General features: G+C 63.7%; 52 protein-coding genes. 26 read left to right on the top strand and 26 right to left on the bottom strand.

The features are described from left to right. Window positions 1–85 precede the first annotated feature (85 nt). The gene (locus tag JZZ72_RS15665; protein ID WP_210014683.1) at window positions 86–2005 is read left to right on the top strand and encodes an ATP-binding cassette domain-containing protein; all 1920 of its coding nucleotides are present in this window, start codon (window positions 86–88) and stop codon (window positions 2003–2005) included. 42 nt (window positions 2006–2047) lie between these two features. Here the strand turns inward: JZZ72_RS15665 and JZZ72_RS15660 are convergent, their stop codons facing one another. Further along, window positions 2048–2491 carry a universal stress protein gene (locus tag JZZ72_RS15660; RefSeq protein ID WP_043864572.1) on the bottom strand — a complete coding sequence of 148 codons (444 nt, stop codon included), beginning with the start codon at window positions 2489–2491 and terminating at the stop codon, window positions 2048–2050. 108 nt (window positions 2492–2599) lie between these two features. On the opposite strand from JZZ72_RS15660, the gene JZZ72_RS15655 reads away from it, so the two are divergent. The 8 genes from JZZ72_RS15655 to JZZ72_RS15620 all read left to right on the top strand — a co-directional run bounded on the left by JZZ72_RS15655 (window position 2600) and on the right by JZZ72_RS15620 (window position 11657). Then, window positions 2600–3037, top strand: coding sequence for a hypothetical protein (locus JZZ72_RS15655; RefSeq protein WP_210014682.1), 438 nt, complete (start codon window positions 2600–2602; stop codon window positions 3035–3037). A 439-nt stretch (window positions 3038–3476) separates the two neighbouring features. Next, window positions 3477–5624, top strand: coding sequence for a fatty acid oxidation complex subunit alpha FadB (gene fadB, locus JZZ72_RS15650; protein ID WP_043864570.1), 2148 nt, complete (start codon window positions 3477–3479; stop codon window positions 5622–5624). Between the two features lie 29 nt (window positions 5625–5653). Beyond that, window positions 5654–6829 (top strand): acetyl-CoA C-acyltransferase FadA, encoded by a 1176-nt coding sequence (gene fadA / locus JZZ72_RS15645; protein ID WP_043864569.1) that lies wholly within the window; start codon window positions 5654–5656, stop codon window positions 6827–6829. Between the two features lie 79 nt (window positions 6830–6908). Next, window positions 6909–7160 carry a DUF1653 domain-containing protein gene (locus tag JZZ72_RS15640; protein WP_043864568.1) on the top strand — a complete coding sequence of 84 codons (252 nt, stop codon included), beginning with the start codon at window positions 6909–6911 and terminating at the stop codon, window positions 7158–7160. A 100-nt stretch (window positions 7161–7260) separates the two neighbouring features. Beyond that, window positions 7261–9867 (top strand): type I DNA topoisomerase, encoded by a 2607-nt coding sequence (gene topA, locus JZZ72_RS15635; protein ID WP_043864567.1) that lies wholly within the window; start codon window positions 7261–7263, stop codon window positions 9865–9867. 139 nt (window positions 9868–10006) lie between these two features. Then, the gene (locus JZZ72_RS15630) at window positions 10007–10759 is read left to right on the top strand and encodes an HAD-IB family hydrolase (protein WP_210014681.1); all 753 of its coding nucleotides are present in this window, start codon (window positions 10007–10009) and stop codon (window positions 10757–10759) included. Between the two features lie 89 nt (window positions 10760–10848). Then, window positions 10849–11370, top strand: a complete 522-nt coding sequence (locus tag JZZ72_RS15625; protein ID WP_043864566.1) for a DUF6586 family protein — start codon at window positions 10849–10851, stop codon at window positions 11368–11370. Window positions 11371–11420: 50 nt separating this feature from the next. Beyond that, the gene (locus tag JZZ72_RS15620; protein WP_043864565.1) at window positions 11421–11657 is read left to right on the top strand and encodes a hypothetical protein; all 237 of its coding nucleotides are present in this window, start codon (window positions 11421–11423) and stop codon (window positions 11655–11657) included. A gap of 66 nt (window positions 11658–11723) precedes the next feature. Here the strand turns inward: JZZ72_RS15620 and sulA are convergent, their stop codons facing one another. Continuing rightward, the gene (sulA, locus tag JZZ72_RS15615; RefSeq protein WP_054916190.1) at window positions 11724–12206 is read right to left on the bottom strand and encodes an SOS-induced cell division inhibitor SulA; all 483 of its coding nucleotides are present in this window, start codon (window positions 12204–12206) and stop codon (window positions 11724–11726) included. Window positions 12207–12218: 12 nt separating this feature from the next. Continuing rightward, window positions 12219–12827: a transcriptional repressor LexA gene (lexA, locus tag JZZ72_RS15610; protein WP_043864563.1), complete on the bottom strand. Its 609-nt coding sequence runs from the start codon at window positions 12825–12827 to the stop codon at window positions 12219–12221. 228 nt (window positions 12828–13055) lie between these two features. On the opposite strand from lexA, the gene JZZ72_RS15605 reads away from it, so the two are divergent. From JZZ72_RS15605 to nagZ, 3 genes are read left to right on the top strand one after another with little or no spacing between them, the layout of a single operon-like run. Further along, window positions 13056–13769, top strand: a complete 714-nt coding sequence (locus JZZ72_RS15605; protein ID WP_043864562.1) for a TetR/AcrR family transcriptional regulator — start codon at window positions 13056–13058, stop codon at window positions 13767–13769. Window positions 13770–13814: 45 nt separating this feature from the next. Further along, complete coding sequence (locus tag JZZ72_RS15600) at window positions 13815–14339, top strand: L,D-transpeptidase (RefSeq protein ID WP_210014680.1); 525 nt, start codon at window positions 13815–13817, stop codon at window positions 14337–14339. 22 nt (window positions 14340–14361) lie between these two features. Next, entirely contained in the window at window positions 14362–15360 is a 999-nt protein-coding gene (gene nagZ / locus JZZ72_RS15595; protein ID WP_173925092.1) for a beta-N-acetylhexosaminidase, read from the top strand. A gap of 73 nt (window positions 15361–15433) precedes the next feature. On the opposite strand, the gene JZZ72_RS15590 is transcribed toward nagZ, so the two are convergent. The 3 genes from JZZ72_RS15590 to mfd are packed head-to-tail and all read right to left on the bottom strand — an operon-like array spanning window position 15434 to window position 22125. Next, window positions 15434–18088 carry a DEAD/DEAH box helicase gene (locus JZZ72_RS15590; protein ID WP_054916189.1) on the bottom strand — a complete coding sequence of 885 codons (2655 nt, stop codon included), beginning with the start codon at window positions 18086–18088 and terminating at the stop codon, window positions 15434–15436. A gap of 4 nt (window positions 18089–18092) precedes the next feature. Next, window positions 18093–18665, bottom strand: a complete 573-nt coding sequence (locus tag JZZ72_RS15585) for a CsiV family protein (protein ID WP_043864559.1) — start codon at window positions 18663–18665, stop codon at window positions 18093–18095. Between the two features lie 10 nt (window positions 18666–18675). Beyond that, window positions 18676–22125 (bottom strand): transcription-repair coupling factor, encoded by a 3450-nt coding sequence (gene mfd / locus JZZ72_RS15580; protein WP_043864558.1) that lies wholly within the window; start codon window positions 22123–22125, stop codon window positions 18676–18678. A 180-nt stretch (window positions 22126–22305) separates the two neighbouring features. On the opposite strand from mfd, the gene JZZ72_RS15575 reads away from it, so the two are divergent. The 3 genes from JZZ72_RS15575 to sthA all read left to right on the top strand — a co-directional run bounded on the left by JZZ72_RS15575 (window position 22306) and on the right by sthA (window position 26429). Then, a complete protein-coding gene (locus JZZ72_RS15575; protein ID WP_043864557.1) occupies window positions 22306–23769 on the top strand; it encodes a glyceraldehyde-3-phosphate dehydrogenase in 1464 nt (487 codons plus the stop codon). Between the two features lie 166 nt (window positions 23770–23935). After that, on the top strand, window positions 23936–24847 hold the full coding sequence (locus tag JZZ72_RS15570) for an FAD:protein FMN transferase (RefSeq protein WP_100633411.1): 912 nt from the start codon (window positions 23936–23938) through the stop codon (window positions 24845–24847). Window positions 24848–25034: 187 nt separating this feature from the next. Continuing rightward, the gene (sthA, locus tag JZZ72_RS15565) at window positions 25035–26429 is read left to right on the top strand and encodes a Si-specific NAD(P)(+) transhydrogenase (RefSeq protein WP_043864555.1); all 1395 of its coding nucleotides are present in this window, start codon (window positions 25035–25037) and stop codon (window positions 26427–26429) included. Between the two features lie 42 nt (window positions 26430–26471). Here the strand turns inward: sthA and JZZ72_RS15560 are convergent, their stop codons facing one another. Both JZZ72_RS15560 and JZZ72_RS15555 read right to left on the bottom strand, forming a co-directional pair. Next, window positions 26472–27194 carry a glycerophosphodiester phosphodiesterase gene (locus tag JZZ72_RS15560; protein WP_043864554.1) on the bottom strand — a complete coding sequence of 241 codons (723 nt, stop codon included), beginning with the start codon at window positions 27192–27194 and terminating at the stop codon, window positions 26472–26474. Window positions 27195–27221: 27 nt separating this feature from the next. Continuing rightward, window positions 27222–27809: a PilZ domain-containing protein gene (locus JZZ72_RS15555; protein WP_043864553.1), complete on the bottom strand. Its 588-nt coding sequence runs from the start codon at window positions 27807–27809 to the stop codon at window positions 27222–27224. Between the two features lie 94 nt (window positions 27810–27903). Here JZZ72_RS15555 and JZZ72_RS15550 point away from each other — a divergent pair, with 94 nt between their 5' ends. The 3 genes from JZZ72_RS15550 to JZZ72_RS15540 all read left to right on the top strand — a co-directional run bounded on the left by JZZ72_RS15550 (window position 27904) and on the right by JZZ72_RS15540 (window position 31162). Beyond that, window positions 27904–29154, top strand: a complete 1251-nt coding sequence (locus JZZ72_RS15550; RefSeq protein ID WP_054916186.1) for a lipoprotein-releasing ABC transporter permease subunit — start codon at window positions 27904–27906, stop codon at window positions 29152–29154. 7 nt (window positions 29155–29161) lie between these two features. After that, the gene (gene lolD, locus JZZ72_RS15545) at window positions 29162–29845 is read left to right on the top strand and encodes a lipoprotein-releasing ABC transporter ATP-binding protein LolD (RefSeq protein ID WP_173925058.1); all 684 of its coding nucleotides are present in this window, start codon (window positions 29162–29164) and stop codon (window positions 29843–29845) included. A gap of 72 nt (window positions 29846–29917) precedes the next feature. Continuing rightward, window positions 29918–31162 (top strand): lipoprotein-releasing ABC transporter permease subunit, encoded by a 1245-nt coding sequence (locus JZZ72_RS15540; protein WP_210014679.1) that lies wholly within the window; start codon window positions 29918–29920, stop codon window positions 31160–31162. Between the two features lie 102 nt (window positions 31163–31264). Here JZZ72_RS15540 and JZZ72_RS15535 read toward each other — a convergent pair whose 3' ends face one another. Both JZZ72_RS15535 and JZZ72_RS15530 read right to left on the bottom strand, forming a co-directional pair. Continuing rightward, window positions 31265–32623 (bottom strand): heavy metal sensor histidine kinase, encoded by a 1359-nt coding sequence (locus JZZ72_RS15535; protein ID WP_078479607.1) that lies wholly within the window; start codon window positions 32621–32623, stop codon window positions 31265–31267. Further along, window positions 32620–33300, bottom strand: a complete 681-nt coding sequence (locus JZZ72_RS15530; protein WP_043864549.1) for a heavy metal response regulator transcription factor — start codon at window positions 33298–33300, stop codon at window positions 32620–32622. Before JZZ72_RS15530 ends, JZZ72_RS15535 begins: the two co-directional genes overlap by 4 nt. A gap of 152 nt (window positions 33301–33452) precedes the next feature. Here JZZ72_RS15530 and JZZ72_RS15525 point away from each other — a divergent pair, with 152 nt between their 5' ends. Both JZZ72_RS15525 and queF read left to right on the top strand, forming a co-directional pair. Beyond that, window positions 33453–33974: a cupredoxin domain-containing protein gene (locus tag JZZ72_RS15525; protein WP_043864548.1), complete on the top strand. Its 522-nt coding sequence runs from the start codon at window positions 33453–33455 to the stop codon at window positions 33972–33974. 57 nt (window positions 33975–34031) lie between these two features. After that, window positions 34032–34862 carry an NADPH-dependent 7-cyano-7-deazaguanine reductase QueF gene (gene queF / locus JZZ72_RS15520; protein ID WP_100633167.1) on the top strand — a complete coding sequence of 277 codons (831 nt, stop codon included), beginning with the start codon at window positions 34032–34034 and terminating at the stop codon, window positions 34860–34862. A 49-nt stretch (window positions 34863–34911) separates the two neighbouring features. Here queF and JZZ72_RS15515 read toward each other — a convergent pair whose 3' ends face one another. Together JZZ72_RS15515 and JZZ72_RS15510 are read right to left on the bottom strand one after the other, a co-directional pair. Beyond that, window positions 34912–35175 (bottom strand): DUF4404 family protein, encoded by a 264-nt coding sequence (locus JZZ72_RS15515; RefSeq protein ID WP_043864546.1) that lies wholly within the window; start codon window positions 35173–35175, stop codon window positions 34912–34914. Window positions 35176–35299: 124 nt separating this feature from the next. Beyond that, a complete protein-coding gene (locus JZZ72_RS15510) occupies window positions 35300–35887 on the bottom strand; it encodes a hypothetical protein (protein WP_054916180.1) in 588 nt (195 codons plus the stop codon). Between the two features lie 206 nt (window positions 35888–36093). On the opposite strand from JZZ72_RS15510, the gene JZZ72_RS15505 reads away from it, so the two are divergent. After that, window positions 36094–36798 (top strand): MlaA family lipoprotein, encoded by a 705-nt coding sequence (locus JZZ72_RS15505; RefSeq protein WP_043864544.1) that lies wholly within the window; start codon window positions 36094–36096, stop codon window positions 36796–36798. A 50-nt stretch (window positions 36799–36848) separates the two neighbouring features. Here the strand turns inward: JZZ72_RS15505 and JZZ72_RS15500 are convergent, their stop codons facing one another. Continuing rightward, window positions 36849–37148: a PilZ domain-containing protein gene (locus tag JZZ72_RS15500; protein ID WP_043864543.1), complete on the bottom strand. Its 300-nt coding sequence runs from the start codon at window positions 37146–37148 to the stop codon at window positions 36849–36851. 270 nt (window positions 37149–37418) lie between these two features. Between JZZ72_RS15500 and rssB the strand changes: the two genes are divergently transcribed. Then, entirely contained in the window at window positions 37419–38603 is a 1185-nt protein-coding gene (gene rssB / locus JZZ72_RS15495) for a two-component system response regulator RssB (RefSeq protein WP_043864542.1), read from the top strand. Further along, a complete protein-coding gene (gene rssC, locus JZZ72_RS15490) occupies window positions 38600–39082 on the top strand; it encodes an anti-sigma factor antagonist RssC (RefSeq protein ID WP_043864541.1) in 483 nt (160 codons plus the stop codon). The genes rssB and rssC overlap by 4 nt, the downstream gene beginning before the upstream one ends. 40 nt (window positions 39083–39122) lie before the next feature. Here the strand turns inward: rssC and JZZ72_RS15485 are convergent, their stop codons facing one another. The 3 genes from JZZ72_RS15485 to dusA form a co-directional block, all read right to left on the bottom strand. Then, window positions 39123–41009 (bottom strand): alkaline phosphatase D family protein, encoded by a 1887-nt coding sequence (locus tag JZZ72_RS15485; RefSeq protein ID WP_210014678.1) that lies wholly within the window; start codon window positions 41007–41009, stop codon window positions 39123–39125. Window positions 41010–41183: 174 nt separating this feature from the next. Beyond that, window positions 41184–42110, bottom strand: coding sequence for a transaldolase (gene tal / locus JZZ72_RS15480; RefSeq protein WP_043864539.1), 927 nt, complete (start codon window positions 42108–42110; stop codon window positions 41184–41186). 120 nt (window positions 42111–42230) lie between these two features. Beyond that, window positions 42231–43241: a tRNA dihydrouridine(20/20a) synthase DusA gene (gene dusA, locus JZZ72_RS15475; RefSeq protein ID WP_123752349.1), complete on the bottom strand. Its 1011-nt coding sequence runs from the start codon at window positions 43239–43241 to the stop codon at window positions 42231–42233. Window positions 43242–43500: 259 nt separating this feature from the next. Between dusA and JZZ72_RS15470 the strand changes: the two genes are divergently transcribed. Then, complete coding sequence (locus JZZ72_RS15470) at window positions 43501–43740, top strand: divalent metal cation transporter (protein WP_231390636.1); 240 nt, start codon at window positions 43501–43503, stop codon at window positions 43738–43740. Here JZZ72_RS15470 and JZZ72_RS15465 read toward each other — a convergent pair. Then, window positions 43737–44378, bottom strand: a complete 642-nt coding sequence (locus tag JZZ72_RS15465) for an HD domain-containing protein (protein ID WP_043864536.1) — start codon at window positions 44376–44378, stop codon at window positions 43737–43739. The genes JZZ72_RS15470 and JZZ72_RS15465 overlap by 4 nt on opposite strands. A 127-nt stretch (window positions 44379–44505) precedes the next feature. Here JZZ72_RS15465 and JZZ72_RS15460 point away from each other — a divergent pair, with 127 nt between their 5' ends. Next, window positions 44506–45471, top strand: a complete 966-nt coding sequence (locus JZZ72_RS15460) for a GlxA family transcriptional regulator (protein ID WP_054915308.1) — start codon at window positions 44506–44508, stop codon at window positions 45469–45471. 6 nt (window positions 45472–45477) lie between these two features. On the opposite strand, the gene JZZ72_RS15455 is transcribed toward JZZ72_RS15460, so the two are convergent. Continuing rightward, window positions 45478–45825, bottom strand: coding sequence for a hypothetical protein (locus JZZ72_RS15455; protein WP_058541323.1), 348 nt, complete (start codon window positions 45823–45825; stop codon window positions 45478–45480). Window positions 45826–46028: 203 nt separating this feature from the next. Here JZZ72_RS15455 and JZZ72_RS15450 point away from each other — a divergent pair, with 203 nt between their 5' ends. Next, window positions 46029–47699, top strand: coding sequence for a BCCT family transporter (locus tag JZZ72_RS15450; protein ID WP_054915306.1), 1671 nt, complete (start codon window positions 46029–46031; stop codon window positions 47697–47699). A 140-nt stretch (window positions 47700–47839) separates the two neighbouring features. On the opposite strand, the gene JZZ72_RS15445 is transcribed toward JZZ72_RS15450, so the two are convergent. The 8 genes from JZZ72_RS15445 to JZZ72_RS15410 all read right to left on the bottom strand — a co-directional run bounded on the left by JZZ72_RS15445 (window position 47840) and on the right by JZZ72_RS15410 (window position 55370). Further along, entirely contained in the window at window positions 47840–48550 is a 711-nt protein-coding gene (locus JZZ72_RS15445) for a 3'-5' exonuclease (protein ID WP_043864532.1), read from the bottom strand. Further along, on the bottom strand, window positions 48547–50424 hold the full coding sequence (locus JZZ72_RS15440) for a DUF294 nucleotidyltransferase-like domain-containing protein (RefSeq protein WP_210014677.1): 1878 nt from the start codon (window positions 50422–50424) through the stop codon (window positions 48547–48549). Before JZZ72_RS15440 ends, JZZ72_RS15445 begins: the two co-directional genes overlap by 4 nt. A gap of 38 nt (window positions 50425–50462) precedes the next feature. Next, the gene (locus tag JZZ72_RS15435; protein WP_210014676.1) at window positions 50463–51167 is read right to left on the bottom strand and encodes a hypothetical protein; all 705 of its coding nucleotides are present in this window, start codon (window positions 51165–51167) and stop codon (window positions 50463–50465) included. Between the two features lie 37 nt (window positions 51168–51204). Then, on the bottom strand, window positions 51205–51594 hold the full coding sequence (locus tag JZZ72_RS15430) for a helix-turn-helix domain-containing protein (RefSeq protein WP_043864529.1): 390 nt from the start codon (window positions 51592–51594) through the stop codon (window positions 51205–51207). A 4-nt stretch (window positions 51595–51598) separates the two neighbouring features. Next, the gene (locus JZZ72_RS15425) at window positions 51599–51901 is read right to left on the bottom strand and encodes a type II toxin-antitoxin system HigB family toxin (protein WP_054915303.1); all 303 of its coding nucleotides are present in this window, start codon (window positions 51899–51901) and stop codon (window positions 51599–51601) included. Between the two features lie 134 nt (window positions 51902–52035). Then, window positions 52036–53304, bottom strand: coding sequence for an OprD family porin (locus JZZ72_RS15420; protein ID WP_210014675.1), 1269 nt, complete (start codon window positions 53302–53304; stop codon window positions 52036–52038). Between the two features lie 84 nt (window positions 53305–53388). Further along, on the bottom strand, window positions 53389–55047 hold the full coding sequence (locus JZZ72_RS15415; protein WP_058541320.1) for a cation acetate symporter: 1659 nt from the start codon (window positions 55045–55047) through the stop codon (window positions 53389–53391). Continuing rightward, window positions 55044–55370 (bottom strand): DUF485 domain-containing protein, encoded by a 327-nt coding sequence (locus JZZ72_RS15410; RefSeq protein WP_043864525.1) that lies wholly within the window; start codon window positions 55368–55370, stop codon window positions 55044–55046. The genes JZZ72_RS15415 and JZZ72_RS15410 overlap by 4 nt, the downstream gene beginning before the upstream one ends. Window positions 55371–55426 lie beyond the last annotated feature (56 nt).

Genomic DNA, 55426 nt, shown 5'->3' with positions numbered 1-55426 from the left:
AGGACTGCGGTCGGCACGCCGGTCGCGCTTAATGTGAAGCAGGCGCAACTCAGGTAGAATGCGCCCCCGGTTTTTGGAGAAGATCATGACCCTGCTCAAATTAAGCGATGTGTCCCTTGCGTTCGGCGCCATGCCGTTGCTGGACAAGGCGTCCTGGCAGATCGCCCGTGGTGAGCGGGTCTGCATCATCGGCCGCAACGGCACGGGCAAGTCGAGCATGCTGCGCCTGGTCAAGGGCGACCAGAAGCCCGACGAAGGCGATGTGTGGCGTGCCCCGGGCCTGAAGATCGGCGAGCTGCCGCAGGAACTGCCGGTGGCCGACGGGCGCACCGTGTTCGATGTGGTTGCCGAAGGCCTGGACGGTGTCGGTGCATTGCTCGCCGAGTATCACCACCTGAGCCAGAACATTCACACCGACGCCGACCTGGAAAAGCTCATGCACGTGCAGAGCGACCTTGAGGCGCGCGATGGCTGGCGCTTGCAGCAACTGGTCGACAGCACCCTGAGCCGCCTGCAGCTGCCGGCCGACAAGACCCTGGCCGAGCTGTCCGGTGGTTGGCGTCGGCGTGTGCTGCTGGCCCAGGCGCTGGTGTCCGAGCCCGACCTGCTGCTGCTCGACGAACCGACCAACCACCTGGACATCGGCGCCATCGCCTGGCTTGAAGATGCCCTGAGCGGTTTTGGCGGCGCCGTGCTGTTCATTACCCACGACCGTTCCTTCCTGCAGAACCTGGCCACGCGCATCCTCGAACTGGACCGTGGCGGGTTGATCGACTGGAACGGCGACTACGCCAGCTTCCTGGTGCACAAGGAAGCTGCGCTGGCTGCCGAAGAGACTGCCAACGCGCTGTTCGACAAGAAACTGGCCCAGGAAGAGGTGTGGATCCGCCAGGGCATCAAGGCCCGGCGTACCCGCAACGAAGGCCGCGTGCGCGCCCTCAAGGCACTGCGTGTGGAGCGCAGCGAGCGTCGCGAGCGCCAGGGCAAGGCCAACATCCTGCTCGACGTGGCGGAAAAGTCCGGCAAGCAGGTGATGGTGCTGGAAAACGTCAGCTTCGCACACCCCGATGGCCCTTACCTGGTCAAGGATTTCTCGATGGTCCTGCAGCGCGAGGACCGTATCGGCCTGCTGGGCGCCAACGGTACCGGCAAGACCACGCTGCTCAAGCTGATGCTGGGCGACCTGGAGCCAAGCTCGGGCAAGGTGGAGTCGGGCACGCGTCTCGAAGTGGCCTACTTCGACCAGTTGCGCCATCAGCTTGACCTGGAAAAGACCGTGATCGAGAACATGGCCGAAGGCCGTGACTTCATCGAGATCGATGGGCAGAACCGTCACGTACTGAGCTACCTGGGCGACTTCCTGTTCAGCCCCCAGCGTGCACGCACGCCGGTCAAGGCGTTGTCCGGTGGCGAGCGTGCGCGCCTGCTGCTGGCCAAGCTGTTCAGCAAGCCGGCCAACCTGCTGGTGCTCGACGAGCCGACCAACGACCTGGACGTGGAAACCCTGGAGCTGCTCGAAGAGGTGCTGGCGGGTTTCAAGGGCACCGTGCTGATGGTCAGTCACGACCGGGCGTTCCTCGACAACGTGGTCACCAGCACCCTGGTGTTCGAAGGCGAGGGCAAGGTGCGTGAGTACGTGGGCGGCTATCAGGACTGGATTCGCCAGGGCGGTTCGCCCAAGCTGCTCGGCGTGACCGAAAGCAAGTCGGGCAAGTCCGAGCTCAACAGTGCGGTGGTCGAGGCCGTTGCACCCGAGCCTGCGGCAGCGCCGGTGGTCAATGAAGGCAAGAAGAAGCTCAGCTACAAGCTGCAGCGCGAGCTGGAGGCGCTGCCGGGGCAGATCGATGCCCTGGAGCAGAAGATGGCTGCGGTGCAGGCGGAGATTTCCGATGCAGGCTTCTATCAGCGGCCAATCGACCAGACCACCGCCGTGCTGGCCAGCCTCGAGAAGCTGCAGGGCGAGCTGGACACACTGGTGGAGCGTTGGGCCGAGCTCGACAGCTGATATGAAGAAGGCCCGCTGTGTCCAACAGCGGGCCTTCTGGTATCAGTCGGCCTTCTTCTGCAGGCGTACCGCCAGCACATCGCACGGTGCGCCGTGCAGCACATCATTGGCGGTGGAGCCCAGCAGCAGCGCCAGGCCGTGGCGGCCATGGCTGCCGACCACGATCAGGTCGCATTTCTGGTCCTTGGCCAACTGGTGGATCTCCTGGCGAGGCTGGCCGTAGGTCAGGTGGGAATCGCCGCGGTTGATCTCCGGATACTTGTTGAACAGGCGGTCCATGCGCTCCTTGGCCTGGTCGAACTGTTGCTGCTGCAGTTGCGACAGGTCCATCGGCACGTCGCCGCCGAAGGCCATGGCCATGGGCTCGACGATATGTACCAGGGAAACCTTGGTGCCGTTGGGCGTGGCCAGCTCGCGAGCGCGCTTGATCACCGGGTCGCATTCTTCGGTCAGGTCGACGGCGACCAGAATGTGTTCGTAGGGCATGAGGGCTCTCCTGACAATCGCGATAGTTAAAGTATGGTCGGTTTCAGGCTGATCGCATCGATGTCGGCTAACCAGCTCATTTGCAAAGTCTTTATAGGAATAACAGATATGACGTTCTGGGTAGTAGTGTCAATCCTTGCGCTGATGCTCAGCCCCATGGTCTGGCTGTTGCCCTCGCGTCGCACCAGCGGGCGCATGGCCCTGCGCCTGGAGGCGCGGCGCATGGGGCTGGCCATGCAGCTCACCCCGCAGACCTGGCCGCACTGGCTGCCCGAAGAGCCGCCGCATACCTGCGCGCAGTATCATTGCGCGCGCCGTCGCGGGCATGCCGACAGCTGGAGCTACTGGCAGGTGACACCAGGGGTGTGGCTCAACCAGTGGCGCGAGCCCTGCGAGGATGCGCGCGTGCTCGAGCACCTGTCGTGCCTGCCGGCGAGTGTCTACAAGGTCGAGGCCAACCCGCAGATGATCGCGTTGTGCTGGGGAGAGAAGGGGGATGCCGCAGCGTTGCAGGACATTGCCCGGTTGCTCAAGGCGCTGGCGTGACCCGTGAGTCGTGTGATTGACCGCCAGGGCCTGCCCCATGGCGGGGCCGGCAACTGAATAAAAAAAGGCCAGGCAGGCCGGAAATTTCTTCGATGCCCTCAGTGTAGCTGCGCTTTATCCCTTCGCTGCTTCTCTCATGCGTATCCATGGCCGATCACCTGCATGAATGATGGCCAATCACCTACAGGCTGAACCCGCACCCCTTCGCTCAAAATGACCGTAAAGTCGCGTTTTGCTCGTGCTTTTGGGTATTTGACAACGGCAGGCTTTTCGGTGAATGTGTCCGTACCCAAATCAAACGGGCGTATGAATTGAGCGTTTGTATGTCACATGACGCTCGCAGAATCCCGACTATCGCGCTGACGGGTGTGCCTGGTGCCGAATTTCGTGCCAGCGTTCGGCGTGTACAGTTCAGCTTCCATATCGTGGAGATCAGTTGATGATTTACGAAGGTAAAGCCATCACGGTTAAGGCTCTTGAAAGCGGCATCGTCGAACTGAAGTTCGACCTCAAGGGTGAGTCCGTCAACAAGTTCAACCGTCTTACCCTGAATGAATTGCGTCAGGCCGTAGACACCATCAAGGCAGATGCGTCGATCAAAGGTGTGATCGTCAGCAGCGGCAAGGACGTGTTCATTGTCGGCGCCGACATCACCGAATTCGTCGACAACTTCAAGCTGCCGGATGCGGAGCTGGTTGCAGGCAACCTCGAAGCCAACAGAATCTTCAGCGATTTCGAAGATCTCGATGTACCGACCGTTGCCGCCATCAACGGCATCGCGCTGGGCGGCGGCCTGGAAATGTGCCTGGCGGCCGACTTCCGCGTCATGTCGACCAAGGCCAAGATCGGCCTGCCTGAAGTCAAGCTGGGCATCTACCCGGGCTTCGGCGGTACCGTACGCCTGCCGCGCCTGATCGGCGCCGACAATGCCATCGAATGGATTGCCGCCGGCAAGGAGAACCGCCCTGAAGACGCACTGAAAGTCGGTGCCGTCGATGCAGTGGTGGTCCCGGAGAAACTTCAGGAAGCTGCCCTGGAACTGATCAAGCGCGCCATCAGCGGCGAGCTCGACCACAAGGCCAAGCGCCAGCCGAAGCTGGAAAAGCTCAAGCTCAACGCCATCGAGCAGATGATGGCCTTCGAGACCGCCAAGGGTTTCGTGGCAGGTCAGGCAGGCCCGAACTATCCGGCGCCGGTCGAAGCCATCAAGACCATTCAGAAAGCCGCCAACTTCGGGCGTGACAAAGCGCTGGAAGTCGAAGCCGCCGGCTTCGTCAAGCTGGCCAAGACCTCGGCAGCCCAGAGCCTGATCGGCCTGTTCCTGAACGATCAGGAACTGAAGAAAAAGGCCAAGGCCTACGACGAGATCGCCCAGGACGTGAAGCAGGCCGCCGTACTCGGTGCCGGCATCATGGGTGGCGGCATCGCCTATCAGTCGGCCTCCAAAGGCACGCCGATCCTGATGAAGGACATCAACGAGCACGGTATCGAGCAGGGCCTGGCCGAAGCCGCCAAGCTGCTGGTCAGCCGCGTCGACAAGGGCCGCATGACCGCCGCGAAAATGGCTGAAGTGCTCAACGGCATCCGTCCGACCCTGTCCTACGGCGACTTCGGTCATGTGGACCTGGTGGTGGAAGCCGTGGTCGAAAACCCCAAGGTCAAGCAGGCCGTGCTGGCCGAGGTCGAAGACCAGGTCAAGGCGGACACCATCCTGGCTTCCAACACCTCGACCATTTCCATCAGCCTGCTGGCCAAGGCCCTCAAGCGTCCGGAAAACTTCGTCGGCATGCACTTCTTCAACCCGGTGCACATGATGCCGCTGGTGGAAGTGATCCGTGGCGAGAAGTCCAGCGAACTGGCGGTGGCCACTACCGTTGCCTACGCCAAGAAGATGGGCAAGAACCCGATCGTGGTCAACGACTGCCCGGGCTTTCTGGTCAACCGCGTGCTGTTCCCGTACTTCGGCGGTTTCGCCAAGCTGGTGAGCGCCGGTGTGGACTTCGTGCGCATCGACAAGATCATGGAAAAATTCGGCTGGCCGATGGGCCCGGCGTACCTGATGGACGTGGTCGGCATCGACACCGGCCACCACGGCCGCGACGTGATGGCCGAGGGCTTCCCGGACCGCATGAAGGATGACCGTCGTTCGGCCATCGACGTGCTCTACGAAGCCAAGCGCCTGGGCCAGAAGAACGGCAAGGGTTTCTATGCCTACGAGGCCGACAAGCGCGGCAAGCAGAAGAAGGTTGCCGACCCGTCGGTGCTCGAAGTGCTCAAGCCGATCGTCTACGAGCAGCGTGAAGTCAGCGACGAGGACATCATCAACTGGATGATGATCCCGCTGTGCCTGGAGACCGTGCGCTGCCTGGAAGACGGCATCGTCGAGACGGCGGCCGAGGCCGACATGGGCCTGGTCTACGGCATCGGTTTCCCTCCGTTCCGTGGCGGTGCACTGCGCTACATCGATTCGATCGGTGTGGCCGCGTTCGTTGCCCTGGCTGACCAGTACGCCGACCTGGGCGCGCTGTACCACCCCACCGAGAAGCTGCGCGAGATGGCCAAGAACGGCCAGAGCTTCTTCGGTTAAGCGCCCAACGACTAGAGCGAGAATATTGTATGAGCTTGAATCCAAGAGACGTCGTGATCGTCGACTTCGGTCGTACGCCGATGGGCCGCTCCAAGGGCGGCATGCACCGCAACACCCGCGCCGAAGACATGTCGGCGCACCTGATCAGCAAGCTGCTGGAGCGCAACGTCAAGGTCGACCCGAGTGAAGTCGAGGACGTGATCTGGGGCTGCGTGAACCAGACCCTGGAGCAGGGCTGGAACATCGCGCGCATGGCTTCGCTGATGACCCAGATCCCGCACACTGCGGCCGGCCAGACTGTCAGCCGCCTGTGCGGTTCGTCGATGAGCGCGCTGCACACGGCCGCCCAGGCGATCATGACCGGCAACGGCGATGTGTTCGTGGTCGGCGGTGTCGAGCACATGGGCCACGTGAGCATGATGCACGGCGTGGACCCCAACCCGCACATGTCGCTGTATGCGGCCAAGGCCTCGGGCATGATGGGCCTGACCGCCGAGATGCTGGGCAAGATGCATGGCATCAGCCGTGAGCAGCAGGACGCCTTCGGTCTGCGTTCGCACCAGCTCGCCCACAAGGCGACGGTCGAAGGCAAGTTCAAGGACGAAATCATCCCGATGCAGGGTTATGACGAGAACGGCTTCCTCAAGGTCTTCGACTACGACGAAACCATTCGCCCGGACACCACCCTGGAAAGCCTGGCGGCGTTGAAGCCGGCGTTCAACCCCAAGGGCGGCACCGTGACAGCGGGTACCTCCTCGCAGATCACCGACGGCGCCTCGTGCATGATCGTGATGTCGGCCCAGCGTGCCCAGGACCTGGGCATCCAGCCGCTGGCGGTGATCCGCTCGATGGCGGTGGCCGGCGTGGACCCTGCGATCATGGGCTACGGCCCGGTGCCGGCGACCCAGAAAGCCCTCAAGCGTGCGGGCCTGAGCATTGCCGATATCGACTTCTTCGAGCTCAACGAAGCCTTCGCTGCACAGGCCCTGCCGGTGCTCAAGGATCTGAAAGTGCTCGACAAGATGGATGAGAAGGTTAACCTGCACGGCGGCGCAATCGCCCTGGGTCACCCTTTCGGTTGCTCCGGTGCGCGGATTTCCGGCACTCTGCTCAATGTCATGAAGCAGAATGGCGGTACCCTGGGTGTTTCGACCATGTGCGTCGGCCTTGGTCAGGGGATCACCACCGTCTTCGAACGCATCTAAGCGTTTCGTTGTCGGAAGCCGGGGCCTTGTGCCCCGGTTTTTTGCTTTTTGCAGATTTTTTTTCAAGAGGGTTGGCAGCATGCAGATACAACCAGGCGTATACCGGCATTACAAAGGGCCTGAGTATCGTGTATTCGGTGCCGCGCGCCATTCCGAGACCGAGGAGTGGGTGGTGTTCTACCAGGCCCTGTACGGCGATTTCGGCCTGTGGGTACGCCCGCTTTCGATGTTCACCGAGTCGGTCGAGGTTGACGGCGAGCACGTGCCGCGCTTTGCTTTGGTCGAGGCCGAACCCGAGCGGTTTTCGCGTGCCGATGCGCAAGTGGGCTAACCTTCGGCGCTTGACCTCACTCTGTTGCCACTATATATAGCGGTGCCACGTCAGGTACCTGCCGTGTTTTTATTTTCGTTATTCAGGAATTTTCCGATCCATGGGCAAATCGCTGGTCATTGTGGAATCCCCGGCTAAGGCCAAGACCATCAACAAGTACCTGGGCAACCAGTACGTGGTGAAGTCGAGTATCGGCCATATCCGAGACCTGCCCACCAGCGGTTCCGCCAGCAAGGAGCCTGCTGCCAAGCGCGGCAAGGCTGCTGCCGGCGAGGCACCCGCGCTGTCGCCGAAAGAAAAGGCGCGCAAGCAACTGGTGGCGCGCATGGGCGTCGACCCGGACCACGGCTGGAAGGCCAAGTACGAGATCCTTCCGGGCAAGGAAAAGGTCATCGAGGAGTTGCGCCGCCTGGCCAAGGATGCCGACACCATCTATCTCGCAACCGACTTGGATCGCGAGGGGGAAGCCATTGCCTGGCACCTGCGCGAAGCCATCGGTGGGGATGACAGCCGCTACAAGCGCGTGGTGTTCAACGAAATCACCAAGAAGGCCATCCAGGAGGCCTTCTCCCAGCCGGGCGAGCTGGACATCGACCGTGTCAATGCACAGCAGGCGCGTCGCTTCCTCGATCGCGTGGTGGGCTACATGGTCTCGCCACTGCTGTGGCAGAAGATCGCCCGTGGCCTGTCGGCCGGCCGGGTGCAGTCGGTGGCCGTGAAGCTGGTGGTGGAGCGTGAGCGCGAGATTCGCGCATTCATCCCCGAAGAGTACTGGGAAGTGCACGCCGACCTGGGTACTGCCAAGGACGCCAAGGTGCGCTTCGAGGTGGCTCGCCAGAACGGCGAGGCCTTCAAGCCGCTCAACGAAGCCCAGGCCATGGCCGCGCTGGAGAAGCTCAAGGCTTCCAGCTACACCATTGCCAAGCGTGAAGACCGCCCGACCAGCAGCAAGCCCTCGGCGCCGTTCATCACCTCGACCCTGCAGCAGGCGGCGAGCAATCGCCTCGGCTTCGGTGTGAAGAAGACCATGATGATGGCCCAGCGCCTGTACGAAGCCGGCTACATCACCTACATGCGTACCGACTCGACCAACCTTTCGGTCGATGCGGTGGAAATGGCGCGCAGCTACATCGAAAGCGAGTTCGGCAAGAAGTACCTGCCAGAAGCGCCGATCGTCTACGGCAGCAAGGAAGGCGCACAGGAAGCGCACGAAGCGATCCGACCTTCGGACGTGGCCACGCACCCGACCAAGCTCAGCGGCATGGAACGTGATGCCGAGCGCCTGTACGAGCTGATCTGGCGCCAGTTCCTGGCCTGCCAGATGCCGCCGGCGCAGTACCTGTCGACCACCGTCAGCGTCACGGCGGGCGAGTTCGAGTTGCGTGCCAAGGGCCGTATCCTCAAGTTCGACGGTTACACCCGTGTGTTGCCGCAGCAGAGCAAGCCGGGCGATGACGATGTACTGCCGGAAATGAACCAGGGCGAAGTGCTCAAGCTCATCAAGCTCGATCCGAGCCAGCACTTCACCAAGCCGCCGGCACGTTTCTCGGAAGCGAGCCTGGTCAAGGAAATGGAAAAACGCGGTATCGGTCGTCCATCCACCTACGCGGCGATCATCTCCACCATCCAGGACCGTGGCTATGTGACCCTGCACAACCGCCGCTTCTACTCCGAGAAGATGGGCGACATCGTGACCGAGCGTCTGTCCGAGAGCTTTTCCAACCTGATGGACTACGGCTTCACCGCCGGCATGGAAGAGAACCTCGACGATGTGGCCCAGGGCGAGCGCGACTGGAAAAACGTGCTGGACGAGTTCTATGGCGACTTCAGCAAGAAGCTGCAACTGGCTGAAGATGCCGAAAAGGGCATGCGTGCCAACCAGCCGACCCCGACCAACATTGCCTGCAAGGAATGCGGCAGGCACATGATGATCCGCACAGCCTCCACGGGTGTGTTCCTCGGTTGCTCGGGCTACAGCCTGCCGCCCAAAGAGCGTTGCAAGGCCACCGTGAACCTGGTGCCAGGTGACGAGATTGCCGCCGACGACGAGGGCGAGTCCGAGTCGCGCGTGCTGTTGGGCAAGCACCGCTGCCCGATCTGCGCCACGGCGATGGACGCCTACCTGCTCGACGAGAAACACAAGCTGCACATCTGCGGCAACAACCCCGATTGCACGGGCTACGAGATCGAGGAAGGCAGCTACCGCATCAAGGGCTACGAGGGCCCGAGCCTTGAGTGTGACAAGTGCGGCAGCGAGATGCAGCTCAAAACCGGTCGTTTCGGCAAGTTCTTCGGCTGTACCAACCCGGAGTGCAAGAACACCCGCAAGCTACTCAAGAGCGGCGAGGCGGCGCCGCCGAAGATGGACGCGGTGAAGATGCCCGAGCTCAAGTGCGAGAAGGTCAACGACACCTATGTGTTGCGTGACGGGGCTTCGGGCCTGTTCCTGGCCGCCAGCCAGTTCCCGAAGAACCGCGAGACCCGCGCCCCCCTGGTGATGGAGATCGTGCCGCACAAGGACGAGATCGATCCGAAGTATCACTTCCTCTGTGAAGCGCCGAAGAAGGACCCGGACGGTCGCCCTACGGTGATCCGCTACAGCCGCAAGACCAAGGAGCAGTATGTGCAGACCGAGGTCGACGGCAAGCCGACCGGCTGGCGAGCGTTCTATGACGGCAAGGCGTGGAAGGTGGAAGACAAGCGCTAAGCGATAGAATCGGCTACAAGAGGCTGCATCTGGTGATCCTGGACGCAGCCTTTTTTTTAGTCATGTCAGCGAACGGTTGTGATGTTTGATCGGGACGTTTCTCCGCCAGGGCTGTACACCATCGAGCAGAGGCAAGCAGATGAGTCAGGAAATGTTGGAAGCAGGGCCGCAGTCGGCCAGAATCCTGTCGGTGTTCGATTTCGATGGCACGCTGACCCGCCGTGACAGCTTTGTACCTTTTTTGAGGTTCGCTTTCGGCAACGGCTTTTTTGCTCGCCGCATGCTGCGGATGATCTGGCCAAGCCTGCGCTATCTGGGGCGGCGGATCAGCCGCGATGAACTCAAGGCCCAGTTGATCCAGACGTTTCTTGCGGGTGTGAAAGAGCAATGGGTCGCGCAGAAGGCGGTGGCGTTCAAGTCGCAGGCGTGGGCCCGGCTCATGCGCCCGCAGGGCGTGATTTCGGTGAAACAGGAACTGGCCTCTGGTGCCGAGGTGACGATCTGTTCGGCATCGCCGGCGCTGGTGCTCAAGCCCTTTGCCGAACAGTTGGGCATCAAGCTGATCGGCACCGAGCTGGAGGTGATCGATGGCGTGCTGACCGGCAGGATCAGTGGCGACAACTGCCGCTGCGAAGCCAAGGTTCTGCGCCTGGAGGCGGTTTACGGGGTGCTGACGCAGTACCGCATGCGCGCCTGGGGCGACACGCGGGGCGACCATGAGCTGCTGGCCGCGGCTCAGGACGCACACTGGCGGCACTTTCATCCCGCGTGGCAGCGTGGCCGCCTGCGCATCGAAAAGATCTACGGCCCGGTCACCCCGGCCACGCCGAAAGACTCGGCTGCAACCACGGTTGGCGGTTTGCCGCGCAACGATGACCGCAAGGGCGGTTGAGCCTCACGCCTGCGGTGATTCAGCTTGCGTGCCTGCGATCCATCACAGAAACTGAGCCCCCGCCTCACACTCCCTCGGAGCGCGCCTCGATGGCCCAGGAACTCTATACCCGTACCAACCAGAAGATCTATTTCGCCGGTCTGGCCCTGGAGGCACTGGGCAAGGCGCAGGACAGTCGCGCCATGAACGCCCAGGCGCAGACCCAGGCCGAGAGGGAGTCTGCGCTGTTTCACCTGTATGGTGCGCTGTTGGGGCTGTGTCATGAGATCGGTGGCTATTATCGCTTGCCCCAGGCCGGCGCGCTGCGTGCCGAGCAACTGCTGAGCCGTGAAGTACTGGCGACCATTGCCATTCCCGAGCTGGCTGAACTGGTCGAACTCGCCGAGCAGCCTGAAACCTGGCTGGCGCAACTGCTCAGGGCTTATGCCGATTTGTTCCGACCACCTGTCGCGACCAAGGCGCCCAAAGGTGATGTGACCCAACCGTTGATTCAGGCCGTGAGCCTGGATGAACCCGAGGCGCCAGCGCTGTCGCGCGAAGAACTGGAGAGCTGGCGGCAGAATCTCAAACGCCTCGTGGTGCGTTTTCGCGAAGGTCTGAGTGAGTGCTGATCCTGCCAGTGGCTGGTACAATGCCGGCCTTTCCTGGAGAACAGTCTTTTATGCCCACGTCCTTTCTAGAAATTGTAGAGTTGCCTGACGGTCGCATCGAGTTGCGCCGCGCCGAGGACGAGGGGTCGTTGGTAACCCTGGATTTTTCGGAAGATGCCAAGGCGTTCCTGCAGGGCCAACACGTCGAGGTGGCCAAGGCCATGCTCAGCGTTGGTGTGCAGATGGCCGGCAAGTTGGTTGAAGGCGAGATCGAACAGGAACATGCAGGCCCACGGGTTCTGCACTGACCGTCAGTATCCGGCTTCCTCGTCCTGAGGAAGCCTGCTGCATACCCTTCGAGCGTTCAGCGAGTATCAGCCCAGGCGGATATTCAGGCTTTGTGCGTCACCCGCACGGGCAGCATTGGTCAGTTGCAGGCGGGCGCCGTTGCTGACCGGATTGAACCAGGTGACCACCGTATGGCTGCGCCCCAGGCGCAGGGCATCACAGGCCAGTTGCAGCGCACTCTGGTTGCCGCGAGGCTGCAGCAGCAGTATGCGTTCGCGGTTGAGCCCTGCGTCCCTCAGCCAGGCCTGGGTGAGGCTACCGGGTGGGGCGATCAGGGTAAGCCAGCGGGCGTCATGCTCTTCACTCAGTTCGCTCAGGTCGCGTAGCACCGGTGCCAGCAGGCTTTGGCAGTGCTCCAGCGCGCCACGCAAGGACAGCTCGCTGAATGCCTGCGGCTTGTTGCTTTGCCGGGCGGGCTGCCTGGTTTTGACCCGCGGCAGTACCGGCTGGGCCAGGAATGCTTCGAACAAGGGCAACTGTGCTTGCTGTGGTACGTGGGGGAACTGCATGACGCCTCCTTATTAGCGGCGGATAACGCCGACGCTCAAGCCCTCGATGACCAGGTCCTGCTCTTTCAGGTTGACTTCGATAGGGGCGAATTCGGGGTTCTCGGCGATCAGCCAGACCTTGTTGCCTTCCCGTTTGAAGCGCTTGACCGTCACTTCGTCACCCAGGCGGGCTACGACGATCTGACCATTGCGCGCTTCGCGGCAGGTGTGTACGGCCAGCAGGTCGCCGTCGACGATACCGACGTCCTTCATGCTCATGCCGTGCACGCGCAGCAGGTAGTCGGCGCGGGGGTGGAAGAAGGCCGGGTTGATGGCGCAGGATTCCTCGATGTGCTGCTGGGCGAGGATAGGGGCACCCGCAGCCACGCGGCCAATGATGGGCAGGGCGTTTTCATCGGGCTTGCTCTCGAGCCCCGGAATGCGGATGCCGCGCGAGGCGCCAGGGGTCATCTCGATTGCACCCTTGCGGGCCAGTGCCTTCAGATGCTCTTCGGCGGCGTTGGGGGATTTGAACCCCAGTTCCTGGGCGATTTCCGCGCGGGTGGGCGGGAAGCCGTTGTCTTCGAGGCAGCGCTTGATGAAAGCCAGAATCTCAGCTTGGCGTGGCGTCAGTTTTAGCATGTCGATCGCTCTGTCTTTTTATACAGTGACTGGGATTATATACAGTGATAGCGGCAAGCTACAAGCGGCAAGCTCCAAGCATGCCCGCAGCTGCCTGCCGCTTCCGGCTTGTGGCTTGTCGCTGCCTTCAATACCATGACCGGCCGGGCACAAAACGCCCGTGCGTACTTGACAGAACCCTGCCTTGAAACGTATGTTTCAAACAAGTGTTTGTCTCGCGGAGTAGTCATGGCCCAGTCGGAAACCGTTGAACGCATTCTCGATGCTGCCGAGCAGTTGTTCGCGGAAAAAGGTTTTGCCGAAACCTCATTGCGGCTGATCACCAGCAAGGCCGGCGTCAACCTGGCGGCGGTGAACTACCATTTCGGTTCGAAGAAGGCGCTGATCCAGGCGGTCTTCTCGCGTTTTCTAGGGCCGTTCTGCCAGAGCCTGGAGCGTGAGCTCGAGCGGCGCCAGGCGCGCCCCGAGCACAAGCCCAGCCTTGAAGAACTGCTGGAGATGCTGGTCGAGCAGGCGCTGGTGGTGCAGCCGCGCAGCGGCAATGACCTGTCGATCTTCATGCGCCTGCTGGGCCTGGCCTTCAGCCAGAGCCAGGGCCACCTGCGTCGTTACCTCGAAGACATGTACGGCAAGGTGTTCCGCCGCTACATGCTGCTGGTCAACGAGGCCGCGCCACAGATTCCTCCCCTTGAACTGTTCTGGCGCGTGCATTTCATGCTCGGCGCTGCAGCGTTCAGCATGTCGGGCATCAAGGCCCTGCGCGCCATTGCCGAGACCGATTTCGGGGTCAATACCTCGATCGAGCAGGTCATGCGCCTGATGGTGCCGTTCCTGGCCGCCGGCATGCGTGCCGACAGTGGGGTCACGGACGAGGCGATGGCGGCGGCGCAGTTGCGTCCGCGCAGCAAGACCAGCCACGCCCCGGTACCGGCAAAGGCCTGATTCCCCGGCTGGGCGGCACAGCCGGCTTCGGCTAAGCTAGCGCCCATGCCTAATCTCGATTTGCTGCACATTTCCATCGCCGACCAGTGCCTTTATGGGTTCGCCCAGGGGCGACTGGCGGTGCGTCTTGCGGTGTCCACCGCACTCAATGGCCCGGGCGAGCACAACGGCTCCGGTTGTACACCGCGCGGGCTGCATCAGGTGCGTGCGAAGATTGGCGCGGGCTTGCCTCAGGGCGCGGTGCTGCGCGGGCGTCGCTGGACCGGCGAGGTCTGGACGCCCGACCTGCACGCGCAGTTCCCTGGGCGCGACTGGATTCTCTCGCGCATTCTCTGGCTCAGCGGTCGCGAGCCGGGGCGCAACCGCCTCGGGCCCGTGGATACGTTCCGCCGCTATATCTACCTGCACGGCACGCCCGACAGCGAACCCATGGGTGTGCCGTTGTCCCACGGCTGCATACGCCTGCGCAACGCCGACCTGGTAGCGCTGTTCGACCGGGTGCCTGTGCATTGCCCGGTACAGATCGAAGAAGCCGCCTGCCCCCAGTGGGCGAGCGCGCCCCTCAACTGAAGGATCATTTATGAGTACCCGCCTGCAAGGCTCCCTGATGGTCGACGTGGCCGGCACCTGGCTGACTGCCGAAGACCGCCACCTGCTGCGTCAGCCCGAAGTGGCCGGCCTGATCATCTTTGCCCGCAACATCGAATGCCCGCGCCAGGTGCGCGAACTGAGTGCGTCTATCCGTGCCGTGCGCCCGGACCTGATCCTGGCCGTGGACCAGGAGGGTGGTCGCGTACAGCGCCTGCGCCAGGGCTTCGTGCGCTTGCCCGCGATGCGTGCGATTGCAGACAACCCCAATGCCGAGCGCCTGGCCGAACACTGCGGCTGGCTGATGGCAACCGAAGTGCTGGCGGTAGGGCTCGACTTGAGCTTTGCTCCGGTGCTGGACCTTGACCACCAGCGCAGCGCGGTGGTTGGCAGTCGCGCCTTCGAGGGTGACCCGCAGCGCGCCACCTTGCTTGCCGGTGCCTTCATTCGCGGCATGAACGCGGCGGGCATGGCGGCCTGCGGCAAGCACTTCCCGGGGCATGGCTGGGCCGAGGCGGATTCGCATGTGGCGATACCCACCGACGAGCGCAGCCTGGAGCAGATCCGCGCAGCCGACCTGGTGCCGTTCACGCGCCTGAGCGGGCAGTTGGCGGCGGTGATGCCGGCGCACGTGATCTATCCACAGGTCGATAACCAGCCGGCCGGCTTCTCGCGGCGCTGGCTGCAGGAGATTCTGCGTGGCGAGCTGGGCTTTGATGGGGTGATCTTCAGCGATGACCTGTCGATGGCCGGTGCGCATGTGGTGGGGGACGCCGCCAGCCGTATCGAGGCGGCGCTGAGTGCCGGTTGCGACATGGGCCTGGTGTGCAATGATCGGGCGGCTGCCGAGCTTGCGTTGTCCGCGGCGCAGCGGTTGAGGGTGAGGCCGTCGCCGCGGATCGCGCAGATGCGCGGGCAGGGTTTTGCGCGTACCGATTACCGCCAGCAGCCCCGCTGGCTGGAGGCGCTTGGCGCGCTGAAAGATGCACAACTGATCGACTGAGGTCCTGCGCCGGCAAGGCTGGCTCCTGCAGGTGCTGCGATACCTGTAGGAGCCGGCCTTGCCGGCGAAAGGCTCAACTAATTTTCGCGGCCTGCCGCTTCCCGGGCAACGGCGCAAACAGCGCATCAATGTCTTCATCCGCCAGCTTCCAGTCCCCCGCCTGACGCCCCTCCAGCAAGCCTGCAGCCAGCGCTGCCTTCTCCTGTTGCAACTTCTGGATCTTCTCTTCCACCGTGCCCCGTGTAATCAGCTTGTAGACGAACACCGGCTTGTCCTGGCCGATGCGGTAGGCGCGGTCGGTGGCCTGGTTTTCGGTGGCCGGGTTCCACCACGGGTCATAGTGGATCACCGTGTCGGCCGCGGTGAGGTTGAGGCCGGTGCCGCCCGCTTTGAGGCTGATCAGAAACAGTGGCGTCTGCAGGCTCTGGAACTGCTGCACCGGGGTGCGCCGGTCGCGGGTTTCACCGGTCAGCAGGCTGTAGCGGACGCCACGCTTGTGCAGCTCCTGCTCGATCAGTTCGAGCATCGAGGTGAACTGCGAGAACAGCAGGATGCGTCGCCCTTCGCTGAGCAGTTCGTCGAGCATCTGCATCAGGCTGCCCAGCTTGCCCTTGTCCGAATGGGTGGTTCTTGGCGCAATGCTTTTGACCAGGCGCAGATCGCAGCACACCTGACGCAGCTTGAGCAACGCATCCAGAATCACGATCTGGCTGCGTGCCGCGCCGTTGCGGGTGATTTCCTCGCGGACCTTCCTGTCCATCGCCACCCGCACCGTTTCGTAGGTGTCGCGCTGCGCGTCGCTCAGCTCCACCCAATGCACGATCTCGGTCTTGGCCGGCAGTTCGCGGGCCACCTGTTCCTTGGTGCGGCGCAGCAGGAATGGCTTGATGCGCGCGGCAAGATGCGCCATGCGCTCGACGTCGCCATGGCGTTCGACAGGGGTGCGGTAATCGCGGCTGAAGGCCTTGCTGTCGCCCAGCCAGCCGGGTAGCAGGAAGTGGAAGATCGACCACAGTTCGCCCAGGTTGTTTTCCATCGGTGTGCCGGTCAGGCACAGGCGCTGGTTGGCCTGGATCTCGCGCGCCGCTTCGGCGGCCTTGCTGTTGGCGTTCTTGATGTTCTGCGCTTCATCCAGAATCAGCAGGTGCCAGGGCTGCGCGGTGAAGTGAGCCAGGTCGCGGGGCAGCAGGGCGTAGGTGGTCAGTACCAGGTCGTACTGGTCAAGGTCGGCGAAGTGTCGGGTGCGGCCGGGGCCATGCAGGGCCAGCACGCGCAGCTGCGGGGTGAAGTGCTGCGCTTCGTCGAGCCAGTTGGGGATCAGGCTGGTCGGCATCACGGCCAGGGCAGGGCGCTGCAGGCGCCCCGCGTTCTTTTCGGTGAGCAGGTGCGCCAGGGTCTGCAGGGTCTTGCCCAGGCCCATGTCGTCGCCCAGGATCCCGCCGACCTCCAGTTCGCGCAGGGTCTGCAACCAGTTCAGGCCTTCGAGCTGGTAGGGTCGCAGCGTGGCGTTCAGGCCCTCGGGGGCGGCGATGTCGGTACGCCTGGACTCGCGCAGGCGGCGGGCAAAGTCGCGTACCCGGTCGCCGCCGCGCCAGGTCAGCGCCATGTCGTCGATGCTGCTCAGGCGCGCGGCATCCGGCGCTGCCAGGCGCAGCGAAGGCCCGCTGTCATTGCCCAGGTACAGCTCGCCCAGGGTGGCCATCAGCGGCTTGATGCGTGCGTAGGGCAAGGCCACGCGCAGCGCCGGGCTGTCATGGCGGGCGCGGTTCAGGTCGATCAGCAGGTGCTCGTCGTCGCTGCGCCGGGCCAGTTCGCTGGGGCGCAGCAGTTCGGGGTTGCTGCGCAGCAGGTGCAGCACGATCGGCAGCAGGCTGTGGCGCTGGCCGTTGACCACGATGCCCAGCTCCAGGTCGAACCATTCGCGCCCCGGCGCTTCCTCGACATCGGCGTACCAGTCGTCGATGTCATGCAGGTTGAAGGCGAAGTCGGGCCTCACTTCCACCTCCCAGCCGGCTGCACGCAGGGTATCGATGCCGGTGCGGGCGAACTGCAGCCAGGCCTGGTCGTCGGCCATCTGCAGCATTTCGCCGGCGCTGTCGGGCAATGCCTTGCTCTGGCGCGTGGCAACGCTGAAGCCCATTTTCTTCAAGGTCTGGCGCAGCGCCTTTTCGGCGTCTGGCTGACGCTGGATACGCTGGCGGACGTTGCCGTCGATACGGATGACTTCGCTGCTGCTCTTGTCGCTGGTGCGCTGCCCGTCATAGGTGAACGCCAGTGCCGCACGGTGTTGCAACTGGCGCTGCATCTTGCCGGTCTTGGGCATGTAGGCGGTGAATTCGTAGCTGCCCAGGGTGAGGTGCGCAACAGCCGGCACATTTTCGATGACCTGGTTCTGGTAGGTCGCCGTGGCTGGAGGCGGCGGAAAGTCGTTGGCCGTCAGCCGCTCCGTCAGGGTGTACAGCGCCGCTGCGCAATGCTTGCAGTTCTGGCGGACAGGGCAGCTGCAGGTGGCGATCAGGAGGGGGTGAACGTCGCCTTCGATCAGCAGGGTCTGACGGTAGAGGTTGCCGCCGGACCCGTGGCACAGGGTTGTCGCGCCCTTGTCGTCAACCGAAACGAGCCTGACGCGCTTGTTGTCTGCATAGTCAAGCCCTCGGGTGAGGGTCTTGGGGCCGAATTGTTCGCGCCAGAGCTTGCTCTTGAGCGCGCGCTGCAGTGTGGTCGACATGGCTCTACTGTTCCATCATCTCCGCTTCAGCAGGAGAGGTGGTGCGTGTGCCGGCGGCGATCACTTTGAACAGGACCGCCAGGTGCCCGCCATCGAGGAAGGTCAGTTCGTTGTTCTTCACCGTGCTGTTGACCTGCCTGAGCTGTTCGCTCTGGATCACGCTGCCATTGCCATCGAGCTGGTTGACCCAGAAGTTGGCCTGCACTTCGATGAAACGGCCCTGCCTGAGGCTGACATTGCCTTCGACCGGGAAGTGGCCGAACTGCTCCTGGCCCTCGCTGATGGCAACCCGCGACGGTTCGCTGCCTACCTGCTGCTGCCAGGCCTTGTGCAGCAGCACGGTGTAGTTGCTGTCGGCGGCCAGCTTTTCGGCCTGTGCGGTCAGCACCGGCTTGCGCACGTCGTAGTCGCTGGGGGCCTTGGCGCCCTGGCGCCAGTCTTCCGGGGCGAACTGGCTGGTGATCGCGGGCACCGCATTCTGGCGCAGCAGGAACATCTCGACCTGGTACTGGCTGTCGGCAAAGGCGGCCGGCGCAATCAGCGCCAGCAGCAGGGTCAAGCTACGAATTGCACGCATGGATCATCCTTCAAGCAGGTTTCGGGGCGAGTCGTTCGAACAGCGCCTCCACTGTAGTAAAGCGTTCATCGGCGCGTTCCATGGGCACCATGAACTTGAACATCGTCGCGCCTTCGAACTTGTAGCGCTTGGGCTGGCCCTGGATCAGCTTGATCAGCACCAGCGGGTCGACCGGGGTCTCGGCCTCGAATTCCACCCGTCCGCCTTGCGGGCCGGCGTCGACCTTCTTGATGCCCAGCTTCTCGGCCTGCAGCTTGAGCAGGGTCAGGCGCACCAGGTTCTTGGTCGGCTCGGGCAGCAGCCCGAAACGGTCGATCATCTCCACCTGCAGATCCTTCAGGCCATCTTCGTCCACCGCCGAGGCGATGCGCTTGTACAGGATCAGGCGCGCATGCACGTCGGGCAGGTAGTCCTCGGGGATCAGTGCCGGTACGCGCAGGTTGATCTCCGGGCCGCCGCCCAGGGGCTGGTCGAGGTTGGGCTGGGTGCCCTTGCGAATCGCCTTGACGGCGCGTTCGAGCATTTCCATGTAGAGGGTGAAGCCCACCGCCTGGATCTGCCCGCTCTGGCCTTCGCCCAGCAGTTCGCCGGCGCCGCGGATCTCCAGGTCGTTGGTGGCCAGCACGAAGCCTGCGCCCAGGTCCTGGGTATTGGCGATGGCCTCCAGGCGCTTTTCGGCGTCGGGGGTGATCTGCTGGCGTGGGGGCGTCAGCAGGTAGGCATAGGCCTGGTGGTGGCTGCGCCCCACGCGGCCGCGCAACTGGTGCAACTGGGCCAGGCCGAACTTGTCGGCACGCTCGATGATGATGGTGTTGGCGCTGGGCACGTCGATGCCAGTTTCGATGATGGTCGAGGCGATCAGCACGTTGAAGCGCTTGTGGTAGAAGTCGCTCATCACCTGTTCGAGTTCGCGTTCGCGCATCTGCCCGTGGCCGATACCGATGCGCGCCTCGGGTACCAGCTCGGCGAGGTCGGCGGCGCACTTCTCGATGCTCTTCACGTCGTTGTGCAGGTAGTACACCTGGCCGCCACGCAGCAGTTCGCGCAGCAGCGCCTCCTTGATGGTGCTCTTGTTCTGCTCCATCACGAAGGTGCGCACCGACAGCCGGCGTGCCGGCGGGGTGGCGATGATCGACAGATCGCGCATGCCCGCCACCGCCATGTTCAGCGTGCGCGGGATCGGCGTGGCGGTCAGGGTCAGGATGTCGACTTCGCTGCGCAGCGCCTTGAGCTGCTCTTTCTGGCGCACGCCGAACCGGTGTTCCTCGTCGATGATGACCAGGCCCAGGTCCTTGAACTTGACGTCGTCCTGCAGCAGCTTGTGGGTGCCGATGACGATGTCGATCTTGCCTTCGGCAAGGTCCGCCACGGCGGCACCGACTTCCTTGGCCGACTTGAAGCGGCTCATCACTTCGACTGTTACCGGCCAGTCGGCAAAGCGGTCGCGGAAGCTGTTGTAGTGCTGCTGGGCGAGCAGGGTGGTGGGCACCAGGATCGCGACCTGGCGCCCGCCGTGCACGGCGATGAAGGCGGCACGCATGGCCACTTCGGTCTTGCCGAAGCCGACATCGCCGCACACCAGGCGGTCCATCGGCTTGGCGGCGAGCATGTCCTCGCGTACCGCTTCGATGGCCGACTGCTGGTCCGGGGTTTCCTCGAACGGGAAGCCGGCACTGAAGGTGGCGTAGTCTACCGACGGGTCGGCAAACGCATAGCCCTTGCGCGCGGCGCGCCGGGCATAGATGTCGAGCAGCTCGGCAGCCACGTCGCGCACTTGTTCGGCTGCCTTGCGCTTGGCCTTCTGCCAGGTCTCGGAGCCCAGACGGTGCAGCGGTGCCAGCGCATCGTCGCTGCCGGTGTAGCGCGCGATCAGGTGCAGGTTGGCCACCGGCACGTACAGCTTGGCGCCTTCGGCGTATTCAAGGGTGAGAAACTCGGCGGCCTGGCCGTCGATCTCCAGTGTCGCCAGGCCCAGGTAGCGGCCCACGCCATGGTCGATATGCACCACCGGGGCGCCTTCGCGCAGCTCGGTAAGGTTCTTGATCACCGCGTCGTTGTTGACGTCGCTGCGCTTTTCGCGGCGCCGACGCTGCATCACGCGCTGGCCGAACAGCGGGCTCTCGGCAACCAGAGCCAGGGCCGGATCGTCCAGCAGCAGGCCGTCGTCCAGTGGTGCGATGGTGATTGCCAGGCGCTGCTTGCTGGCGACGAACTCGTGCCAGCCATCGACGGTTTGCGGGCGCAGTTTCAGGCGTTCGAGCAGTTCCAGCAGCACTTCGCGGCGCCCGGCCGATTCGGCGGTGAACAGCACGCGGCCGGGGAATTGCTCGAGAAACCCCGACAGCGCCGCCAGGGGCTGGTTGGCCTTGGCTTCGATGGCGAGGTTGGGCAGCGTCTGCGCGGCAAAGCGCTCGCGGCCGGGGCCGGCGTCGATGTCGTCCTGGCTGACCACCACCCGTGGCCAGCCCTTGAGCCGGGCGAAGCAGTCTTCCACCGGCATGAACAGCTCGGCAGGCGGCAGCAGAGGGCGGTTAGGGTCGATGCGCCGCTCTTCATAGCGGTTGCGTACATCGCTCCAGAAGTGCTCGGCGGCCTGTTCCACACCGGGCAGTGAGAACACCTGGGTGTTTTCCGGCAGGTAGTCGAACAGGGTCGAGGTTTCTTCGAAAAACAGCGGCAGGTAGTACTCGATGCCGGCCGGCACGATACCGCTGCTCAGGTCCTGGAAGATCGGGCTGCGGCGAAAATCCACGTCGAAGCGCTCGCGAAAGCGCGCTTTGAAGCGGGTGACTTCGTCTTTTTGCAGCGGGAACTCGCGGGCCGGCAGCAGGCGTACCGAGTCGACCTTGTCGATCGAGCGCTGGCTCTCCGGGTCGAAGGTGCGCAGGGTCTCGATCTCGTCATCGAACAGGTCGATGCGGTACGGCAGCTTGCTGCCCATCGGGAACAGGTCGATCAGGGCACCGCGCACGGCGAACTCGCCATGCTCGTACACGGTGTCGACGCAGCGGTAGCCGCTGGCCTCCAGGCGCGTGCGCATCTGTTCCACATCCAGCTTCTGGCCGATGTCCAGCACCAGGCTGCTGCCCAGCAGAAAGCGCGTGGGCGCCAGGCGGTGCAGTGCGGTGGTGATCGGCACCACGAGGATGCCGTGGTCCAGCTCCGGCAACCGGTACAGGCTGGCGATCCGCTGCGAAATGATGTCCTGGTGCGGCGAGAACAGGTCGTAGGGCAGGGTTTCCCAGTCGGGGAACGGCAGCACGGCCAGTTCCGGGGCGAAGAAACGCAGCTCCTGCTCCAGCCGGTCGGCGCTCTGGCTGTCGGCGGTCAGCAGCAGGGTGAAGCGCTTCGCGGCGCTGGCGGCCTCGGCGATGGCCAGGCTCAGGGCGGCACCGGGCAGGTTGCCCCAGGTGTGTTTGCCGGCACTGGCCGGCAGGTGAGGTAGACGCAGAACAGGCACGGGAGGTCGAGCTCCAAGCGTTGCGACAAAACGCCGATTGTACCGGGCGCGGGGCATTGCTGTCAGGTTTCAGCCGCCTGAATGTGGGGCCCGGATCATGCCGTGCGGCGCCGGCGACAGGCGCTCATTGCTCGAAGCGACGCGGGGCGTCATAATGTAGCCCCTTTTTTCTGTCCCTACATGTGGAAGGTTCCCGTGACTCAGAAGCCCGACCAGTGTCTTGGTGAGTGGATCGATCGTGAAGCGCTTGCAGAAGCGATGATCCCGCTTATCGGTCAGCTCTACCGCAATAACAATGTGGTGAGCTCGATCTATGGCCGTAGCCTGATCAACCGTTCGGTGATCGCGATCCTCAAAGCCCACCGCTTTGCCCGTCATCGCCAGACCGACGAAACCGAACTGTCTGTCCACGAGACATTCCCGCTGCTCAAGGCCATGAGCGAGCTCAAGCTGGGCGCCGCTTCGGTCGACCTGGGCAAGCTGGCCAACAAGTTCAAGCAAGAAGGCAACGGCCGCAGCGCCGAGCAGTTCGTGCGTGAAGAAATGGCCGACGTGGTTGGCCAGCAGAACGCCTCCGCACGCAAGGGCACCGACGTGGTCCTGTACGGCTTCGGTCGTATCGGCCGTCTGCTGGCGCGTATCCTGATCGAGAAGACCGGTGGTGGCGACGGCCTGCGCCTGCGTGCCATCGTGGTACGCAAGGGCGCCGAGAACGACCTGATCAAGCGTGCCAGCCTGCTGCGTCGTGACTCGGTGCACGGTCCGTTCGATGGCACCATCACCATCGACGAAGAAAACAACACCATCACCGCCAACGGCAACCTGATCCAGGTTATCTACGCGAAGAACCCGAGCGAAGTCGACTATACCCAGTACGGTATCGAGAACGCCCTGGTGGTCGACAACACCGGCGTCTGGCGCGATGCCGACGGCCTGGGCCAGCACCTGGCCTGCCCGGGTGCCGCACGCGTTATCCTCACCGCACCGGGCAAGGGCGCGCTGAAGAACATCGTGCACGGTATCAACCACGCCGACATCAGCCCTGACGACAAGATCATCTCGGCGGCTTCCTGCACCACCAACGCCATCGTGCCGGTGCTCAAGGCAGTCAACGACAAGTTCGGCATCGTCAACGGTCACGTCGAAACCGTTCACTCGTACACCAACGACCAGAACCTGATCGACAACTTCCACAAGGGCAGCCGCCGTGGTCGTTCCGCTGCGCTGAACATGGTCATCACCGAGACCGGCGCCGCCACTGCCGCCGCCAAGGCGCTGCCAGTGCTCAAGGGCAAGCTGACCGGTAACGCGATCCGCGTTCCGACGCCGAACGTCTCGATGGCGATCCTGAACCTGAACCTGGAAAAGGCCACCAGCCGCGACGAGATCAACGAGTACCTGCGCCAGATGGCCATGCACTCGGACCTGCACAAGCAGATCGACTTCGTCAGCTCGCAGGAAGTGGTTTCCAGCGACTTCGTCGGCTCGCGTCACGCCGGTGTGGTCGATGCCGAGGCCACCATCTGCAACGACAACCGCGTTGTACTGTACGTTTGGTACGACAACGAGTTCGGTTACAGCTGCCAGGTAGTGCGCGTGATGGAAGACATGGCCGGGGTCAACCCGCCAGCGTTCCCACGCTAAGCATTACGTTGCGTTGAAAGAACGGGAGCCTGCGGGTTCCCGTTTTTTTTGGCTTCAGAAAAGGAGGCGTCGTGTGAAAAAGGGATGGGCTGCGCTGCCTGCCCTGGTGGCATTGCTGGTCGGTTGCGAGCACAGGGATTCGATCGAGCGCATCAGTGGCCCGACCATGGGCAGCAGCTACACCGTGCAGTACGTGCGCAAGGCCGGCGGCCCGACGCCTGGGCAGGTGCAGCAGGAGGTCGAGGCGATCCTGCAGGGCATCGACCAGCGCTTCTCCACCTACCGCAGCGATTCACTGGTGGGGCAGTTCAACCAGTTGCCCGCCAACCGCTGCCAGGCGATGCCGGCCGACGTGCTGCAGCTTGTGCGGGTAGGTGAGCAGCTCTCGCGCCAGAGTGACGGTGCCTTCGATCTCACGGTGGAGCCGCTGCTCGACCTGTGGGGCTTCGGGCCCCAGGCGCGTGAAGAGAAGGTGCCCGATGCCCGGCGGCTGGCGCAGGTGCGCGAGCGGGTGGGGTATACCCACTTGCGTATCGAAGGCCAGCAACTGTGCAAGGACGCTGGCGTCGAGGTCGACTTCAACAGCATCGCCGCCGGGCATGCGGTCGACCTGATCGTGGCACGTATGCAAGCCCTGGGGGTCGAAAGCTTTCTGGTGGAGGCTACCGGTGAGCTCAAGGCAATGGGGCGCAAGCCCGATGGCAGTGCCTGGCGCATTGCACTCGAACTGCCGCGCGACGATCTGCAGATAGCCCAGCAGGTGTTGCCGCTGGAGGGGTACGGGGTGTCCACGTCGGGTGACTACCGCAATTATTTCGAGGAGAATGGCCAACGTTATTCGCATACCTTCGATGCGCGCCTGGGCACCCCGGTGGCCCATGCGTTGGCGGCGGTGACGGTGCTGGCGCCCACTGCGCTGATGGCTGACGGGTACTCGACCCTGTTGCTGATCCTGGGCCCGGAGCAGGGTTGGCGCTTCGCGCTCGAGCATCGGATTGCGGCAGTGTTCGTGAATCGGGTCGAGGGTGGGTTCGTTTCCCGGGCCACGCCAGCATTCAACAGCATTGCGGGGAAATGAAAGGCTTCGCCAGCAAGGCGGCCTACATGTAGTGCAGAGAAAAATAGCCTACGACGCGACCAAGGGTTAATGTGCGCGGCGTTCAAGCTTGATTAGACTGCACCCGAATTTTTGCATGGCGCCGATGGCGGCATGATGTAGCCCCGGAGGTCAATCTGGCGTCCGGGCCTGTTCTGAAGGAGTACGCATGGCTGTCTACAACTACGACGTAGTGGTGCTGGGTTCCGGCCCGGCAGGAGAAGGGGCGGCAATGAACGCCGCCAAAGCAGGACGCAAGGTAGCGATGGTCGATAGCCGTCGCCAGGTCGGCGGTAACTGCACCCATCTGGGCACCATCCCGTCCAAGGCCCTGCGTCACTCGGTGCGCCAGATCATGCAGTTCAACACCAACCCGATGTTCCGGGCCATCGGTGAGCCGCGCTGGTTCTCCTTCCCCGACGTGCTCAAAAGCGCCGAGAAGGTCATCTCCAAGCAGGTCGCCTCGCGCACTGGCTACTACGCCCGCAACCGCGTTGACGTGTTCTTCGGCACCGGCAGCTTCGCCGACGAGCAGACCATCGAAGTGGTCTGCGCCAACGGTGTGGTCGAGAAGCTGGTAGCCAAGCACATCATCATCGCCACCGGCTCGCGCCCGTATCGCCCGGCCGATATCGATTTCCATCACCCGCGCATCTACGATAGCGATACCATCCTGAGCCTGGGCCACACCCCGCGCAAACTGATCGTGTACGGCGCCGGCGTCATCGGCTGCGAGTACGCCTCGATCTTCAGCGGCCTGGGCGTGCTGGTGGAACTGGTGGACAACCGCGGCCAGCTGCTGAGCTTCCTGGACTCGGAAATCTCCCAGGCCCTGAGCTATCACTTCAGCAACAACAACATCACCGTGCGCCACAACGAAGAGTACGAGCGCGTCGAAGGCCTGGACAACGGTGTGATCCTGCACCTGAAGTCGGGCAAGAAGATCAAGGCCGACGCCTTGCTGTGGTGCAACGGGCGTACCGGCAACACCGACCGCCTGGGCCTGGAAAACATCGGCGTGAAGGTCAACAGCCGTGGCCAGATCGAAGTGGACGAGGCCTACCGCACCTGCGTGCCGAACATCTATGGTGCCGGTGACGTGATCGGCTGGCCAAGCCTGGCCAGTGCCGCCCACGACCAGGGCCGCTCGGCCGCCGGCAGCATCGTCGACAATGGCAGCTGGCGCTTCGTCAACGACGTGCCGACCGGCATCTACACCATTCCGGAGATCAGCTCGATCGGCAAGAACGAGCAGGAGCTGACCCAGGCCAAGGTGCCGTACGAAGTGGGCAAGGCGTTCTTCAAGGGCATGGCCCGGGCGCAGATCGCCGGCGAGCCGCAAGGCATGCTCAAGATCCTGTTCCACCGCGAGACGCTGCAGATTCTCGGCGTGCACTGCTTCGGCTACCAGGCCTCGGAGATCGTGCACATCGGTCAGGCGATCATGGGCCAGCCGGGCGAGCAGAACACGCTGAAGTACTTCGTCAACACCACCTTCAACTACCCGACCATGGCCGAAGCCTATCGGGTTGCCGCCTACGACGGTCTCAACCGGCTTTTTTGAGCGGCTCCGGCCGGTGGCCTGAGCCGGCCGGGGAGACCGATTTCAGCGATTCTCGAGGGTGGCGCTGGCCAAACCGGGAAAGTCTGTAATCAGGCTGTCTACGCCGAAGTCGGCGAGTCGGAGCATCAGCGCCGGCTCGTTGACTGTCCACACCGACACATGCAACCCCTGACGCTGGGCCTTGGCCAGGCGCTCGGGGGTGCAGTGCGTCCAGTTCAGCGCCAGCAGTTCGCAACCGTAGTTCTGCGCGACCTTCAACGGGTCGAGCCAGGTGTATTCCGCGACCAGCCCGCGGGACACGTCCGGGGTCAGCTCCAGGGCGGCGCCCAGCACCTCCCGCGAGCTTGAGGTGATGGTGACCTTGTCCAGCAGGCCGAAGCGCTGGGCCATTTCGCGAATCGCCAGCACCGTGGTGGCAGCGCGGGTGCGCGAGGCACTCTTGACCTCCAGCTGCCAGTGGTCGAAATCACATTTCTCGAACAGCTCTTCCAGGCGTGGAATCGGGCAGGGGTTCACCCAGCCCGGGCCGCCCTTGCGCGCATCGTAGGTCACCAGGTCGGCGGCGCTGTGCTCCACCACCTTGCCGCCACGGCCGGTGGTGCGCTTGAGGCTGGGGTCATGAATGACCATCAGCTCGTTGTCGGAGGACAGGTGCAGGTCCAGCTCGCAACGGCGAACGCCGTGGCTCAGGCATTGCTGGAAACTGGTCAGGGTATTCTCGGGGGCTTCGCCCTTGGCGCCGCGGTGGCCGTAAATCAGGGTCACGTTCGTTCCTTCAAGCAAGACGGAAAATCAGGAGGCAGGCGGGGTGTTCTGTTCCAGTGCCTGGCGGCGTTGCAGTGCCTGTTTCTGCAGGATATAGCGCGCCAGCAACTGGCGTTGGGCGTCGGTCATCTCGACGAATTCGGCGCCGATGTCGAACAGGCCATCAGCGGCCTTGTCGCAGTGGGTCACCTTGGCCCGCAGCAGCAGGCCCAGAGCCTGGGGCATCAGCACCATCTTCACCGAGACGCGGCTGCCGGCGGTGATGGCCTGGGCCTGGTGCACCTCGACGCCACCTTCGGAGAGAGTCACCGGGCGCGCCTCGCCGATCTGCCCCAGCAGGGTTTGCGCAACCACGGCGCTGAGCAGGTCGATGCGTTTGTTCTGGGCCTTGAGAAAAGCTGCCAGGGTGCGGTCCTTGTCACTGAGCTGGCGCAGCAGGTGCTGGGACTCGAACTCGCTCAGGTGCAGTTCGCTGAGCAGGTTGAAGAGTGGTGAAGCATCTTGCAACAACTCGCCGCCCAAGGCCTCGGCGGCGCTCAGAGGGGTAATTTCCAGTGCGATCCTGTCCTCGATACGGTAGTATTCGCGGCGATCTTCTTCATCTAATGTCGACATGGCGAACCCATGGTAGCGGCGGTGGTCTGAGTGTAAAGCTGCTATTCAAGCCCCGCCACAAGGACGTTCCTCTTTCCTCCGAACAAGCCCCGACATGTTCAGACCTCTTTTCGTATTTATCGGTACGCGTTACACCCGTGCCAAACGTCGCAATCACTTCGTCTCGTTCATTTCGCTGACCTCGATGATCGGCCTCGCCCTGGGCGTGGTGGTGATGATCGTGGTGCTGTCGGTGATGAATGGCTTCGATCATGAAATGCGTACCCGCGTATTGGGCATGGTGCCCCATGCCACCCTCGAGACCGGACAGCCGATCAGCGACTGGCCAGCCCTTGCCGATACAGTAAAGCAGAACCCGGCGGTGCTGGCGGTGGCGCCGTTCACCCAGATGCAGGGCCTGCTGACCCATGACGGCAAGGTACAGAAGGTGCTGCTCAACGGTATTGACCCGGCGCAAGAGCGCAAGGTGTCGATCATCGACGACTTCGTGCGCGAGGGTAAGCTCGACGCGCTGGCGCCGGGCAGCTTCGGCATCATGATCGGCGACAAGGCCGCAGCCAAGCTGGGCGTGGGCATCGGCGACAAGCTGACCTTCGTCGCCCCCGAGGTTACCGTGACCCCGGCCGGCATGTTCCCGCGCATGAAGCGCTTCACCGTGGTCGGCATCTTCCACGTGGGCGCCGGCGAGATCGACGGCTACCTGGGCCTGACCAACCTGTCGGACCTGTCGCGCCTGCACCGCTGGAAGGCCGACCAGGTGCAGGGCCTGCGCCTGAAGTTCGACGACCTGTTCCAGGCACCCCGCGAAGCCTGGAACATCGCCCAGAAGCTGGGCGAGCACGAGTTCTACGCCCGTGACTGGACCCGCAGCCACGGCAACCTGTACCAGGCCATCCGCATGGAAAAAGCCATGATCGGCCTGCTGTTGCTGCTGATTGTCGCGGTGGCGGCGTTCAACATCATTTCCACCCTGGTGATGGTGGTCAATGACAAGAAGGGCGACATCGCCATCTTGCGCACGCTGGGCTCCACGCCGGGTCAGATCATGGCCATCTTCATGGTGCAGGGCACCGTGATCGGCGTGGTCGGCACCCTGATCGGCGCCGTGGTCGGCATCGCCGCCGCGCTCAACGTGAGTGCAGCGATTGCCGGCCTCGAGCGGTTGATGGGGCACAAGTTCCTCAACGCCGACGTGTACTTCATCGACTACCTGCCGTCCCAGGTCATGGCCGAAGACGTGTGGATGGTCTGCGGTGCGGCGCTGGTCCTGAGTTTCCTCGCCACCCTGTATCCGGCCTGGCGTGCGGCGCGCACCCAGCCTGCGGAGGCGCTACGTTATGAGTGAGTTGGGCATGAGTGATAAAGCAGTGCTGAGTTGCCGCAACCTGGGCAAATCCTACGAGGAAGGCCCGGAGTCGGTGCAAGTGTTGTCGGGCCTGCAGCTGGAGCTGCACCCGGGTGAGCGCGTGGCGATCGTCGGCAGTTCGGGGTCGGGCAAGAGTACCTTGCTCAACCTGCTGGGTGGCCTCGATACCCCGACCCAGGGCAGCGTATGGCTGGCCGGTGAAGAACTGTCGGCGCTGGGCGAGCGTGCACGTGGCCTGCTGCGCAACCGCGCACTGGGCTTCGTCTACCAGTTCCACCACCTGCTGCCGGAGTTCACCGCGCTGGAGAACGTGTGCATGCCGCTGCTGATCGGCCGCACGCCGATCCCCGAGGCGCGCGAACGTGCCGAGGCGCTGCTCACGCGTGTCGGCCTGGGCCATCGCCTGACGCACAAGCCATCCGAGCTGTCCGGCGGCGAGCGTCAGCGCGTGGCGATTGCCCGGGCGCTGGTCAACCGGCCCGGGCTGGTGATGCTCGACGAGCCTACCGGCAACCTCGACCACCACACCGCACAGGGCATCCAGGACCTGATGCAGGAGCTGAGCAGCTCCTCGCAGACCGCGTTCCTGGTGGTGACCCACGACCTCAACCTGGCGCGGCAGATGGACCGTGTGCTGCGCCTGGAAGACGGGCGTCTGGTTTCGATCTGACCTGGCAGTACAGGTGGCCCGCCGTGCATGGCGGGCCCCTTGTCTCTTTTCTTTACCTGGGTGCTTCAGTTCATGTTCAGACCCTTGTCAATTTTCATCGGTGCGCGTTACACCCGTGCCAAGCGCCGCAACCACTTCATCTCGTTCATCTCGATGACCTCGATGATCGGCCTGTCCCTGGGCGTGCTGGCGATGATCGTGGTGCTGTCGGTGATGAACGGCTTCCAGCGTGAAATGAGTGCGCGGATCCTGGGCATCGTGCCGCATGCCGCCGTGCTGGGCGCCCAGCCGCTGGACAACTGGCAGGCGGTGGCCGATGCCGCGTTGAAGAACCCCGAAGTGCTGGCCGCTGCGCCGCTGACCGAGATGGAAGGCATGCTCTCCTACAAGGGCGCGATGCAGCCGATCCAGATCAGCGGCATCGACCCTGCGCAGGAAGGCAAGGTCTCGATCGTGGCCGACCACATCGTTCAGGGCCGGCTCGACGACCTAAAGCCGGGCGAGTTCGGCGTGGTGGTAGGCGAGATGACGGCGCGTCGGTTTGGCCTCAGGGTCGGTGACAAGCTGACCCTGATCGTGCCCGAGGTGAGCACCGCGCCCGGCGGCATCACCCCGCGCATGCAGCGCCTCAACGTGGTCGGCGTGTTCAAGGTGGGCGCCGAGCTGGATGGCTCCATGGGCCTGATCCACATGGCCGATGCGGCGAGCATGCAGCGCTGGGCGCCGAACCAGGTGCAGGGCGTGCGGCTCAAGGTCAAGGACCTGTATGCCGCGCCGCAGGTGTCCAGGGCGATAGTGGGCGAACTGGGCGAGCAGTACCGTGCCGATGACTGGACCCACACCCAGGGCAGCCTGTTCAGTGCCATGAAGATGGAAAAGACCATGATCGGCCTGCTGCTGATGATGATCATTGCGGTGGCGGCGTTCAACATCATCGCCACCCTGATCATGGTGGTGAACGACAAGGGCGCGGACATCGCCATCCTGCGTACCATCGGCGCGACGCCGGCGCAGATAATGGGTACGTTCATGGTGCAGGGCAGCCTGATCGGTGTGGTGGGCACCTTGATCGGTGGTGTGCTCGGTGTGATCGCGGCGCTCAATGTGAGCCAGATCGTCGGCTGGCTGGAGCGGGTCAGCGGGCAGCATATCTTTACCTCGGACGTGTACTTCATCAGTACGCTGCCATCGGAACTGCAATGGGGCGATGTGGCGCTGATCTGCACGGCGGGGTTGGTGATGAGCTTTCTGGCCACCCTGTATCCGGCGTGGCGTGCTTCGCAGGTCGAGCCGGCGTACGCCTTGCGGTACGAGTGATGCCACCGCTCTTGTAGGAGCCGGCGTTGCCGGCGAAGCGGACACACTGCCTGGCCATGTTCAGGCATGCCGCATGCGCCGATTCGCCGGCAACGCCGGCTCCTACAGGGCTGCGTTGTGTTCCGGCAAGTCGATCAGGAACCGCGTCCACCCCTGCGCCGATTCGGCACTGATCACCCCACCGTGCGCCTGCACGATCGAACGGGTGATCGCCAGCCCCAGCCCCGCATGTTCGCTGCTGCCTTCCCGGCGTGCCGGGTCGGCCCGGTAGAACCGGTCGAACAGCCGCGGCAATAGCGCTGCATCGATCGGCGCCCCGCGATTGGCCACCACCAGGCGAACCCTGCCATCACCCTGCGCAATCTCGACCCGTATCTCGCCCTGTGCCGGGGTAAAGCGCAGCGCGTTGTCCAGCAGGTTGGACAGGGCCCGTCGCAGCATGTTGCGGTCTCCCGTCAGCTCGGCCAGCCCTTCGCGGCTCAGGCTGATCTGTGCATCCTCGGCCAATGGCGCGTAGTACTCGATCAAGGCATCGGCCTCCTGGTCCAGCGCCAGGGGCTCGCGATTGGGCATCAGCAGGCCGTGGTCGGCCTTGGCCAGGTACAGCATGTCGTTGACCAGTTGCGCCATCCATTGCAGTTCCTCGAGGTTGCCGTGCAATGCCTCGCGATACTCCTCCAGGCTGCGCGGGCGGGTGAGGGTGACCTGGGTGTGGGTCAGCAGGTTGGACAGCGGCGTGCGCAGCTCGTGGGCAATGTCGGCCGAGAAGGCCGACAGGCGCTGGAAGGCATCGTCCAGACGTTCGAGCATGGCATTCATGGTGCCGGCCAGTTGCGCCAGCTCTGGCGGCATCTGGGCCTGGGGCAGGCGTGTGGTCAGCGAGCGTGCCGAAACGCCGGCTGCCACCTCGCCCATCCGGCGCAGCGGACGCAAGCCACGGCGCACGGCCCAGGCACCGAGCAGCGCGGTGGCCAGCGCCGAAAGGCCCATCGTCAGCCAGATCAGGCGCTGCATGCGTTGCAGAAAGTGCTGGTGGTGGGTGATATCCAGAAACAGGGTGAGCCGGCTGCCGCCTTCAAGCACCACGCACAGGCTGCGAAAATCCATGCCCTCGCTGCGCAGGGTGCTCAGGCCCGGTGTGTCGGGTGCGTCAGGCAGGCCGGGGCGGCTGGCAAACCACTGCGCCCCGTCGCTGCCACGAATGCGCAGTGCAAGGTCGGCCTGGTGGCTCAGCTCGCCGCGCAGCAGCGGTAGCCGCGCTGCCAGGCTCGGGCGGTCGTGCACGCCAACGAGCGCCTGGCGCAGTACCGACAGGCGACTGTCGAGCAACTGCTGATCGAGCTCGATGAAGTGCGCCTCGCTGGCCCGGCTGAACAGGAGCCCCGCCGTCAGTGACACCGCCGCCGTGCAGGCGGCGAACAACAGCGCCAGGCGTGCGCCCAGGGACAATCTGCGCATCACGCCGGGCGCTCCTCGAGCACGTAGCCCATGCCGCGCACGGTGTGGATCAGCTTGTTGTCGTGGCCATCGTCGACCTTCAGGCGCAGGCGCCGGATCGCCACTTCGATCACGTTGGTGTCGCTGTCGAAGTTCATGTCCCACACCTGCGAGGCGATCAGCGATTTGGGCAGCACCTCGCCCTGGCGGCGCAGCAGCAGTTCGAGCAGGGCGAACTCCTTGGCGGTGAGGTCGATGCGTGCCCCGGCACGCTCCACCCGGCGGCGAATCAGGTCCAGGCGCAGGTCGGCCAGGTTCAGGGTGGTTTCCTGGGGCGGGCTGGCGCCGCGGCGCAGCAGGGTGCGGACCCGCGCCAGCAGTTCGGAGAACGCAAAGGGTTTGATCAGGTAGTCGTCGGCGCCCAGTTCCAGGCCATGCACGCGGTCTTCTACCGCATCGCGGGCCGTGAGGAACAGCACCGGGGTGTCGAAGCCGGCCTCGCGCACGGCTTGCAGAATCTGCCAGCCGTCACGCCCAGGGAGCATCACGTCGAGAATCAGCAGGTCGTAGTCGCCGCTCAGGGCCAGGTGCTGACCGGTATCGCCGTCGGTGGCCAGTTCGGTGCTGAAGCCGGCTTCGTTGAGGCCCTGGCGCAGGTAGAGGCCGGTCTTGGGCTGGTCTTCGACGATCAACAGTTTCATGGGCTTCTCGGCAGCGTTGGGGGCTGGGTTTATACCCTGTGGCAGGGTGCGCGGGGCAAAGCTGACAAAGTTGTAATGTTTTCGTCAGGTGGTTGCCAGCGGCAGTTTTCTACAGTGCGGGGCATGAGCTTGCACATGATAGAGGATGCACGATGAAACGCTTGATGATCGCGAGCGCCCTGGCGCTGTGGAGCCTGCCGCTGCTGGCGGCACCCGGGCACGAGTACGCCTTCGGCAAGCCGGCTGCGGCGGCGCAGGCCACGCGCACGGTGGAGGTCGTGATGGGCGACATGTACTTCGAGCCGCGCGCGCTGCAGGTCAAGGCCGGCGAAACGGTGCGTTTCGTGCTGGTGAACAACGGCCAGGTGCCCCACGAGTTCAACCTGGGGGATGCGGCCATGCACGCCCGGCACCAGCAGGAGATGCTCGCCATGCAGGGGCAGATGGATCATTCGGCAATGGGACATGGCGGCATGAATCATGGCGGTGATGATCATGGTGCGATGGGTAGCGGCGGCATGCAGCATGACGACCCGAACATGGTGATGGTGGCGCCGGGCAAGCGCGCCGAACTGACCTGGACCTTCAGCCAGAGCACGCCGATCGAGTTCGCCTGCAACGTGCCGGGGCATTACCAGGCCGGCATGGTGGGCAAGCTGACTATCGCCAAATGACCAATGCAGCGCGCAAACCCGATAAACTAGACCAATTTCGTCCTTCAGGTTTGAGCCATGCATCCCGCCGCCGAACATTCGCCACTGGGCAAGTCCAGTGAATACATCAGCACCTACACGCCGTCGCTGCTGTTCGCCATCCCGCGTGCAGCCAAATGGGCCGAGCTTGGGGTCACCGCGCAAACGTTGCCGTGGTCGGGTGTGGATTACTGGAACTGCTTCGAGCTGTCCTGGCTGCTGCCTTCGGGCAAGCCGGTGGTGGCCATCGGCGAGTTCGCCATCCCGGCCGATTCGCCGGCCATCATCGAGTCCAAGTCGTTCAAGCTGTACCTGAACTCGCTGAACCAGACCGAGTTCGCCTCGGCGCAGGCGGTGCAGGCCTGTCTGGTCAAGGACCTGTCTGCGGCAGCCGGCAAGCCGGTAGGGGTGCGTATCCGCAGCCTGGCCGAGGTTCAGCGCGAGGGTGTGATGGCGCTGCCGGGCACCTGCATCGATGACCTGGAGGTCAGCATCAGCAACTACGAGCAGCCGCAACCGGAGCTGCTGCGCTGCGATGCCGAGCGTGTGGTGGAAGAGACCCTGCACAGCCATCTGCTCAAATCCAACTGCCCGGTGACCGGGCAGCCGGACTGGGGCAGCGTGACCGTCCATTACCGTGGCGCGGCGCTGGACCATGCCAGCCTGCTGACCTACCTGATCAGCTTCCGTCAGCATGCCGACTTCCACGAGCAATGCGTGGAACGTATCTACCTGGACCTCAAGCGCCTGCTCAACCCTGAGACCCTCACGGTGTATGCGCGCTACGTGCGCCGGGGCGGGCTGGACATCAACCCGTACCGCAGCACCGGACCGGTCACCCTGAAGAACCTGCGCCTGGTTCGCCAGTAACGAAAAAGCCCCGTCCAGTGTGACGGGGCTTTCGTTTTTGCCGCGGGGTTCAGATGCCCATGCTTTGCAGGCTCTGAACGATGTTGCGCAGGGTGGCGGTCAGGCCCGGGTGCTCGACTTCGAAACGTTCGACGGCGAGGTTGACGCCGTCGACCAGGTTGTTGTCCGGGGTTACGGCCTCCAGTTCGATTTTTGCTTGGATCTGCGCCATCAGTTCGTGCAGCTCGACACGCTCCTGTTCCGAGAGCGGTGGGTTTTGCTCCAGTTGCTCGCGCAGGGCGTCGAGTTGCGCTTGAAGTTCGCGGGCAGGCATGGGTGTTCTCCCTCTATGAATAGGCTCAGACATGGACCCCGCGCGCGGGCGAAAGGTCCGTGCCTCGCTGTTCAGGTTAATCCACCCGGCGCCGCTTTGCATGACCCTGATCAATGTGCCTGTATCAGGGTTTTTCGCCCTTGAGGCGGCGCAGGCCGATATCGGCCAGGCAATCGGCCAGTTGTTCCAGCTGGTCGATCACCGAATGCACCCCCAGCCCGAACAGGTGAACGGTAGCCTTGCCTCGCTTGAGTTCGCGCTCGCGTTCCTCCAGTGCCTGCCAGGTAGCCTCGTCCAGCCCGCACAGCGAGCCGCACGAGGCCAGGCCCACGGTCCACAGCCCGGCGTTGAGCCCGGCCTGCAGCAGGCGCGGCTCGCCGCTGACCAGCACGCAGCCATCGAGCCGGTCGGCCTTGAGCTGCATCAGGGCGTGCCAGCAGGCATCCGGCGCGGGCCAGGGCGCGTGGCCGGTGGTATCCGGTCGGCGCACCCAGGCGGGCAGCGCCTGGCTCAGGTGCTGGCCCAGGGCAGCCGGCAGTTCGTCGAGCCAGGCACAGGGCACGCCGTGTTCCCGCAGCCAGTGCAGGGCGGGCAGGGCGCCTGGTGTAGGCCTGGCCGGTGCGTTGCCGGGCGCCTGGCATCGTGCGCCGAAGTCGACCAGGCAGCCGCGCAGGCCGAACAGCACGGCGGTGAAGGCGGGGGAATGGGGCATGGCAACGTCCCTGAAATAACCAGCAAGGCTAACGTCGGGGTGTGACCGTGGCGTGACGCTTTGATGACCTTCAGGCGGCTTTCACAAAATATCGACGCAGGTTGGAGGAAGCTGCCTAATCTGCCAGAGAGGCTTTATACTTGTTTCCTTTTGGCTGTCGACGGCCTGATGCCGGCGCAGTGCAATGTTTGCCTAGGAGAAATTTTATGCGTGGGATCGGTGCTGGCGTGATCGATCGTATGACCCGTGCCTGTGTCTGCGCGAGCCTGCTGCTGGCGCCGGTACTGGCCCAGGCGGCGACCGAGGAAGACCCGTGGGAGAGCATCAACCGGCCGATCTTCCGGTTCAACGACACGATCGATACCTACGCGCTCAAGCCGCTGGCCCAGGGCTACCAGTGGGTGACGCCGCAGTTTCTCGAGGACGGCATCCACAACATGTTCCGCAACCTCGGTGACGTGACCAACCTTGCCAACAACGTGTTGCAGCTCAAGCCCCACGCAGCCGGCGTGGATACCGCGCGGTTGATCGTCAACACCACCTTCGGCCTGGCCGGCTTCTTCGATGTGGGTACCAAGATGGGCCTGCAGCGCAGCGACGAGGACTTCGGCCAGACCCTCGGCTACTGGGGTGTAGGCAGTGGCCCGTACGTGATGCTGCCGCTGCTTGGGCCGAGCACCGTGCGCGATGCGATCGCCAAGTACCCGGACACCTACACCGAACCCTACCGCTACATGGACCATGTGCCCACCCGCAATACCGCAATCGCGGTGGACGTGGTGGACACCCGTGCCAGCCTGCTGTCGGCCGAGAAGATGATCCGTGGCGACAAGTACAGCTTCATCCGCAACGCCTACCTGCAGAACCGCGAGTTCAAGGTCAAGGACGGGGATGTAAAAGACGATTTCTGATCGTGATGCATGAAAAAGGCGGCCATGGCCGCCTTTTTCATGCCTGCTGTTCAGCTCATCGCAAGGATCTTGAGGCCCAGCTTCTGCTGGCCCTGGGGCTGATCGGCAATCCACACCACTTGCGTTGTGGCGTGCAGGCCCTTGAGTGAAGGGTGGTCCGAATCGATGCTGACGCTGAGGTTGTCTCCAACCTGAAAGGTTTTCGCTGCCTGTACCTGCATGCCGCTGCTCGAGAGGTCCAGGCACACCGCCGCAATCACTTGTTCGGCATGTATCAGGGTAACGTCGGTATCTACCCGCATCCTGATGAAATCACGCTTCTCGCTATAGTCGGCGTGGTTCTGGCTCATGCCTGCATCCTTCCATTGGGTTGCGATAGAAGGGGTTTTTATAACTCCCGGTGATTTGTGCTGTAAAGAGCACAGGCGACCATCGGTGCATGCTTGAAACCCCCGGCGGATGGGAGTACCGTCTGCGCCTTACAGGGCACCTCTGACATTTGCCGGGCAGGCCTTTTGTCCTACACCTGAAATGCAAGAGTGGCTAGAAGTGAATCCAGTAAGCGGGCCTCGTTTTGCCTGGCCGCCTACCCCAACCTATTTCTGGCGCCGTTTGCCCACATGCAGAAAAACAGTGCAACGCTGCTGATAATCGATGATGACGATGTAGTGCGTGCGAGCCTCGCCGCCTACCTGGAAGACAGCGGCTTCAGCGTCCTGCAGGCAAGCAACGGCCAGCAGGGTCTCCAGGTCTTCGAGCAGGAACAGCCTGATCTGGTGATCTGCGATCTGCGCATGCCGCAAATGGGCGGCCTGGAGCTGATTCGCCAGGTTACCGAGCGTGCCCCCGACCTGCCGGTGATCGTGGTGTCGGGCGCGGGCGTGATGAACGATGCCGTCGAAGCGTTGCGCCTGGGTGCTGCCGACTACCTGATCAAGCCCCTGGAAGACCTGGCAGTGCTGGAGCACTCGGTTCGCCGGGCGTTGGATCGGGCGCATCTGGTACTGGAAAACCAGCGTTACCGCGACAAGCTCGAAACCGCCAACCGTGAGCTGGAGGCCAGCCTGCACCTGCTGCAGGAAGACCAGACTGCCGGGCGCCAGGTGCAGATGAACATGCTGCCGGAGAACCCGTGGAAGGCCGGAGACCTGCGTTTCGAACACCAGATCATTCCGTCTCTGTACCTGTCTGGCGATTTCACCGATTACTTTCGTGTCGACGAGCGACGCGTGGCGTTCTACCTGGCCGACGTGTCCGGCCATGGTGCCTCCTCGGCGTTCGTGACTGTGCTGCTCAAGTTCATGACCACGCGCCTGCTGTTCGAATTCAAGCGCGCCGGCACCTTGCCCGAGTTCAAGCCGTCCGAGGTGCTCGGGCATATCAACCGCGGCCTGATCAATTGCAGGTTGGGCAAGCACGTGACCATGGTGGGCGGCGTGATCGACGAGCACACCGGCCTGATGACCTACAGCATCGGCGGCCATCTGCCGTTGCCGGTGCTGTACACCCCGGACGACACCCGGTACCTCGAAGGGCGCGGCCTGCCGGTGGGGCTGTTCGACGAGGCCACCTACCAGGATCACGTTCTGGAGTTGCCGCCGCAGTTCAGCCTCACATTGCTGTCTGATGGCATTCTGGACCTTTTGCCTGGCGACACACTCAAAGATAAGGAGGCTGCCTTGCCTGAAATCATCAAGGCAGCAGGTGGCAGCCTGGATGGGCTGCGCCAACGATTCGAATTGGCTACGCTTGGGGAGATGCCGGATGATATCGCCCTAATGGTGTTGAGCAGGAACCTTCAATGAGTACTGGAAGAATCCAGTTTGCCGAGCAGAATGGCACCTTTGTTCTGAAGTTCGTCGGTGAAGTGCGTCTGACCCTGTGTTCGGCGCTGGATGCAACGATTGAAAAGATCTTCACGGCGCTGAATTTCTCGGCGATCGTCATCGATCTTACCGAAACCAACAGTATCGACAGCACCACTCTGGGCCTGCTGGCCAAGTTGTCGATCCTGTCGCGGCAGAAGGTCGGCCTGCTGCCCACGGTGGTGACTACCCATGCCGATATCACCCGGCTTCTGCAGTCGATGGGCTTCGATCAGGTGTTCAACATCGTCGATCGTCCAATCCCGTGCCCTGAGTGCCTGACCGATCTGCCGTCCCAGGACCAGAACGAAGAGGTAGTGCGCGCCAAGGTGTTGGAAGCGCACAAGATCCTCATGGGCCTGAACGACTCCAACCGCGAAGCCTTCCACGACCTGGTCAACGCCCTGGAGCGGACCTGATCGATCCTGGCGCCCTGTAGCGGGCGCCGAACTCACCTTTTCATTCAGCCTCGCGGGGAAACTCCGTGGGCGGCGCGCCGTTGGCGTTGAGCTGGAAGATGCGCTCGGGCTGCCCCTGCGCGTTGAAGAACACCTGGCCCAGCCCGGCGCTGTTCCACAGGCGCTCGCCGGCCTTGCTGTGCGCGGGTGTACGCGGCACCACCTGCATCAGGCGGCGCTTGGTGAACCAGTTCAACGGTGATCGTGGGGCGTAGAGCCAGCGATTGAGTCGGTCGAACACATCGAGCAGCCGGCGCGGGAATTCGTTCTTGATGCCGCTGCTGGTGATCTGCCACAGGTGCGGGGCGCCGCGTTTGTGACGAATCATTACCTCGTAAACGAAGGAATAGTGCACGTCGCCCGAGAGGATCACGTAATGCCCTGGCGTGCGCGAGTGACGGAAGATATTCAGGATCACCTGCGCCGCTCCCCGGTGCGCCATCCAGTTCTCGGCGTCCACCAGCAGCGGATAGCCGCACCAGCTGAACACACGCTGGATGGTTTCGATCAGCTTCACGCCAAACAGCGGGGCGGGGGAGACGATGATGGCCGAGGGGTGGTCCAGCAAGGCCTGCTGTAGTTCGCACAGCGCTTCCCAGTCCAGCAGCCCGGAGGGCTTTTGCAGCTTGCTCTCGCTGCGCCAGCGACGTGTGCGGGTATCGAGTACCAGCAGCGCAGGCTGGGTGGGCAGCACGAAGTGCCATTCCTGAAAGCGCAGCAGCTGTTTGATCAGGCCATCTTGTGCAGCGCGGTCGAAATAGCCGTCGTCATCGGCGCTGTGGCTCAGGGCCTGGCAGCTTTGCAGCAGCTCGCCAAACACGTCCGGGTTGTTGCCCCAGCCCTGGCAGAGCATGTAGCCGATCAGCGCGTTGCCGATGATGCGCCGCGAGAAGGCGTGCCCGTAGGCGGTTTCTTCCCATTGGGCCGAGAGGTTCCAGTCGTCGGTGATGTCGTGGTCATCGAAGATCATCAGGCTGGGCAGGTGCGCCAGTACCCGCGCCACGCCATCCAGCCCTTCGACGAAGCCCTTCAGGCAGTGCTGTTCGCGCTGGTAGCGGGCCTGGCGCTGGGTGGTCAGGCCTGATGGCATGGGGGTGTCGACCAAGGTCCAGGGCACAGGCGACCAGACCAGCAGGTACATGGCCATGATCTCGGCCAGGGTTACCAGGTGGTTGTCGGCGTTGCTGCTGGTGAAGATGGGTTTGCGCGTGCCGCCGAAAAAGCGCTCGCGCAGGGTTTCGTTGCTCTCCAGGGCTGGCAGCAGGTCAGCACGGTGATAGTAGCTGGCCGGGTGGCGGTACAGCTCGGCGCTGTTCTCCACCACGGCGCCTTCCAGGTGCTCGTGGTACAGGCTCAGCCGTTCGATCAGCCCGTGGATGGCCCGCAGCATGGGGCCGGCGACATCGTCGGCGTACACCTGGTCGCCGCTCATCATCAGCAGCGCCGGGCGCTCGGCGGGTGCGTGGGGCGCGGCCAGCAGGCGGTCGGCGCACAACAGGCCATCGGCGGCGGGGTGGTGCGGCTTGCGGCACGAGCCATGCAACAACTGGTCGAGGCGCTCGCGTATCACGAAGTTGGGCAGGCGGGCGCCTTCATACAGCAGGTGTGGGGCCCAGGTGGCGATGCCCTGGCCGCCGATCAGCACGTCGTAGTCGATCTGCACGTCGGTGGGCAGTGGGGTGTGCAGCTGGATATCGAGCAGGTGCACGAAGGCGTGCTGGCCGATGGGGATGACCTGACAGCTCAGGGTGTATTCGGTGGAGTGTTGCAGGTGCAGTTCGGGCTGCAACGGCTGTGAGCCGACCAGCCACAGGACCATGCGCGCAGGCTCCAGGCGGCGCAGCAACGGGCCGGCCAGTACCAGGGGCAGCGGGGTGTTTTCGGGCATTGATTACTCGAAGATGGATGGGTGCGCCTTCGGCGCTTCGCCGGCAATGCCGGCTCCTACAGTATCGTGCAGCCCTGTAGGAGTCGGCGTTGCCGGCGAAGAGGTCTGCAAGATCCAGCGTGCAAAACCGCTAATGCTCCGCCTTCACACCTTGCCTGGCAAACCATATTTGTATCAGGCCTTTGCAGCCAACAACGCCTCGAGTTTCTCCTGATCCCGCGCAAATTGGCGGATGCCCTCGGCGAGTTTCTCGGTGGCCATGGCATCTTCGTTGGAGAGCCAGCGGAACTGGCTTTCGTCGAGTGTCAGGCGTGGCTCGCCAGCCTTGCCCGGGGTGAGCTTGCGCGCCAGGGTGCCCTGGTCATCGCTGAGCTGCTGCAGCAACTCAGGGCTGATGGTCAGGCGGTCGCAGCCGGCCAACTGCTCGATCTGGCCGATGTTGCGGAAGCTGGCGCCCATGACCACGGTGTCGTAGCCGTTGGCCTTGTAGTAATCGTAAATACGCGTGACCGACTTCACGCCCGGGTCTTCGGCCCCGACATACTCCTTGCCGGTCGATTTCTTGTACCAGTCGTAGATACGGCCCACGAACGGCGAAATCAGGAACACCCCGGCATCGGCACAGGCAGCCGCCTGGGCGAAGGAAAACAGCAGGGTCAGGTTGGTCTGGATGCCTTCCTTTTCCAGTACCTCGGCGGCGCGGATGCCCTCCCAGGTGGAGGCCAGCTTGATCAGCACGCGGTCGCGGCCGATGCCGGCCTTGTCGTACAACTCGATCAATTGGCGCGCCTTGGACAGCAGGGCAGGTTGGTCGAAGGACAGTCGGGCGTCCACTTCCGTGGAAATACGGCCCGGGATCACCTTGAGAATTCCGCTGCCCACCGATACCGCGAATGCATCGCAGGCAAGGCCCAGGTCGCCCTTGCTGTGCTTGAGCGCGTCATCGAGCAGCTCGGCATAGCCGGGCATGGCGGCGGCCTTGAGCAACAGGGACGGGTTGGTGGTGGCGTCGACCGGCTTGAGCCGGCTGATCGCATCGATATCGCCGGTGTCGGCGACGACCGTGGTGAACTGCTTGAGTTGTTCCAGCTTGGAAGTCATGAGCGTGCTCTGTCCTGTGCGGTTGGACGACATTACCCGAGCGCTGCCGGCCGCTCAAGGGCTGTGCGGCAGGCTATCGGGGGAGGGTAACGATTGGAGTGTCCAGCCGCGCGCAGGTTCCTAGCGTCCTTCCAGCAGCAGCCCCGCCTGGTCGAGCAGGCCCAGGGGGTCGGTGCTCTTGTGGATGTCCACCGACAGCAGCTGGCGGAACTTGCGAGCGCCGGGGAAGCCCTGGCCCAGGCCGAGGATATGCCGGGTGACATGGTGCATGGCGCCGCCGTTCTGCAGGTGCTGGGCGATGTACGGGCGCAGCCTGGCCAGCGCTTCGCTGCGGCTGATCACCGGGGCGTCGCTGCCGAACAGCTGCTGGTCGACTTCGGCCAGTACATAAGGGTTGTGGTACGCCTCGCGGCCGAGCATCACGCCGTCGAAGGTCTGCAGGTGCTGCTGGCATTCGGCGAGGGTCTTGATGCCGCCATTGAGAATGAACTCCAGGTCCGGGAAGTCGGCCTTGAGCTGCGCGGCGACGTCATAGCGCAGTGGCGGGATCTCGCGGTTCTCCTTGGGCGAGAGGCCCTCGAGGATGGCGATGCGCGCGTGTACGGTGAAGCTGCGGCAGCCTGCGTCGCGTACCTGGCCGACGAAGTCGCAGAGCTCGGCGTAGCTGTCGCGGCCGTTGATGCCGATGCGGTGTTTGACCGTGACCGGGATCTGCACTGCGTCGAGCATGGCCTTGACACAATCGCCCACCAACCCCGGATGGCCCATCAGGCAGGCGCCGATCATGTTGTTCTGCACGCGGTCGCTGGGGCAGCCGACGTTGAGGTTCACTTCGTTGTAGCCGGCGTTTTGCGCGAGTACGGCGCAGGCGGCCAAGTCCGCCGGCACGCTGCCACCCAGTTGCAGGGCCAGCGGGTACTCGGCTTCGTCATGGCGCAGAAAACGCTCGGCGTCGCCATGCAGCAGGGCGCCGGTGGTGACCATTTCGGTGTAGAGCAAGGCATTGCGCGACAGCAGGCGCAGGAAGAAGCGGCAGTGGCGGTCGGTCCAGTCCATCATGGGTGCAACGCTGAACCGGCGGGACGGCTCGGGCCGCGTATCTACAGGAGTTGTAACAGGTTCTGAGAGCATGTTCGTCTACGTGTGGTGCAGCCAATTCGGGGTGTTTCGGGCGATGGGCGTTCTGCGCTGACACCGCGTCACACCGGCCAGCCCCAAAAACACAAGTGCGCCAGTTTACCAAGAGTCTGCAAGCTTCGCCTGCAAGCCCGTCATGCCGGCGCCCAAATGGCCGTGGGCGGGCTAGTCTGTTGCTGTCCCCTGCGCAATGTTCGGCCCACCCCCGCAGGTGAATCGAGGCGCGGCCATGAAGCCTGTCAGGAAAATCGGATTGCGCCGCAGCCTGCGACGGCTTGGGCCCGGGTTGATCACCGGCGCTGCCGACGACGATCCGAGCGGTATCGCCACCTATTCGCAAGCCGGCACACAGTTTGGCTTCTCCATGCTGTGGACCGTGGTGCTGACCCTGCCCCTGATGATCGCGATTCAACTGGTGAGTGCACGCATCGGCTACATCACCCGTCGCGGCCTGGCCGCCAATATCAAGCACCACGGGCCAGCAGGTGCCTAGCTCGCCCACTTCGAGCCGCGAATCACCGCACAGAAATTCCCGGGCTTGAAGGCGGGGTCCTTGTCGGCCAGCACATCCGCCTTGACGTTGCCGAAGGTGGTCTGCGGCTTGTGGCGGATGCCGTCGTAGAAGGCCTGGATGATGTCTTCCTTGAAATGCTCGCCCCGCGGGTGGGCGCTGACGATGGCTTCGCGCTCGGCAGCGCCGTACTGGCCGTGGGTCAGCCCCAGCACGTCCATCTCGACCCCTGCCGTCACCAGCGCCACCACCGGGTGCATGTGCTCGGGTATGCCTGGGGTGGTGTGCAGAGCGATGGCGGTCCATACCGTATCGATGTCCTGCTGGGCGATGCCGTGGCCGCACAGGAAGTCGCGTGCGGCATTGGCGCCATCCACTTCGAAACGCTCGCAGGCGCTGCTGTGCTGATGGGTCAGGCCCATGTCGTGGAACATGCAGCCGCAGTACAGCAGCTCGGCGTCGAACTTCAGGCCGCGCTTCTGGCCCGCCAGGGCGGCGAAGTAGAACACGCGGCTGGAATGGTGGAACAGCAGGGGCGAGGCCGTATCGCGTACCACCTCGGTGATTTCGCGGGCGAGCTGGCTGTCGGGGATCTTGATGCCGTGGATGTCGAGTGTCATGGGGCAGGCTCCGGGTTGCGGTTCGCCTCCATTGTCAGCCTCGACACTGCTGTCCTCAAATGGCGTGATACGCCATATACTGCCATTTCACGTGAAATCACGACGCCTTCAGGTTCGCCCCTTCGCCATGACCAGAACCATTGCCGTACTCGCGCTGCCCGGTGTTCAACTGCTCGATGTGTCGGGCCCACTGGATGTGTTCGCCCAGGCCAATGTCGAGGCGGGTCGGCAGGTCTACACGTTGCAGGTGGTGGCGTGCGAGCCAGGGCCCATTCACAGCTCGTCCGGTGCGCGGCTGTTGCCCGACCTGGTGGCAGGTGAGCCCGGGCAGTGCTTCGACACCTTGCTGGTGGCCGGGGCGCCGGATGCGGCGCGGATGCAACTGAACAACACGCTGCTGGCCTGGATCCGCGACTGCGCGGGCCAGTCGCGCCGCTTCGGCTCGGTGTGCACCGGCGCCTTCGCGCTGGCGGCCAGCGGGTTGCTGGATGGGCGGCGGGTGACCACGCACTGGGCCGCGGCACAGGCCCTGGCACAGCGTTACCCGAGCCTGAGCGTGGAAGAGGACGCGCTGTATGTGCGCGACGGCAAGCTGCGCACAGCCGCCGGGGTCACTGCCGGGCTGGACCTGGCGCTGATGCTGGTGGAGGAAGACCTGGGCCGTGAAATCGCGCTGCGGGTAGCGGCGCAACTGGTGATGTTCTTCAAGCGCCCGGGCGGGCAGTTGCAGTTCAGCCGCAAGGGCGAGGCGCAGCCAGCCGGGCGTTCGGTGTTGCAGCAAGTGCAGCGCTGGGTGGCCGCCAACCCGCAGCTGGCGCTGACAGTCGAGGCACTGGCCGAACATGCCGGCCTCAGCCCCCGGCATTTTGCCCGGCTGTTTCATGCCGAGGTGGGCGTCACCCCCGCAGCCTGGGTGGAGTCGGCGCGGGTGGCCGCTGCACGCGCCCTGCTGGAGGCCGGTGGTGATGCGCCCAAGCAGGTCGCCGCCAAATGCGGCTTCGCCAACGCCGACACCTTGCGCCGCGCGTTCTTCAAGCACGTGGGGGTGACACCTGCCGAGTACCGCAAGCGTTACGGGCACGGCGGGGCGTAGCAACGCTCAGTCGTGCTCCTGGCCCAGGTAGAGCAGCTCGCTTTCGAACAGGTTCTCCAGCATCTCACGCGTCAGCGGCTCCACCAGCGTGCCTGCATGGTGGGTGATGCGCAGGCTGGCGCCGGCCTGCTCCAGCGCATCGATGATTGCCAGCAGCGTTTGCTGCTGCGTCACCGTGCCTTGCTCGCTGGGCACCTCCAGGGCGAAGTCCGTGGTATCGAACAGCACGACCGGCGTTTGCGTGCCCACCTTGCGCATCAGCTCGCCGATGCTGTCGGCAGACCACTGGCGCAGCAGCTTGACGATCCCTGGCTTGTGGTCGGCGGCGGTGACGGCGATGGCGTATCGGGACATGGGGGCTCGCTTGAGTCGTGCAATAAAGGGCCGGCAAGGTGAATGCAAATAATGGCAAAAAGCCTTGAACCGATGACGGGTGCGGCGGTCCGACCTCAGGCCTGCTACCCTGTGGCCTTCACATTTCTCGTTTTGCCATAGGAACAGCGGGGCTATCAGATCACTGCACGTCGAAGCGTGCCAGCAATTCAAGGAGCTATTTCGTGGGAAGAACCCCCTCCAACGACACACCCGGGCATTCTCAGCCGCCGACCGTCGACGGCATTCCAGCTCCCAGCGGTGAAGTAAACCTGATCGATACCGACTACGTCGTCGGCCAGGACAATTTCAAGGGCGAGTTTTCCTTCTCGCTGGACATCCACGGCAAGGTGTTCCTCATCTCTGCCGCCACCATCTTCCTGTTCGTCATCCTCACCCTGGCCTTGCAGAACGAAGTCGAGCCGGTGTTCAGCGCCATGCGCAGCTGGTTGACCGCCAACCTGGCGTGGTTCTTCATGAGCACCGCGAACATCTTCGTACTGCTGTGCCTGGGCCTGATCGTCTCGCCGTTGGGCAAGGTGCGCCTGGGCGGGCGCGAAGCGGTGCCGGACCATTCCTATGTGGGCTGGTTCTCGATGCTGTTCGCCGCCGGCATGGGTATCGGCCTGATGTTCTATGGCGTGGCCGAACCGATGTCGCACTTCTCGGCCGCCATGGGCGGGGTCACCCTCGACGCCAACGGCGTGCGTACCGACTGGGCGCCGCTGGGCGGTGCAGGCGGTGATGCCAAGGTGGCGGCCGACATGGCGATGGCGGCCACCATCTACCACTGGGGCCTGCACCCGTGGGCGATCTACGCGATCGTTGCGTTGTCGCTGGCGCTGTTCACCTACAACAAGGGCTTGCCGCTGTCGATCCGCTCGGTGTTCTACCCGTTGCTGGGTGAGCGCGTGTGGGGCTGGCCGGGGCATGTGATCGATATCCTGGCGGTGTTCGCCACGCTGTTCGGCCTGGCCACTTCCCTCGGGATCGGTGCCGAGCAGGCGGCAGCCGGGCTCGAATACCTGTTCGCGATCCCCTCGACCAATGTCAGCAAGGTGCTGCTGATCATCGGCATCAGCATCATCGCACTGGGCTCGGTGCTGGCCGGCATGGACAAGGGCGTGAAGATGCTGTCCCAGGTGAACATGGGCCTGGCGTTGCTGCTGCTGGTGTTCATCATCGTGGTCGGGCCGACCCTGGCGATCTTCACCGGCTTCTTCAGAAACCTCACGGCCTACATCGAGTACCTGCCGGCGTTGTCCAACCCGGTGGGGCGCGAGGATGCCGAGTTCACCCAGGGCTGGACTGCCTTCTACTGGGCCTGGTGGATCAGCTGGTCGCCGTTCGTGGGCATGTTCATCGCCCGTGTCAGCCGTGGCCGCACGGTGCGCGAGTTTCTCATCGCCGTGTTGCTGGTGCCCTCGCTGGTATCGGTACTGTGGATGACCACTTTCGGCGGCACCGCCATCGATCAGACCGTGAACCAGCACTTTGCCGGCGTGACCGATGCGGTGCTGGAGCTCAAGCTGTTCGCGATGCTCAGCGGCCTGCCGCTCAAGGAGATCACCTCGTTCATCGGCATCGTGCTGGTGGCGGTGTTCTTCATCACCTCGTCCGACTCCGGCTCGCTGGTGATCGATACCATCACCGCCGGTGGCAAGGTGGATGCACCGGTGCCGCAGCGGGTGTTCTGGGCGGTGATGCAGGGCGTGATCGCGATTGCGCTTTTGCTCGGTGGCGGCTTGATTGCGCTGCAGGCGATGGCGGTGTCGACCGGCCTGCCGTTCGCCATCGTGTTGCTGCTCGGCTGTGTGTCGCTGGTCAAGGGACTGATGTCGGAGCCGCGCGGTTAAAGCCCGCCCGGCGCAGCAACTTTATTGTGGGGGGCGTAGCAGCCGGCCTTGCCGGCGATGGCGTGCATGGCGCCCCTGGCCCGGCGTAGCCGGGCATCGCCAGCAAGGCTGGCTTCTGCACAAAGCCAGTTTGCTGGCGTTCAATCCCACAGCCGCCCGATTTCCATTCCCGCTTCGAACCGATGTGCCACCTGGGCCTGCAACAGCTCGGCCGTGGCCAACGCATCGGTCAGGGCATGGTGCGCGTGATACGGCGGCAGGTGATAGCGCGCGCGGCTGTCGGCCAGGCGTATCGAGGCTGGCGGCCGGCGCAGCAGGCGGTCCCGCCAACTGCGTTTGCCACGGTGCAGCAGTGCTTCCAGCTGCATGGTGTCGATCACCGGAAACTCCAACCCCTCACCCAGGTGTCGTCGCACCGCATTGTCGAGAAACCCGCGTTCCAGGTTGCGGTAATGCACCACCATCACATGCCCGGCCATGGCCCCCAGCAACGCGTTGAGCACATGGGGCAGGGTGGGCGCATGGCGGATGTCGCTGTGGGTGATGTGGTGGAAGGTCACCGACTCGTCGCTCAGTTCGGTGCGCGGTTTCACCACCCAGTAGCGCGCCTCGGCGCAGCGGATGCGCTGCAGGGTGAAGGGCATCAGGCCAATGCTGACAATGGCATCCTTCTGCGCATCCAGCCCGGTGGTTTCCACATCCAGCGCCAGCAACGGCACCTGCTCCAGGGGAGTGCCAGCCGGAACCACGCCGGCGGCATAGAAGTTCTTCAGCAGCGGGTTGCGCGCCTGGGCTGCCAATGCCTGAAAGCGCGTTGCCCAGTCGATACGGTCGATACCACGCGGCTTCATCGCGAGTGCCGCACGATGCCAGGGTAGCGAAAGCGCAGGAACTTCTGCGCATGGCTCAGCACCTGGAACGCTTCCTTGAGGTTGTGTCGCTCGCTGCTGGAGAAGCGCTCGGGCTCGATGTAGTTGTCCGGCTGCTGGCCGTTTTCGAGGGCGTCCACCTGGTGCCGAATGCGCACCATCGACAGGAACTCCAGCGCATAACGCAGGTGCTCGATGGCCGCCGGCTGCATCAGCTTGGTGGCGCTGATGGCTTCCAGGCGCTCGACCGAGTTCTGCGCGGTACTGGCGCAGGCCAGGGCATGTACGCGAATCAGGTCGGTGAGCGGTGCGGTGCCGCGGCCCTTGAGATTGATGATCTGTTTCTGGCGGCCGTCGGTTTCCATCACGAAGGTGCGGAAGAACCCCAGCGGCGGCGTACGGTTCAGTGCATTGCGCGCCATGGCGGTAAGAAAGGCGGGGCTGGCGCTGGACTTCTTCGCGCACAGGGTCTTGAGGGTTTCCACCAGTTCCAGCTGGCCATACACCCCGTCGAGGTCGAAGAAGATGCTGCTGTTGAGCAGGGTGGCCGCGTTGGGTTTGTCGATCCACTGGGTGAAGTAGCCCTTCCATACCCGCAGCGGCTGGCGCCACTGGTCGTTGGTGGCCATGATCCCGCCCTTGCAGTAGCTGTAGCCGCACGCGGCCAGGCCGTCGCTGACGAAGGTGGCGAGTTTGAGGAAGTAGGCGTCGTGCTGCACCGGGTCGAAGCTGTCGTCCAGCACCAGGGCGTTGTCCTGGTCGGTGACCAGCAACTGTTCGTCCCGCGCCATCGAGCCCAGCGCCATGAAGCAGTACGGCACCGGCGGCGGGCCCAGGTCGCGTTCGGCCAGTTCCAGCAGGCGCTGGGTGAAGGCGCGCCCGATGCCGGAAATCGCGCTGCCGATCATGTGCGCGGTGGCGCCATCGCGCACCATGCGCACATAGGTGCCGCGCAGGTCGCGCAGCAGCGAGCGCAGGCCGGCCACGCTGTTCTGGTTGGAGATGCTGTTGACCAGGTGCAGGCTGCTCTGGGACTCGTGGCGGATGATGTTCGACAGGTTGATCAGCCCCAGCGTGCGGCCCTTGTGCACCACCGGCAGGTGGTGGATGTTGCGCCGCAGCATGCACAGCATGGCTTCGAACACCGAGTCGTTGGCCTGGATCACCACCGGATCGCTCGACATCACCGTGCTGATGGGCAGGCTGCTGCTGAGGTCGGCGGCCAGCACGCGGGTGCGCAGGTCCCGGTCGGTGACCAGCCCCAGCAGTCTGTCGGGGGCATCCGGTACCGGTTCGACCACTGCCACGCACGACACGCTTTCGGCGGCCATCAGGCGCGCCGCGTCCAGAATCGAAGTGTCCTGGCTCACCCACACCAGGCTGCGCGAGAGCAGGGTGCGTGCCTTGAGCTGGATCAGCTCGCTGGCGCGGCCCTGGCCTTCGACAGCGGACTTGAGGCGCGAATGCCCTTCGGCCTCGACGAACTCGGCAAAGCTGTCGTGCTGCTCGCACAGTTCGGCAAACAGGTCTGCCGGAATGAAGTAGATCAGGCTGTCTTCCAGCGCCTTGGCCGGAAAGCGCACCTTGTTGCTGCGCAGCAACCCGGCCTGGCCGAAGATGTCGCCTTCGCCCAGGCGGTTGTAGAGCTCGCCGTTGCGCCGGTAGATCTCCACCGCACCACTGCGCACGTAGTGCAGGTCCTGGATGCTGGCGCCTGCTTCCAGGATGGTGCTGCCGGCCTTGAAATAGCTCACCTGGATACGTGGCGCAATGCCGTTGAGGGTTTCTTCGGGCAGGGCGTCGAAAGGGGCGAAACGGTGGAGGTGATCGCGAACCTCCAGAAGCTCGATCTGCATGCAACCTCGCTGAATGTGGGCGTGAAGTGGACCGGGGCTCAGGGCCGCATCAACGGCTCGACGCCGATCCAGGATTTTTTCGGGTGGTGGCACAGTTGCAGTGGGGCCACAGTAACCGACTGCCCGTCGATTTCCAACGTGCCCAGGTTGATCGTCCACTTGGCGTCGGCGTTGAAGTCCGGGGTGTTGAACGCGACGTAGACCGAGCCATAGCGGCTGTTGTTGGTGAGCTTGGGAATGCGCCGGTGCACCTCGTCACTGTTGATGTCGAACGGCGAGGGGCGCACGTAGTCCTTGCCCGAAAGCGGGAAGTCGTTGTTCAACGCGCCCAGGTAAAGGTCCGGGCGGGCCGCCAGGCGCTGGCCATTCTCGAAGGTCAGGTAGGCCTTGCGGCTGTCGTACAGCATGGGGATGGGCGCTTCGCCCGACCCTGCCTTGAGAGGCTGCTGGCGATTCTTGTTGAAGCCGATCACCTGCACGTAGAACTCGCGCTGTGGCGAGCCGTGGGGCACGCTGAAGTAACCCTGCGTGTAGGGTCGATCTCTCCACATCAGCGCATGGTCGTAGAGGTAGGTGTACAGGTAGAAGGTCTTGACCCCGTGCGCGGTCGGCACCTCGAACACCTGGTGCGACTCGCACAGGTCGGCATAGGCCGGGCGCTCTCGCGGGTAGGGCACGCAGGCGACGAGCAGGGCGCTCAGGGCAAGGGCAAGAGGAAAGCGGTGGAACAGAACGTGAAACATGCCGGGCCTCCCTGGCTCGATAGCGCTGCGCAAGCAGTCAACGTGTAGTGTCGACGCCCTGTACTTGTCGAGGTTTTATCAGACTTTGCGCCGGAATTCCGAACATTTCGTGCAACCGCCATATCATCGGCAGTGTCAGCGCTCTCGTTCCATTGAGTACTTCGTAGACCCGGTTCTTCCGGCCGATTGCCGGTACCAGGTCGGCGGCGCTCAGGCCGGACTGCTCCATTCTGAAGCGAATAGCCTCGATGGGGTCGGGCAGGTCGAGCGGAAACTGCTTGGTCTCATACGCCTCTATCAGCGTGACCATGACATCGAAGTAATCACCTTCGGGCGTGCCGGGTTCCGGCTCGTTGTCGAACAGCTCGGACACTGCGTTCAACGCGGCCTTGTAGTCCTGCTCGGTATGAATTGGGTGAATGTTCACAGGATCACTCCATCTCAACGGTGTCGGCGTCAATGCCATCGTATTGTTCGTGAGTACCGACAAACTTGATGTAGATGGCTTCGAAGCGATAGGCCACGGCAGCCACGATCCGATAGTCATTGCCTTTGATATTGAACACCACTCTGCGACTTTTGAGGATGCTGGCATTGCCGAACTGCGCCTTGATATCCGCAGGCGTGGACCATCTTGCCTGCCTGGCTTCGTCAATCCATGAGAGCAAGGGTTGCTTGGATGCAGGATGCTTCTCGGAAAATGCTTTCAGGTGACTGATGGCAATGATTCTCATAAGGCCCCATTCTGGTCCCAAGGTGGGACTTTTTCAAGCGCGACTTCCAGTTGTTCGTCGCTTGATGACGTCAGACGTTGCCCTCTGGACCACGAGCAACGCCTGAGTGTTATCGCCGAATGGCCAATGTTCAATTACCAGAGTGCAACGGTGTACGACAGGATCAGCCGGTTCTCGTCCAGGTCGTTGCCGAAATGCGTGGAGCGTACCGTGGCGTTTCGCCACTTCACGCCGACGTTTTTCAGCGGGCCGCTTTGCACCACGTAGCCGATATCGGTGTCGCGCTCCCACTCCTTGCCATCGGGCCGCCCCGCACCCAGGTCGATGCCGTCGCCGCGCAGGTAGCGGGTCATGAAGGTCAGCCCCGGCAGGCCCACGCTGGCGAAGTTGAAGTCGTAGCGGGCCTGCCACGAGGTTTCGTCCTTGTTGGCGAAGTCGCCGATCTGCACGAAGTTCACCAGGTAGGCATCGGCGCCGTTGAGGTAGGCAAAGCCGGTGTCGCCGCGCATGCGCTGGTAGCCCACACCGAAGGCGTGGCCCTGTATGCCATAGGTGAACATCGCCCCCAGCGCCTTGTTGTCGACGTTGCTGGCGCCGTCGTCGCTGGAGCGGGCGAACCGGATATCGCTTTTGAGCGACTGCCCCTCACCCAGCGCCCAGGTGTGGTTCAGGCCCACGAAGTGCTGGCGGTAGAGGTTGTCGAGCGCACCGTAGCTGTAGCTGGTGCTCAGGCTGTCGGTCCACTTGTAGCTAAGGCTGGCGAAGTCGAAGCGATCGCTGTCGCTGCGCCGGGCCACGATGTTTTTTGCCGCGCCCGTGGTCACGCCCATGTCCTCGTAGTCGGTGGAGTCGCGCTGGTTGACCTGGCGCAGCCGGCCGATGTCGAGGTTCAGGTTCTCCAGCTCCTGCACGTTCAACTGCCCGCCGGAAAAGGTCTGCGGCAACAGTCGCGAGTCGTTTGGCATCAGCACCGGCAGCCTGGGTATCAGGGTGCCGACCTTCAACACGCTGTGACTGGCGCGCACCTTGGCGGTCAGGCCCAGCTCGCTGTATTCGCCCTGGGCACGGCGCGGTGCCTCGCGGTCACGCTGCAGCAGGCCGCTACCACTGCGTTCGAGGCTGGAATCGAGCTTGAGCCCGAGCAGGCCGATGGCGTCCACCCCAACGCCCAGGGTGCCCTCGGTAAAGCCGGACTCGTAGCGCAGCACAAAGCCCTGGGCCCATTCCTCGGCCTTGGACTGCGGGGCCTCGTGCTGGCGAAAGTCGCGGTTGAAGTAGAAGTTGCGCAGTTCCACGCTGGCCTTGCTGTCATCGACAAAGGCCGCGTTGGCCGTGCTGCAAACGCCGGCGAGTGTTGCCGTGGCCAGCAGGCCAAGGCTGAACGGTGGGAAAGTGCGGTGCATGGTAAATCCTCTTTTTTGTTTTTATGAGGTGCAGCGATGCCCGCACGGGCCGCCGTAGCGGCCCGTGACAGGGGTTGCAGTGGTTCAGTGGCTGACGGCGGTGGCGGCGCCCAGGCCAGTCTGTGCGCGCACGAACTGGTCGTCGAAGGCGGCACGTTCGCGGGCTGCGCGGGCGCTGCGGTCGAGCCTGGACACAATCACCGTGACCAGGAACGCCAGCGGCATGGAAAACAGTGCCGGATGGTCATAGGGGTAGATCGCCTGGGCGTTGCCCAGCACCGACACCCACACCGCCGGCGACAGGATCACCAGCCCCAGCGCGGTGATCAGCCCGGCAAAGCCGCCGGCCAGCGCGCCGCGGGTGGTCAGGCCTTTCCAGTACATGGCCATGATCAGCACCGGGAAGTTGGTGGAGGCGGCGATACCGAAGGTCAGGCCCACCAGGAAGGCCACGTTCTGCTTCTCGAACAGGATGCCCAGCAGGATCGCGATGATGCCCAGGCCGACGGTGGCGATACGGGTCACGCGCATCTCGTCCTTTTCGCTGGCGGTGCCCTTTTTCCACACGGTGGCGTAGAGGTCATGGGAGATGGCCGACGCACCGGCCAGTGCCAGGCCCGACACCACCGCGAGAATGGTGGCGAAGGCCACCGCCGACAGGAAGCCCAGGAACAGGTTGCCGCCCACTGCCTTTGCAAGGTGCATGGCGACCATGTTGCCGCCACCGATCAGCGCGCCCTTGAGGTCGCCGTCCACGTAGAACTGCGGGTCGGTGCCGACGATGACGATGGCCGCGTAGCCCAGCACCATCACCACCAGAAAGAAGAAACCGATGAAGCCGGTGGCGTAGAACACCGACTTGCGTGCTTCCTTGGCGTTGGGCACGGTGAAAAAGCGCATCAGGATATGCGGCAGCCCGGCGATGCCGAACACCAGCCCCAGCGACAGCGACGCGGCGTTGATCGGGTCGGCCAGCATCGAGCCGGGGCCCATGATGCTCCAGCCTGTGCTGTGCACGTTCACTGCGCGACTGGCCAGGGTTTCCAGGCTGAAACCGAACTCGGCCATGGCCAGCAGCGCCAGGGTGGTGCCACCGGCCAGCAACAGCACGGCCTTGATGATCTGCACCCAGGTGGTGGCGATCATGCCGCCGAAGATCACGTACACCAGCATCAGGGCGCCCACCACCATCACGGCGGTGCTGTAGTCCAGGCCGAACAGCAGCTTGATCAGTTGCCCGGCACCCACCATCTGCACCACCAGGTAGCAGCACACCACGGTCAGCGAGCCGAAGGCGGCGAAGGTGCGGATGCGGGTCTGGTCCAGGCGGTACGACACGATGTCGGCAAAGGTGTAGCGCCCCAGGTTGCGCAGGCGCTCGGCCATCAGGAAGGTGATGATCGGCCAGCCGACGAAGAACGCCACGGTGTAGATGAAGCCGTCGTAGCCCTTGGCGAACACCAGGCTCGACAGGCCCAGCAGGGTGGCCGCCGACATGTAGTCGCCGGCAATCGCCAGGCCGTTCTGGAAACCGCTGATGCCGCCGCCGGCGGTGTAGAAGTCGGAGGTGGAGCGGGTCTGGCGCGCGGCCCACCAGGTGATCGCCAGGGTGCCCAGCACGAACACGAAGAACATCGCGATGGCGTGCAGGTTGACCGGTTGTTTGTCGGCCACCAGCGGCGCCGCGAAAGCCGCCGGGGTCAGCAGCAGGCTGCTCAGCACTAGCAGTGCGGTGCGGTTCATTTCGACTCCTCCAGTACCTGTGCGCTGAGGCTGTCGAAGCGGGTATTGGCGCTGCGCACGTACCAGCCGGTCAGCAGCCACGACAGCACGATCAGTGCCGAGGCCACGGGAATGCCGAGGGTCAGTTGGCGACCGTCCCCCAGCGGTGTGTGCAGCACCTGCGGGTAGAACGCCACCACCAGCATGAACAGGTAGTAGGCACCCAGCACTGCGGCGCTGAGTGACCAGGCCAGGCGCGATCGGGTGCGCACCAGTTGCTGGAATTTGGGGTTGGCGCGGATGCGGTCGCAACTCTGCGCGTGATCGGTTGGGGCGTGCGTCATGGGTGGGGCTCCTTTGTTGTTTTTATTGCCTGGGGCGGGCCATCGACTTTGTTGCG

The organism is Pseudomonas palmensis, from assembly GCF_017848315.1.
In the GTDB taxonomy this organism is placed as follows: Bacteria; Pseudomonadota; Gammaproteobacteria; order Pseudomonadales; family Pseudomonadaceae; genus Aquipseudomonas; species Aquipseudomonas palmensis.
Note: the sequence above shows the minus strand (reverse complement) of the source record. Positions and strands in the feature narration are given on the sequence as shown.

Excerpts from the sequence above, each read along its gene's own strand:
- JZZ72_RS15620 (WP_043864565.1), top strand. The coding sequence starts at position 11,421 with ATGCCCACGTCCTTTCTAGAAATTGTAGAGTTGCCTGACGGTCGCATC.
- JZZ72_RS15415 (WP_058541320.1), bottom strand. The coding sequence starts at position 55,047 with ATGAACCGCACCGCACTGCTAGTGCTGAGCAGCCTGCTGCTGACCCCG.
- tal (WP_043864539.1), bottom strand. The coding sequence starts at position 42,110 with ATGACTTCCAAGCTGGAACAACTCAAGCAGTTCACCACGGTCGTCGCC.
- JZZ72_RS15525 (WP_043864548.1), top strand. The coding sequence starts at position 33,453 with ATGAAACGCTTGATGATCGCGAGCGCCCTGGCGCTGTGGAGCCTGCCG.
- JZZ72_RS15540 (WP_210014679.1), top strand. The coding sequence starts at position 29,918 with ATGTTCAGACCCTTGTCAATTTTCATCGGTGCGCGTTACACCCGTGCC.
- JZZ72_RS15530 (WP_043864549.1), bottom strand. The coding sequence starts at position 33,300 with ATGAAACTGTTGATCGTCGAAGACCAGCCCAAGACCGGCCTCTACCTG.
- JZZ72_RS15585 (WP_043864559.1), bottom strand. The coding sequence starts at position 18,665 with ATGCGTGCAATTCGTAGCTTGACCCTGCTGCTGGCGCTGATTGCGCCG.
- JZZ72_RS15605 (WP_043864562.1), top strand. The coding sequence starts at position 13,056 with ATGGCCCAGTCGGAAACCGTTGAACGCATTCTCGATGCTGCCGAGCAG.
- JZZ72_RS15630 (WP_210014681.1), top strand. The coding sequence starts at position 10,007 with ATGAGTCAGGAAATGTTGGAAGCAGGGCCGCAGTCGGCCAGAATCCTG.
- JZZ72_RS15425 (WP_054915303.1), bottom strand. The coding sequence starts at position 51,901 with ATGAGAATCATTGCCATCAGTCACCTGAAAGCATTTTCCGAGAAGCAT.
- JZZ72_RS15485 (WP_210014678.1), bottom strand. The coding sequence starts at position 41,009 with ATGCCCGAAAACACCCCGCTGCCCCTGGTACTGGCCGGCCCGTTGCTG.
- lolD (WP_173925058.1), top strand. The coding sequence starts at position 29,162 with ATGAGTGATAAAGCAGTGCTGAGTTGCCGCAACCTGGGCAAATCCTAC.
- rssC (WP_043864541.1), top strand. The coding sequence starts at position 38,600 with ATGAGTACTGGAAGAATCCAGTTTGCCGAGCAGAATGGCACCTTTGTT.
- JZZ72_RS15550 (WP_054916186.1), top strand. The coding sequence starts at position 27,904 with ATGTTCAGACCTCTTTTCGTATTTATCGGTACGCGTTACACCCGTGCC.
- JZZ72_RS15590 (WP_054916189.1), bottom strand. The coding sequence starts at position 18,088 with ATGTCGACCACACTGCAGCGCGCGCTCAAGAGCAAGCTCTGGCGCGAA.
- JZZ72_RS15420 (WP_210014675.1), bottom strand. The coding sequence starts at position 53,304 with ATGCACCGCACTTTCCCACCGTTCAGCCTTGGCCTGCTGGCCACGGCA.
- JZZ72_RS15505 (WP_043864544.1), top strand. The coding sequence starts at position 36,094 with ATGCGTGGGATCGGTGCTGGCGTGATCGATCGTATGACCCGTGCCTGT.
- JZZ72_RS15445 (WP_043864532.1), bottom strand. The coding sequence starts at position 48,550 with ATGAAGCCGCGTGGTATCGACCGTATCGACTGGGCAACGCGCTTTCAG.
- lexA (WP_043864563.1), bottom strand. The coding sequence starts at position 12,827 with ATGCTAAAACTGACGCCACGCCAAGCTGAGATTCTGGCTTTCATCAAG.
- JZZ72_RS15460 (WP_054915308.1), top strand. The coding sequence starts at position 44,506 with ATGACCAGAACCATTGCCGTACTCGCGCTGCCCGGTGTTCAACTGCTC.
- fadA (WP_043864569.1), top strand. The coding sequence starts at position 5,654 with ATGAGCTTGAATCCAAGAGACGTCGTGATCGTCGACTTCGGTCGTACG.
- JZZ72_RS15440 (WP_210014677.1), bottom strand. The coding sequence starts at position 50,424 with ATGCAGATCGAGCTTCTGGAGGTTCGCGATCACCTCCACCGTTTCGCC.
- dusA (WP_123752349.1), bottom strand. The coding sequence starts at position 43,241 with ATGCTCTCAGAACCTGTTACAACTCCTGTAGATACGCGGCCCGAGCCG.
- sulA (WP_054916190.1), bottom strand. The coding sequence starts at position 12,206 with ATGCAGTTCCCCCACGTACCACAGCAAGCACAGTTGCCCTTGTTCGAA.
- JZZ72_RS15640 (WP_043864568.1), top strand. The coding sequence starts at position 6,909 with ATGCAGATACAACCAGGCGTATACCGGCATTACAAAGGGCCTGAGTAT.
- JZZ72_RS15655 (WP_210014682.1), top strand. The coding sequence starts at position 2,600 with ATGACGTTCTGGGTAGTAGTGTCAATCCTTGCGCTGATGCTCAGCCCC.
- topA (WP_043864567.1), top strand. The coding sequence starts at position 7,261 with ATGGGCAAATCGCTGGTCATTGTGGAATCCCCGGCTAAGGCCAAGACC.
- queF (WP_100633167.1), top strand. The coding sequence starts at position 34,032 with ATGCATCCCGCCGCCGAACATTCGCCACTGGGCAAGTCCAGTGAATAC.
- JZZ72_RS15455 (WP_058541323.1), bottom strand. The coding sequence starts at position 45,825 with ATGTCCCGATACGCCATCGCCGTCACCGCCGCCGACCACAAGCCAGGG.
- JZZ72_RS15575 (WP_043864557.1), top strand. The coding sequence starts at position 22,306 with ATGTGGAAGGTTCCCGTGACTCAGAAGCCCGACCAGTGTCTTGGTGAG.
- JZZ72_RS15465 (WP_043864536.1), bottom strand. The coding sequence starts at position 44,378 with ATGACACTCGACATCCACGGCATCAAGATCCCCGACAGCCAGCTCGCC.
- JZZ72_RS15435 (WP_210014676.1), bottom strand. The coding sequence starts at position 51,167 with ATGTTTCACGTTCTGTTCCACCGCTTTCCTCTTGCCCTTGCCCTGAGC.
- JZZ72_RS15500 (WP_043864543.1), bottom strand. The coding sequence starts at position 37,148 with ATGAGCCAGAACCACGCCGACTATAGCGAGAAGCGTGATTTCATCAGG.
- JZZ72_RS15515 (WP_043864546.1), bottom strand. The coding sequence starts at position 35,175 with ATGCCTGCCCGCGAACTTCAAGCGCAACTCGACGCCCTGCGCGAGCAA.
- JZZ72_RS15555 (WP_043864553.1), bottom strand. The coding sequence starts at position 27,809 with ATGTCGACATTAGATGAAGAAGATCGCCGCGAATACTACCGTATCGAG.
- JZZ72_RS15570 (WP_100633411.1), top strand. The coding sequence starts at position 23,936 with ATGGGCAGCAGCTACACCGTGCAGTACGTGCGCAAGGCCGGCGGCCCG.
- JZZ72_RS15660 (WP_043864572.1), bottom strand. The coding sequence starts at position 2,491 with ATGCCCTACGAACACATTCTGGTCGCCGTCGACCTGACCGAAGAATGC.
- JZZ72_RS15600 (WP_210014680.1), top strand. The coding sequence starts at position 13,815 with ATGCCTAATCTCGATTTGCTGCACATTTCCATCGCCGACCAGTGCCTT.
- rssB (WP_043864542.1), top strand. The coding sequence starts at position 37,419 with ATGCAGAAAAACAGTGCAACGCTGCTGATAATCGATGATGACGATGTA.
- fadB (WP_043864570.1), top strand. The coding sequence starts at position 3,477 with ATGATTTACGAAGGTAAAGCCATCACGGTTAAGGCTCTTGAAAGCGGC.
- JZZ72_RS15410 (WP_043864525.1), bottom strand. The coding sequence starts at position 55,370 with ATGACGCACGCCCCAACCGATCACGCGCAGAGTTGCGACCGCATCCGC.
- JZZ72_RS15510 (WP_054916180.1), bottom strand. The coding sequence starts at position 35,887 with ATGCCCCATTCCCCCGCCTTCACCGCCGTGCTGTTCGGCCTGCGCGGC.
- JZZ72_RS15665 (WP_210014683.1), top strand. The coding sequence starts at position 86 with ATGACCCTGCTCAAATTAAGCGATGTGTCCCTTGCGTTCGGCGCCATG.
- JZZ72_RS15625 (WP_043864566.1), top strand. The coding sequence starts at position 10,849 with ATGGCCCAGGAACTCTATACCCGTACCAACCAGAAGATCTATTTCGCC.
- sthA (WP_043864555.1), top strand. The coding sequence starts at position 25,035 with ATGGCTGTCTACAACTACGACGTAGTGGTGCTGGGTTCCGGCCCGGCA.